The organism is Brenneria sp. L4-2C (assembly GCF_040240335.1).
Taxonomy (GTDB): domain Bacteria; phylum Pseudomonadota; class Gammaproteobacteria; order Enterobacterales; family Enterobacteriaceae; genus Brenneria.
The window spans coordinates 112,133-168,682 of sequence record NZ_JBEIAC010000005.1; the positions used below are offsets into that span (position 1 = coordinate 112,133).

Below are 56,550 nucleotides of genomic sequence, written 5' to 3' on the forward strand. Positions count from 1 at the left end.
TGATAACGCGTATCGTGGTCGGGGCGCGTCATGCCGAACATCAGCGGCTCTTTGGCATCGTAGCCGGTGACGATATTCAGCCCAAAACGGCCCTGAGCGATATGATCGGCCGTCGCCGCGAAACGCGCCAGATACAACGGGTGCAGATTGCCGTACAGCACATTTACCGTTGAAATGGTAATAATTCGTTTGGTCAGCGAGCTTAACGCCACGGTGGTAATAAAGGGATCGAGGAAATTCTCCCGGTAATGCGCTTCGCCGCCGAAACCGCCTTTTTGTACCCACTGTTGCAGGCTGAACACAAAATCAAAACCGTGGCGTTCTGCCGTCAGCGTCAGTTTTGCATTGTAGTCAAATGACCAATCCGTCTCACGAGGGTATGTGGACTGAGAGAAGCCCCCCGTCTGGGTGGGCAGAAAAAGCCCCAGCATCAGAGGCTGACGTATGGCCAGCGACAGAGGGCTGTCCGGGTAATCGAGCGGGGTGAGCTGTTTCGTCATGGTGATTTTCTCCGACAGAGGTTATTGCACGTTCCACAGCGGCGCAAAAGAGGTATCGACCACCTCGCTGAACGCAGGTAACGGCGCCTCAATGGATTTGCTTTCCAGCAACAGGTGGCCGGTTTTCTGCAATGCGCTTTCTGAAAGCTGTGGTGAGAAGGTGTGTAACTGGCGCTGTAGCGAGGTTTTGATCACCTCTACTCCTGGGTTGCCGTACTCTTTATTGGCGATCTCCGCTACCGTATTGATGTTTTCCGGCTGTACGATGTAGTGCAGCGAGGCCACCAGCGCTTTCACTACCTTATCCGCGGTATCACGATGCTCTTTCACATAGTCGCGGGTGGTTTGCAACGTGGTATAACCCAGCCCCTGGAACACATCTGGCCCCTGGCCTTTGGTGAGATCCAGTACATAATCCCATTTTCCGGAGCTTTCCACGGCGATGACATTCCACGGCTCCATGACGAACGCCGCATCGATTTCCCCGGCTTCGCCGGCGGTAAGCTGCCTGTCGGCGCCGCGAATCGGAGTCAGGATCAGATCTTTTTCCGGATCCAGCCCGGCGTCTTTGGCGATATAGCGCATGGAGACATCGGCGAAACCGCCGCGTGCCAGCGTACCGACTCGCAGTCCTTTCAGATCTTTTACCGTGGGAGGGTGATCGAGGCCCTTCAGCGCGTCACGGCGTACCACCAGCGCGCCGGCAAAATCCGTTTGCAGGTTGACGATGCTGATAATCGGCTGGCCTTTTTTCACCGCCTTAATGTTGTTTTCAAAGGCAACGTCAATGAACTGTACCGAACCGCCGATTAACGCTGCGGTGGCAGGTACGCCGCCGGCGAAATAGTCGATGGCGACGTCCAGTCCCTGTTGTTCAAAGAAGCCCTTCTCTTTAGCGATAACGATCGGTAAACCGAGCAGTGAACGATTAGATACGCCGATATGCAGCGATTCAGCCAGCGCCTGGCCCGTCAGTAGCCCAGTGAGAAGTAATGTGGCGAGAGATAATTTTTTCATTGTGGCTCCGGTTTATTAGTCAGTGAGTCAACGGGCGTGGTGACGCCAGTGTAAGAAGCGATGGGAAAGGGCGAGAAGGCCGCGATCCAGAGCGAAAGAAACCAGCATCAGCACCACCAGCGGCATCAACATTCCCGTGGTATCAAACCCGCCGGCGGCTTCGTCCATCATGTAACCGATGCCTGCGCGTGCTGAGATAAACTCGCCGACGATGGCGCCGATAATGGCGAACGAGAGTGAGACCCGCAGGCCGGAAAATAGCCAGGGAATACAGTTAGGCAGCAACACCTTACGAAACAATTGCCAGCGGCTGGCGCGCAGTACCTTCATCAGATTTAACTGGATCTGATCGACGGATTTGATGCCTTCCCAGGTGTTGATCATCATCGGTACCACCACCAGCGAAAACGCCAGCAGGAATTTGGACGCAAAGCCAATGCCGACAAACATCACAATCAGCGGCGCTAGCGCTACCCGCGGCAGACAGTTCAACGCGATGATAAATGGCTCCAGAGCACTACCGATAAAGCGGCTCATGCCGAGCAGCAGCCCTAGCAATATGCCGGCTGCGGCGCCTGCCGCCAGGCCGGTTAATGCCTCCAGCAGCGTGACGCCAAGGTGGAAACTGATTTCGTTTTTCAGCAACGACTGCCAGAATGCGCTTGCCAGTTGCCACGGGCTGCTGACCCAGAAAGGGTTAAACAGTCCGCCACGCACGCCTGCTTCCCACAGAGTCAGGCCGCCGGTCAGCAACATAATCTGAATCAGCCGTATTTTTTGCCGATCATTCATGGCGTTCAGTCCCCATGCGTGCGTGCTTTTTGATGTCCTGCCAGGTGGCGCTCAGCAGTTCGTTGAAGCGGGGGGCGGTCCGCAACTGGTCAAAATTCCGTGGTCGCGGAATATCCACCTTATATTCCGCCACGACCCGACCTGGCCGGGTGCCCATCACCAGAATGCGGTCAGATAAAAAAATCGCCTCCGCCAGATCGTGGGTGACGAACAGCACGGTTTTCTTATGCTTTTCCCAGTACTGGTTGAACATTTCCTGAATAAAAATGCGTGTCTGGGCGTCGAGGGCGCCAAAGGGTTCATCCATCAGGATCAGATCAGGTCTGGTGACCAGGGTTCTCGCCAGCGACACGCGCTGACACATGCCGCCGGAAATTTGCGCCGGATAGTGATCTTCGTAACCGGCAAGCCCCATTTCAGCAATAATCTGCTCACTACGGGCGCGGATATCCGCCTGCTCCGCTCCGATGATTTCCAGCCCCAGCGCCACATTGTCGCGCACGGTACGCCACGGCAGCAGCCCATGCTGTTGGAACATATAACCCAACGTATGAGGCGCCAGCGTGATTTCGCCCGCCTGTAGCGGGGCCAGCCCGGCGATAAAATTTAGCAGCGTGCTTTTGCCGCAACCGCTGGGGCCAACGATGCTGACAAACTCTTCTTGCGCCACATGCAGACTGACGTTTTGCAGGATCTGCTGTCCGCTGGCGGCAAAGTCCAGTGCGTCTATCTTCAGCATCATGGGGTATACCGCAATTGCCGATGGAAATACGCCAGAGCGGCTTCAGCCACCACCCTATCTTCTGCCGCCGTACCGGAGCTGACGCCGATACCGCCGACAATATCGTCCTCGACGGTGACCGGAAATCCGCCGCCAATAATCGAGAAATGTCCGCCGTTGGTAATATGGATTCCGAACGTCGGCTGCCCGGAAACGCACAACTGGTTGTAAATATGGGTAGGTTTACGGGCAGTGGCGGCGGTAAAGGCTTTATCCACCGCAATGGAAATACTGGTGATTTTGCCGCCATCCATACGACGGAAGGCAATCAAGTGGCCGGACTCATCCGTTACCGCAATGCACATCGGAATATCCAGCTCCTGGGATTTCAGCACGGCCCCTTCAATCAACACATCGGCTTCGGTGATGGATAAGCGTTTAATGTTAAGCATGTTATTTCTCCTGGCGCGTTAAATCGGTGGTGTTCAGGTATTGCTCCAGACTTTCCCTATCCTGGCCGCGTAACGGCGCAAAAGGGGGATAGGGGTCACCGATAGATTCGCCCAGCCAGCACAGTGCGGCTTTCATTACCGGTGTCAGACCGTGTTTCATCCACTGGGCGGGAAACACCGAAAACTGGCGCTGTAACGCGCGCGCGCGCGCGTGGTCGCCTGCCTGCCAGGCGTTGATTAATTTACGCCCCAGCACGGCGGCTGGGGGCGGCATGGTGGCGCCGGAACCGCCCAACTCAAGGGTGATAAGCAACATCTGCATTGTGGTGTAATAGCGGGCCAGTCCGGCTTTATCTATTTGCTCAATAAGACGCGACACCCGGGATAAATCTCGTGAACTCTCTTTAATCCAGGCAATGCCCGGCAGGCGAGCCAGTTCGATCGTGGTATCGATGGAGACGTCCGCACCCGGCCCGGCGTTGAGGTAGAGCATGACGGGCAGGTCTGTTTCACGCAGGATATAAGAGAAGTAGTTTATCTGGTCGTCGCCGGACGGAATGCCGCCGGAAGGGCGCTGAGGCGCGAGAAGCTGTACGCCCTGCGCGCCCAGCGCAGCCGCATGGTGGGCCAGTTCCAGCGCGATACGAAATGAAGGATGAGAAATGCCGGCGACAACAGGGCGACGGCCATCGACAAACTCAATGGTTCTGGCAATCAGCCACTTACGCTGTTCCAGCGTCAGGCAGGTATATTCCTGGGCTTCTACGCCCGCGGCGATGACAACGTTGGCATCGCACTCTTCCACTACGTAGTCAATTTGACGGCGTAGCAGGGTTTCGTCGATGCGCAATTGTGCGTCGAACGGCGTCAGGGGCGGCACGATCAGCCCCGGTGTTGTGTTATGCATAGCAGGTGTTCTCAATTAAGTATTTTTATATGTATAAGGCGAAGTAACGCAGCGATGTCGCCTTTTACCTACTATCACTTAGCGATATTGATATGAAAACGACATAAAAAAGCTTTGTTTTGCTGATATATGCATAAAACAATCCCGTGACGGCTGTTTATATATATGAAATATTGAATGTGTTGAATGTATACAGAGAAAATGATTTATGATCCGGACAGAACAAGATACGCCATCGCCTGACTGTAGCATCCCGCCATTTTTGTATGATGAAGCTCCTGATTTTGTCGCCCGATCGACCCATGGCGACATCCGCCTGAGTGATTATCGCGGGCGGTGGGTGCTGTTGTTTTCACACCCTGCGGATTTCACGCCCGTCTGTACCAGTGAGTTGATCGCCTTTGCCCAGAATGTCGCGCGTTTCGAAGCGCTGAACTGCCAGTTGTTGGGATTATCGGTCGACGGGCTTTATTCGCACCTTGCCTGGCTGAATAGCATTAAGGTCAATTTCAATGTCGATATTCCTTTCCCGCTGATCGAAGACCCTTCAATGGCCGTGGCGCGGGCGTTTGGCATGTTGTCGCGTAACTCACATTCATCGGGTACGGTAAGGGGAACATTTCTTATTGATCCCAAAGGGGTTATTCAGTCGATCAACTGGTATCCCATCTCTACGGGCCGTTCAATTCAGGAGTTATTGCGCCAGCTTGAAGCGATAAAGCTCAGTTATGAGCTGCCGTATTATACGCCGGCGGAGTGGCAGCCCGGCGAGGACATTATTGTGCCGCCGCCGCGTACCGTGGAAGGCGCGCTCGCCCGGCTGGGGGATGACAATGCGCCAGACTGGTATTACAAAACCTGTACGAATCCACAATCCGCGGAAAAAGGAAACCCGCGATGATCACGGAAACTCAATGCGAAGAGATGGCGGCATTGCTGCGGCTGCTGGGGCATCCGATCCGACTGCATATTGCATTGTTGCTGCATCAACAGCCGCAAACGGTATCGGCGTTGGAAACTCAGTTGAACATTCGTCAGCCGAACCTTTCCCAACATCTGGCGGTATTGCGTGAGGCGGGGCTGGTGTATGCCACCCGTGAAGCGAAATCGGTGACCTATGCGGTGAGTGATGAGTTGCCCGCGCGCCTGATGGCAAGACTTGCCGCATTACTGGTGGAAACGTCCGTGGGCGACCCGGTAGATCCGCCCCCGCAGGCAGATGAGCCGGTTTACGCGCATCATCAAGGCGATGAACTGGTGTTTGCGACGGTACGGTTTCCGCGGAGTTCGTAACCCGCGACTGTCGTAACCGGATAGGTATCGCTATCTTGCTTGCCCGGACAAAAATCAGGAAAAAAAAGGAGTCAGATGATTTCTCATCTAACTCCTTGAAATTCTGGTGGCCCCTGTTGGGTTTGAACCAACGACCAATCGATTATGAGTCGACTGCTCTAACCACTGAGCTAAGGGGCCGGACGGGCGACGATTATACGGTAATCTGTGGGGGGAGGTCTATAGCTGTTCGGCCGGATGTTTGTTTTCTATGCAGGATAGCTTGTTGTTATTATTGTCAGATTTTGCGATAACAGCGGAAAGTACGCCATAAAGGGGACGTCATGTTCATGGATATTCTGGCAACCAATCTTCAGGTCGTTTTCTGCGGCATCAATCCGGGATTATCGACCGCTCATCATGGTTATCATTTCGCCAATCCGAACAATCGATTCTGGAAAGTGATCCATCAGGCCGGATTCACCGCACGTTTACTCAAGCCTGAAGAGGAGCGGCATCTGTTGGATAGCGGATGCGGCATCACCATGCTGGTGGATCGCCCTACGGTGGAAGCGACTGAATTGAAACGGAGTGAGCTTTCACTGGGCGGTGAAGCCGTTATTGAAAAGATAAAGCGCTATCAGCCCCAGGCGCTTGCGGTATTGGGCAAGCAAGCGTTCAGCCAGGCTTTCGGCATCAGGAAGGTTGAATGGGGGCGTCAGACGTTGACGATCGGCAAAACGCAGGTGTGGGTGCTGCCGAATCCCAGCGGACTGAACCGTGCGACGCTGGCGTCGCTGGTCGAGTCTTATCAGGCGTTGTATCAAGTGCTATATGAAAGCAGATAAAAAACGGGCTGGTTGGTAAGGTCGATAAAAAATAACCCCGGTAATCCGGGGTTATTTCAGAGACATCATACCGCTAACGAATTAGTCGTCCAGGAAGCTGCGCAACACTTCAGAACGGCTTGGGTGACGCAGTTTACGCAACGCTTTCGCTTCGATCTGACGAATACGTTCACGGGTAACGTCAAACTGCTTACCGACTTCCTCCAGCGTATGGTCGGTATTCATATCAATACCGAAGCGCATACGCAGAACTTTCGCTTCACGCGCGGTCAGACCGGCCAACACGTCGTGCGTCGCCGAACGCAGGCTTTCCGATGTGGCGGAATCCAGCGGCAGCTCCAGCGTGGTATCTTCGATAAAGTCGCCCAGATGCGAATCTTCGTCATCGCCAATCGGCGTTTCCATCGAAATCGGCTCTTTGGCGATCTTCAGCACCTTGCGGATTTTATCTTCCGGCATCAGCATGCGTTCAGCCAGTTCTTCCGGCGTTGGCTCACGGCCCATTTCCTGCAACATCTGACGGGAAATACGATTGAGTTTGTTGATGGTCTCAATCATATGCACCGGAATACGGATGGTGCGCGCCTGGTCTGCGATGGAACGGGTAATGGCCTGACGGATCCACCAGGTGGCATAGGTCGAGAACTTATAGCCGCGGCGATATTCAAACTTATCCACCGCTTTCATCAGACCGATGTTCCCTTCCTGAATCAGATCGAGGAACTGCAAGCCGCGGTTGGTGTATTTCTTGGCGATGGAAATAACCAGACGCAAGTTCGCTTCAACCATCTCTTTTTTCGCCCGACGTGCTTTCGCCTCGCCGATCGACATGCGACGGTTGATGTCTTTGACCTGTTCAATGGTTAAACCGGTTTCTTCTTCAATCTGATGCAGTTTTTGCAGGCTGCGCTTCACGTCTTCTTCCACGACGCTCAGCTTTTCAGACCAGGGCTTAGCCATGGCGACGGCGGCAACAAACCAGGAGTCATTGGTTTCATTGCCGGCGAACAGGGTGACGAAGTTTTTCTTCGGCATTTTGCACTGTTCAACGCACAGCTTCATGATCAGGCGTTCCTGGGTACGCACGCGGTCCATCATTGAACGCATGCTGTTAACCAGGAAATCGAACTGTTTCGGCACCAGACGGAACTGTTTGAAGACTTCGGACAGATTCAGAATTTCCTGTGCCGATTTTGCATGACTGCGGCCGTTGGCCTTAATAACCTGGCGCGTCGTTTCATATTGTTCACGCAATTCGGCGAATTTCTGACGAGCCAGTTCAGGATCGATGCTGTTGTCGTCATCGCTATCGTCGTCGTCTTCATCATCGTCGTCGTCATCCAGCTCTTCCGTGGAGAGTTCGGAACCGACGTGAGTGGCCGTTGGCGCGATATCTTCTTCCGCGTTCGGGTCGACGAATCCGGTAATCAGATCGGATAGGCGGCTTTCGCCGGCTTCGACGCGATCGTACTGTTCCAGCAGATAGGTGATCGCTTCCGGATACTCGGCAACAGAGCACTGAACCTGATTGATACCGTCTTCGATACGCTTGGCGATATCGATCTCGCCTTCACGCGTCAGCAATTCAACGGTACCCATTTCACGCATGTACATGCGAACCGGATCGGTGGTGCGGCCGATTTCCGATTCAACGCTGGATAACACCTGAGCAGCAGCCTCTGCCGCGTCTTCATCCGCGTCGTTGGTATTTTCTGCCAGCAACAGATCATCTGCATCAGGTGCTTCTTCCATCACCTGGATGCCCATGTCGTTAATCATCTGGATGATGTCTTCGATCTGCTCGGAGTCGATGATATCTTCCGGCAGATGGTCATTGACCTCAGCATAGGTCAGGTAGCCTTGCTCCTTACCACGGGTGACAAGTAGCTTTAGCTGTGACTGCGGGTTTTGCTCCATAAGACGGTATCCACACTTCAGAGTATTTGGGTTGGTGTTGGTCGGCGTCATTCGCCAACAATAACATTAGGGCTTTTTTTCTAATCGCCGCGGACCCTGTAGCGGCTCTTTGCAAGGTTCTACCCTGCTATTTATCGGCAATTAAGCCTCGGTAATCAGTTTTTTCTGGTTAAAGCCAGTTGCAATGACCAAAGCTCTTTTTTCTCTTTGGCGTTAAGCCCATGCGTTCTTTCGCGGGCGATTAATGTTTCCTGCCTTTGACTCAGCAGTTGATCGTAGAGTTCCGCCAGGCTGATCCTGAATTTGTCGTCCAGTTCATCTTCATCAATCATATGGTTCCAGGAAGCCATGGTTTCAAGCTGCTTCCGGTATTTACTGTCTCGATATTTTTCGAGCAGCAAACCCATATTCATTCCCGGACTGGCATTACAGGTTTTTACCAAATCCTGAAACAGGCTCAGGCCAGCCACTTTGCTCTCTTCTATTCCTTCCAGCGCCAATTCCGGTACTTCCGCTGAAAGCCTCGGGTTCTGAACTAATAGCCCTATAAGTATACGCATAGTTGTGACTTTTAGCTGCGGCGGCTGGTAGGGGAGAGCATGTTCGGCCACTTTCGGCAGCAGCCGGTCTAGCTGGCTGTCGTCCAGAATCCCCAGTTTATTGCCCAACTGCTGACGTAAATATAAGCGTAACGTTTCACCTGGAACCTGACCAATCAAGGGCAGCGCCAGCGTGCTGAGCTTCGTCCGACCATCGGGCGAGCTCATGTCCACCTGTTGTTGCAAGGTTTCAAACAGGAACTGCGACAGGGGTAAAGCCTGTTCCATTCGCTGTTCAAAGCTTTCTTTGCCTATTTTACGAACCAGCGTGTCGGGATCTTCGCCATCCGGCAAAAACATGAAGCGTAGCTGCCGACCATCGTTTAAGTAGGGTAGCGCAGTTTCCAACGCGCGCCATGCCGCCTCTCGTCCGGCGCGGTCGCCGTCATAACAGCAGACGACCTGGTCGGTGGCGCGAAACAGCAACTGAATATGGTCGGCCGTCGTGGAGGTTCCCAGCGACGCAACCGCATAATCAATACCAAACTGCGCCAGGGCAACCACATCCATATACCCTTCAACAACCAGCAACCGCTTCAGTTCAGGATGGTTGCGCTGCGCTTCATACAGGCCATAGAGCTGGCGGCCTTTATGAAAAATTTCCGTTTCCGGCGAGTTCAGATACTTCGGCACGCCGTCGCCTAATACCCGTCCGCCAAAGGCAATCACCCGTCCCCGCTTATCACGGATAGGGAACATGACGCGTTCGCGAAAACGGTCGTATGTACGCCCTTGTTCGTTAGTCACCAGCATGCCCGCATCGTTCAATGTGCTGCGGTCATCATTGTTGCGTCCGAAGCGCTTTAAGGCGTTATCCCAGCCGGCGGGTGCGAAGCCAATGGCAAAATGGCTAATCACTTCGGCGCTCAGCCCGCGCTGTTGCAGGTAATGCAACGCCTGCGAGCCGATAGACTGACTCAGCGCCTGCTGATAGAACTCGCTCAGTTGCCCCATCAACTCATACAAACTTTGTCGTTGATGACGCTCAAGCTGGGTTGGGCCGGTGCCGGTTTCATAGGGTACTTCAAGGCCATATGCGGCGGCTAATTCTTCAATACTTTCAACGAATTCAAGACGATCATAATTCATTAGAAAGTCGATGGCGTTGCCATGAGCGCCACAGCCGAAACAGTGATAGAACTGCTTATCGCCGTTTACGGTAAATGAGGGGGTTTTTTCGTGGTGGAACGGGCAGCACGCGTGATAATTCTTGCCCTGCTTTTTCAGTTTGACACGCGCATCAATGAGATCGACGATGTCGGTGCGAGCCAGCAGATCATTAATAAATACGCGTGGAATTCGTCCAGCCATAAGCCCCTGTTTCTTAACTTATAAACGATAGCTTATAAACGACAGCAAGCCGCGCATTCCTTTCGGAAGCACGGCCTTCGTATGCAACTACTTAAGTCTGCGGATTAATCACGCGGTGGAGGTAAAACCTCCTGAAAATTAATACAGACGAGTGCGGCGTGCGTTTTCTCGAGCCAATTTCTTCGCGTGACGTTTTACCGCAGACGCTTTAGCGCGCTTACGTTCGGTAGTCGGTTTTTCATAAAACTCACGACGACGAACTTCAGCCAGAACACCTGCTTTTTCGCAGGAACGCTTGAAGCGACGCAGAGCTACGTCGAACGGCTCGTTTTCACGTACTTTAATTACCGGCATGTGCCTCTCACCTCAATAAATTCGGTTTGCCGCTGGCCTTGTGCCAGCCTTTTCAAAATGGTGCGGAATTCTACTGCAAACAGGGCGCCCTTGTAAAGGGCCGGGCGATCATAAAACACTCAACCTCCGCCAGCGCAGAAACCGGGATGCTTATGGTAGACTATCCGCCGCATGAAGCAAGCTGCATTCAGCCCGAGCTTGTACCGTAATAAAAGTAGGAACAGCAATGCGCGTATTGGGTATCGAAACATCCTGTGATGAAACCGGAATTGCCATTTATGACACTCAGGCCGGTTTGGTCGCTAATCAGTTATACAGCCAGATAAAACTCCATGCCGATTATGGCGGTGTCGTTCCTGAGCTGGCTTCCCGCGATCACGTGCGTAAAACCGTGCCGTTGATTCAGGCGGCGCTGCGCGAAGCCGATTTAAACGCCGGCGATATTGACGGCGTCGCCTATACCTCCGGTCCCGGTCTGGTGGGGGCGCTATTGGTCGGCGCCACCGTCGGGCGAGCATTGGCGTTTGCCTGGAATGTTCCGGCTGTTGCGGTGCATCACATGGAGGGGCATCTGCTGGCGCCGATGCTGGAAGAGCATCCTCCCGCATTCCCTTTCGTCGCGTTGCTGGTTTCCGGCGGCCATACGCAGTTGATCAGTGTAACCGGTATCGGCGAGTATCGGTTGCTTGGCGAGTCCATTGATGATGCCGCGGGGGAGGCGTTTGATAAAACGGCCAAACTACTGGGGCTGGATTACCCAGGCGGGCCGATGCTGTCGAAAATGGCTCAGGGCGGCGACGCCGCGCGCTTTACCTTTCCGCGTCCTATGACCGATCGCCCGGGACTGGATTTCAGTTTTTCCGGTCTGAAAACGTTCGCCGCCAATACGATCCGCAATAATGGCGATGACGAACAAACCCGGGCGGATATTGCGCGCGCTTTTGAGGATGCCGTCGTGGATACGCTGGCGATTAAATGTCGTCGCGCGCTGGACGAAACCGGTTTTGACAGGCTGGTTATGGCGGGAGGGGTCAGCGCTAATCGTACGTTGCGCCAGCGTCTGGGCGAGATGATGACGAAACGTGGAGGGAGCGTATTCTATGCCCGGCCTGAGTTTTGTACCGACAATGGCGCGATGATTGCCTATGCGGGCGCCATTCGCCTGCAACAAGGGGTGACCGAGGATCTCGGCGTGAGGGTGAGACCGCGTTGGCCACTGGCTGAGTTACCCGCCATCGGAGAGTAATCAGCCGAAATGCGGGGCGACCGCCGAGATGCGACGTCGGAACGGTACTGGCTGGCCGTTGCCGTTAAAGCTCTTGTTCAAACAGCACCAAAATGGCTTCATAGAGCTGTTTGACGCTGAATCCTCTGGCGGGTGTGGTGAAGATGGTGTCGTCGCCGGCGATGGTGCCCAGAATGCCTTCCGACTTGCCCAGAGAGTCAAGCAAGCGGGCGATAAGCTGAGCTGCGCCTGGGCTGGTATGGATAACCACGACGGCGTCATTAAAATCGACGTCCAGCACCAGATTTTTGAGCGGACTGGTGGTGGTGGGGACGCCGAGTTCCGCCGGCAGGCAGTAAACCATTTCCATTTTGGCGTTGCGCGTCCGCACGGCGCCAAATTTGGTCAGCATGCGCGAGACTTTGGACTGATTGATGTTTTCAAATCCATCGTCTTGCAAAGCTTGAACAATTTCGCTTTGAGAGCTGAATTTTTCTTCTTTCAGCAGCGCTTTGAACGCTCTGACCAAATCTTCTTGTTTTGTCGAATTACGCATTCTGCACCGATTTAATGGTTTATTGGCTTTATTATGATTATGCAGATGAGTGAATTTTTATGCAACCAATATGCGTATATCATCGTCGGCTGTGGTTTCCGGCCGGATTCAAAAGCGCTGCTGAAAGTGGTAAGGCAAGCCGCTAAGTCTGAAAAATGCGTTACAAGTCACATAAAGGTGAATTAAATGTTATCAAAATGATGTTGTTCATATAATGATAATGCATACACAGCGGCGCTTTGGTTTACTGTCCATAACCGAGCGTGACGTTATTAACCTGAAGCCTACTAACTTTACTTACCTTTCTAATTAATAGCCGCTTATGGTTTATTATTATAGACATAGGGTATTCCCGGTCTTTAAGTCATATCCACTGGCGGTAAGCGAATACGCTTTATTTTTTTCTCTTGTGTTAATTCTTTGATTAAACGAATTCGCGGCATTCTTGTACTTTACGATAATAAGGAGTTTAGGATGAAAGTAGCAGTTCTTGGAGCAGCCGGCGGTATTGGTCAGGCCCTTGCTCTCCTCCTCAAAACCCAGCTTCCTTCTGGTTCAGAATTATCTCTTTACGATATCGCGCCGGTAACGCCGGGCGTTGCGGTCGATTTGAGCCATATTCCCACCGCAGTAAAAACCAAAGGTTACTGTGGCCCTGATGCAACGCCTGCGCTGGTAGGCGCGGATATCGTGCTGATATCCGCCGGCGTAGCCCGTAAACCGGGTATGGACCGTTCTGATTTGTTTAATGTTAATGCGGGGATCGTCCGTAATTTGGTTGAGCAAATTGCCAGCATCTGTCCAAAGGCTTGTATCGGTATTATCACCAATCCCGTCAATACGACAGTCGCTATTGCGGCCGAAGTGCTTAAGAAAGCCGGCGTTTACGATAAAAACAAACTGTTCGGCGTGACCACGCTGGACATTATCCGCTCCAATACCTTTGTTGCCGAACTTAAAGGCAAGCAGCCGGAAGAGATCAACGTACCGGTTATCGGTGGACACTCCGGCGTGACTATCCTGCCATTGTTGTCACAGGTTCCGGGCGTCAGCTTCAGCGATCGGGAAGTCGCCGATTTGACGAAACGCATCCAGAATGCGGGGACTGAAGTAGTGGAAGCGAAGGCCGGCGGCGGATCGGCAACCTTATCGATGGGCCAGGCGGCCGCGCAGTTCGGCCTGTCATTAACGCGCGCGTTGCAGGGTGACGACGGCGTGGTTGAATGCGCCTATGTCGAGAGTGATGGTCAATACGCCCGATTCTTTGCGCAACCGGTGCTGTTGGGTAAAAATGGCATTGTCGAACGTAAAGACATCGGTAAGTTGAGCGAGTTTGAACAAGAAGCGCTCAAAAATATGTTGGAAACGTTGAATCAGGACATCGAGTTAGGCGAGGCTTTCATTAAAGGCTAATCAACGTCCCTGTTTCCGTTACCACACAGCCGGAGATTGATCTCCGGCTTTTCTTTTTACTGGGGCCGGATCAGCTTTTTTCTATCAATAAGCTGGTTGGTTTCCGGATCATAATACCGGCTAGGCCAGATCTCGGCTGGATGGATATTCAGCGCATCGGCGATCAGCCATTCCCCTTTAGGCCAGGGACGCGAAAGGGCATTCGCCAGGGTTGACGAGCTTAATCCGGCCGCGCGGGATACCGCTGCCAGCGTTGTGCCTTTTTTGCGCAGAGCTGCGATGATATCAGCGGGATGCCAGTCATGTTTCCTTAGAGTCATAATCCTTCCCTTATTGCTATAAGACGACTGTGTATTAGTGGTATAAATAACGTGTGTTAGTTATATGCCAAGCTAATATGATATGAATATTTGGAAATAATATAGCATCAATTTTCTAAAAATTTCTCAATTATTATTCCTAATAAATTCGTTTTTGTTAGGAATGGCACTATCAGGATGAAAGGCTATGAAAAAAGAGTGGTTTGCTACCAATGAACTGGTCGGCGTTGGCGGGCTTCCCAAATCAAGACAGGGATTAAACAAGCGCGCCCGTGAAGATGGATGGGAAAGGCGACGTCGTCGAGGCGTCCAGGGACGAGGCGTGGAATACTCGATTCATAGCCTTCCCGACGTGGTAAAACAATCGTTATCACTGGAAGATGACTCCCCGTCATATGCGGAAATACCGCCCGGCACACTGGCCGTTTGGGTGCGGATATATGAGCAACTATCTGAAATGGAAAGAGATAAACTTATCGCCCATATTCTGCGGGTCGGCGTATCGACTACGCTGAATCAACTGGGTATAACCTCCTCTGGTGAGCAGGTCGATCCGACGGCGATCGCCGAGTAAAACGTATTACGCCATCAGCCCTGTACGGGAAGATGGCTTCAACGCTTGTTTGCCCATTACTGTCCTTTCTTTTCGCGCCGCATCTCGCCCATCTATTTTCTCTTCACTTTGATATCTATAGATATATTTGCGGAATATTGATTTTTTTTCCTATCCTTTAGTGGTATTAATAACGCGTAGATGTTAAATGTTTAGGTAACGGTAGTCCACTATAGGGAAACAGTTTGATGAAAGTCGATGTTGCCCTCTCAGAGTAAGCAAGGGAGTGAAACGTATGAGTAAAGAATGGTTTGCCACCCAGGAATTGATCGGTCTCGACGGGTTGCCTAAATCACCGCAAGGATTAAACAAACGCGCCCGCGATGACGGCTGGGAACGACGCAGACGAAAGGGCGTTCAAGGACGCGGCGTCGAATATTCGATTCACAGCTTACCCGATGAAGCAAGAGAACAGCTCATGATAAGAGAAGGGGTTCCTGAATATCTGGTGAAAAAAGAGCCAGTCTTACTGGCTTCCTGGATACACATTTTCCATCAACTCTCGGAAAACGAACAATCACGGCTGATAAACTTCATCCTGCGCGAAGGCACCGTTGCGATGTTGTCTCGTTTGGATAATCCCGCGGATGACGGACGCCGTAACGGTTCATCGTGAAGCGCGCGTCGCTAGAAATCACGCTGTACCGCAATATGCGCGAGACCTTCAAGCGCTTTGCGGAATGGGGTGTCCTGTAAGGGCTGTAGCGCGGCAATCGCTTTATCCGCCTCTTCTTCCGCGCGTTTACGCGTGTAGTCGAGCGAACCGCATTGCTGCATGGCGACAAGAACGGGGTCAAGCAGGTGACGTCCGTTGCCTTCTTCTATTGCCTGACGAATCATGGCGCTCTGCTTGGCATTACCGTGATGCATCGCGTGTAGCAAAGGCAGCGTGGGTTTGCCTTCATTAAGATCATCGCCGGTATTTTTACCCAGCGTTTTACCGTCCGCGCTGTAATCCAGCAAATCGTCGATAAGCTGAAAAGCCGTTCCCAGATAACGACCGTAGTCCTGCAATGCTTTTTCCTGTTCAGGCGTCGCGCCCGCCAAAATCGCCGATGATTGGGCGGCGGCCTCGAACAGGCGAGCGGTTTTGCTGTAAATCACGCGCATGTAGCTTTCTTCGGTAATGTCGGGATCGTTACAGTTCATCAACTGCAAGACTTCCCCTTCAGCAATCACATTCACGGCTTCGGACATCAGCGCCAGCACGCGCAGCGATTCCAGACTGGTCATCATCTGGAATGCGCGGGTATAGATAAAATCGCCGACCAGTACGCTGGCCGCATTACCGAAAGCGGCATTGGCGGTGGCTTTGCCGCGCCGCATATCCGACTCATCGACGACGTCATCGTGCAACAAGGTGGCGGTATGAATAAATTCAATCAATGCCGCCACGGTGACGTGTTTGTGTCCTTCATAAGCCAGCGCTCGTGCCGCAAGCACCGCGATCATCGGTCTGATGCGCTTGCCGCCGCCGCTGATGATATAATGGCCGAGCTGATTAATGAGAACGACATCAGAGTCCAGTTGTTCAATAATTACCTTATTAACGGCCGTCATATCCCGGGCGGTTAACGATGTGATTTGTTCTAGATTCATGGTTTGTGCCAGCTGATTTCTTCAACATCGCCGTAAGATTGCTGTCTCATATCGGCATATGATGGAATTTGTTGAGTTGATTGTACTGGAAAAATGAGAGAGATAAACGGCAGTTAATACGTTGTATTCTTTTTCTGCACATCCTTCGATTCTGCACTTGTCATCCTCGGGTTTTTTGCGTAGAATTCGCGCCCTATTGTGAATATTTATAGCGCACTCTGGATAATCATACGTTGAGTGCGCGGAAAGCGGAGTTTTATATGTACGCGGTTTTCCAAAGTGGTGGTAAACAACACCGAGTAAGCGAAGGTCAAACCGTTCGCTTGGAAAAGCTGGACATCGCAACTGGTGAAGCTATTGAGTTTGATCAGGTTCTGATGATTGCCAATGGTGAAGAGATCAAAATCGGCGTTCCTTTCGTCGATGGCGGTAAAATTAAAGCTGAAGTTGTTGCTCACGGTCGTGGCGAGAAAGTTAAGATTGTTAAGTTTCGTCGTCGTAAACACTACCGTAAGCAAGCAGGCCACCGTCAGTGGTTCACTGACGTGAAAATCACCGGCATCAGCGCTTAAGATTTAGGAGAGCGGATAAATGGCACACAAGAAAGCTGGCGGTTCGACTCGTAACGGTCGTGACTCAGAAAGCAAACGTCTGGGCGTAAAACGTTTCGGCGGCGAAGCAGTATTGGCGGGCAGCATCATCGTTCGTCAGCGCGGAACCAAATTCCATGCTGGCAGCAACGTAGGTTGCGGGAAAGACCATACTCTGTTCGCTTTGTCTGACGGTAAAGTTCAGTTCGAAGTTAAAGGTCCTAAAAACCGTAAATATATCAGCATCGTTGCTGAATAATTTCTCGCGTTAGGCCTTACAGATTTAAGCCCTGCAATTCGTTGCGGGGCTTTTTATATTCTGAACGCCCGGTAAGCAGATAGCCTGAGCGGAATATGAAAACAAAACGATGGTCGCCCGCAGTGATGATGGGTAGTGCTGTTTTGATATTCCATTTATACTGTTTATTTTTAGTACAGATGAAAATATTGAGGGAAGCGGGTACAATCCGCCCCTTTGCCGGAAATAGGTTCTGGTGCGTCGGTTTTTAATGGTTGATGGCTGTGAGGCTGTATACCTTAAAATCAAAAAGTTACGCCAAAAAGAACCAATAAATAGCCTAAAACAAGTAGATGTTCTCTATTGGTTTTTGCGGAGAGAGTCAATGAAGTTTGTAGATGAAGCCACAATTCTGGTTGTGGCGGGCGATGGCGGTAATGGCTGCGTTAGCTTCCGTCGTGAAAAATATATTCCCAATGGCGGTCCTGACGGCGGCGACGGCGGCGACGGCGGCGACGTTTATTTGCTGGCCGATGAAAACCTGAACACGCTGATTGACTACCGTTTTGAAAAATCCTTCCGGGCTGAACGCGGACAAAATGGTCAGAGCCGCGACTGTACGGGAAAACGGGGTAAAGACATTACGATCAAAGTGCCTGTCGGCACCCGTGTTCTGGATAAAGGAACCGGCGAAGTGCTGGGGGATATGACTCGTCACCAGCAGAAGCTGATGGTCGCCAAAGGCGGCTGGCACGGGCTGGGGAACTCACGGTTCAAGTCTTCAGTCAATCGGGCTCCTCGGCAGAAAACCGACGGTACGCCGGGCGAAGAACGCGAATTGATGCTGGAACTGCTGCTGCTGGCCGATGTCGGTATGCTGGGGCTGCCTAATGCCGGTAAATCTACCTTTATCCGCGCTGTTTCAGCGGCGAAGCCGAAAGTAGCGGACTATCCTTTTACCACGTTGGTGCCAAGCCTCGGGGTTGTCCGCATGGACAGCGAACAAAGCTTTGTCGTCGCCGACATTCCGGGATTGATTGAGGGCGCTTCTGACGGCGCAGGTTTGGGGATTCGTTTCCTTAAACATCTGGAACGTTGCCGGGTATTGCTGCATCTTATTGATTTAGCGCCAATTGACGAGTCCGATCCGATAGAAAACGCCAAAGTGATCGTCAATGAATTACAGCAATACAGTGCGACGTTATCGGAAAAACCGCGCTGGCTGGTATTCAACAAGGTTGATTTGCTCGACAAAGCCGAAGCGGAAAAACGCGCCAAAGACATTGCGGCGGCATTGGGTTGGGAAGAGAAATACTACCTGATTTCAGCGGCGAATCGCGAAGGGGTGAATGCGCTGTGCTGGGATGTGATGAACTTCCTGAAAGTACAACCCAAAGCGATGGCGATCGAAGAAAGCGCGCCGGAGAAAGTCGAGTTCATGTGGGATGACTATCACCGTGAGCAACTGGCGACGGCGGAAAATGAAGCCGAGGAAGAGTGGGATGATGATTGGGACGACGAAGATGAAGAGGGCGTCGAAACCATCTATCAGCATTGATAATGCGCCGTCAGCCGGCTGATGGCGCCATTCATCGCAGATCTTCTTACGTTCAAACCGTCGTCATCGGCCATCCCCGCCGTTGTCGGCGGGAAACAGATGCCAGCATCGATCCGGCGTTGTTCGCCGCCGATAACGGCGATGTATCGCTCATCTTAAAGACAGCGCGGCATCCCGCGCTGTATCAGTTAGTTATTCTGATAGATATCTTTGTATAAACGACTTTCAAACCGCACCAGCGGAATTCGTCGTGCGCGTTGATCTTCCGGCGGCACCGCATAACCGGAAAGGAACTGGACAAAGGCCATCCTCTGGCCGCTGGCCGTAGTGATAAACCCAGCCAGATTGTACACGCCCTGTAAGGCGCCGGTTTTCGCCGAGACCTTGCCGTCTACGCCCGCTTCATGTAATCCGCCGCGATAGCGCAGGGTGCCGTCATAGCCGGCAAGCGGCAGCATTTCAATGTAATTCAATTCATTATCGTGCTGAGCGATATACTGCAACGCCTGCATCATGGTGGCCGGCGATATCAGGTTATGACGCGACAGACCTGAGCCGTCAACCACAATGCTGTTGCCTAAATCGACGCCGGCTTTCTGACGCAGAATTTGACGAACCGCATCGGCGCCCGCGCGCCATGTGCCGGGAACCTTGAATCGTTCGTGACCGATGGTGCGAAAAACGGTGTCGGCAATCATGTTGTCGGACTTTTTCAGCATGATGGTCAGCAGGTCATGTAACGGCGCGGATTGGGTTTGCGCCAGTATGCTGCCCGCCGGACCTGGCTGAGTCTGACGGCGCAAGCTGCCTTTTATTCTGATCTCCGCCTGTAACAGTTCGTCTTTGACGATGGCCCCGGCGTAGCTGGCGCCATCCTGAATGGCGAAAGCCAGCGGAAGCGGGTCTTGTCGCTGCGTCAGACAGCCTGTGAGCGTAAACCGGTTCAGTTCGCCGGGAATCACATCCAATTCACAGTATTGCGCATCAGGGGAGCCCTTAGCCAGCGTACGCACCTCGCTGAACATTTGCACGGGGTAGTAAGACGCCACGCGGATAAATGCGTTGTCGCCGGCCTGAGGCGCGCTGTAGAGCGAAACGGAGAAGCAGTTGCGATCGACGATGGCGGCAGACGGCGGCGCGCTGAAACATTGCGTCATATCGTTCCAGGGCCAACCGGGGGCTTTATCATGGCTGGCGAAGACGGAGGTATCGATCATGACATCCCCCTCGATTTCCCGAATGCCGCGTTTTTTCAATTCCTGCACCATATTGCGTATTTGCTGGCGTTTTAGCGTCGGGTCGCCGCTGAAACGCACGATCAGATTGCCGCGTAATTGACCATTGGCGACCGGGCCATGACTTTCCATCGTGGTGACAAAACGATAATCTGATCCTAACTGTAGCAACGCAGCCAGCGCGGTCAGCACTTTTTGCGTGCTGGCGGGCAGCGCCATCTGCTGGCTGTGAAAGGCTAGCGTAGGGCTGGACGCGCCGATTTTTTGCACAATCAGCGCCAGATTGGCGCCGTCAGGCAAATACTGAATATGATCTTCAACAGGCGCTGCATTCGCATGCAGAACAAAAACGCAGGCAAGTCCGGGAATGATCGATGAAAAACGCATAATCTCAGCTAACAACGGGGTAACATGCGGTCATACTACGGCGCAACAAGGTCTAAAGTAAACGATGATCCCTATGGAACTCTGGGTTAAAATACGTATCAAAATGCAAAACCGCTTCCGGCCTGGAAAATTTGTTCCGGGACTGGTTACTTTTGTTTAATTGCCAGAAAACATTGGCATGTAGCAGATATTCCGTCGTATTTGATTGTTAACGCGTCAGGATGGATGACGATGATTTGAGGCGTACGGATTTTCTAGAGGTATAGACAATTATGAAACAATTTCCGATGACGTTGCGTGGTGCCGAAAAATTGCGCGAAGAGCTGGATTTTTTAAAGAGTGTTCGCCGACCTGAAATTATTGCCGCGATTGCCGAAGCTCGCGAGCATGGCGACCTGAAAGAAAACGCGGAATACCACGCCGCGCGTGAGCAACAGGGCTTTTGTGAAGGGCGTATCCGGGATATCGAAGCCAAACTATCCAATGCGCAGGTTATCGACGTGACGAAAATGACGGCCACAGGGCGCGTCATTTTCGGCGCCACCGTCAAGGTTGTTAATCTGGATACTGAAGAAGAGCAAACGTATCGCATCGTTGGCGATGACGAGGCTGATTTTAAGCAGAATCTGATTTCCGTTAACTCGCCGATCGCTCGCGGGCTTATCGGCAAAGTACAGGATGACATTGTGGTGATTCGGACGCCGGGCGGCGACGTGGAGTACGAAATCGTCAGTGTTGAATACCTGTAATTTCGTTGCCTTGATGATAAAAACGACAAAGTTTGTAAAGAAAAGAAAAAGGCCGCTTGCGGCCTTTTCTCTCACAGAGAGGCATGGCACCTTTCCGTTAAAACAGAGTATCCTGAAATAAAAAATGTTATCGTGGTAACACTATTTTACGTTCTTTCGACGGACGATAGAGTACCAGCGTATGACCGATAACCTGAACGTTGCTGGCCCCGGTTTCGCGAATAATGGCTTCAATAATCAAAGCTTTGGTTTCGCGCTCTTCAGCAGCGACTTTAACTTTGATCAGTTCGTGATGTTCTAATGCTTGTTCGATCTCAGCCAGAACACCTTCGGTGAGGCCGTTATTGCCCAGCATGACAACCGGTTTTAACGGGTGCGCCAGACCTTTCAGGTGTTGTTTTTGTTTATTACTTAGATTCATTGTCTTTTTTGCTTAGGTTGGGATTGAAAACGGCTCATTCTACCGCCATCTCATGATTATAACCAAATTGGTTGTGCAGATCGGGTCCGGGAGACGTTTCTACTTACCAATACGATTAGCGCCTTATTGAGAGTTGGAAAATAGATGGCCACGAAAAAGCGTTCTGCAAGTTCCAGTCGCTGGTTGCAGGAACACTTTAGCGACAAATATGTGCAACAGGCGCAGAAAAAGGGACTCCGTTCCCGAGCTTGGTTTAAACTTGATGAAATACAACAGAGCGACAAGTTGTTTAAACCCGGTATGACTGTTGTTGATTTAGGCGCGGCGCCTGGCGGCTGGTCACAGTATGTGGTGACGCAGATCGGCGGCAAGGGGCGCATCATTGCATGTGATATTCTACCGATGGATCCTATTGTTGGCGTCGATTTCCTACAAGGGGATTTTCGTGATGAATTAGTCCTTAATGCTCTCCTTGAAAGAGTAGGGGACAAAAAAGTTCAGGTGGTGATGTCTGACATGGCCCCGAACATGAGCGGTACTCCAGCAGTTGATATTCCGAAAGCGATGTATCTGGTTGAATTAGCACTTGGTATGTGTCGGGATGTTTTAGCGCCAGGCGGAAGTTTCCTGGTAAAAGTGTTTCAGGGAGAAGGTTTTGATGAATACCTGCGGGAAATTCGCTCCCTGTTTACGAAGGTTAAAATTCGTAAACCAGACGCTTCGCGTGCCAGATCTCGTGAAGTGTATATCGTAGCGACAGGGCGCAAACTGTAGTACCCTAACGCTGTTTTTTAACACAGTTGTAATATGAGGTTAATCCCTTGAGTGACATGGCGAAAAACCTGATTCTCTGGTTAGTCATCGCAGTCGTGCTGATGTCTGTATTCCAGAGCTTTGGGCCCAGCGAGTCGAATGGCCGTAGGGTGGATTATTCAACCTTCTTGACTGAAGTGAATCAGGATCAGGTCCGTGAAGCACGTATTAACGGGCGTGAGATCAGTGTTATCAAAAAAGATAGCAACAGATACACGACTTATATTCCTGTCAACGATCCCAAGCTACTGGATAACCTGCTAACGAAGAATGTGAAAGTCGTTGGTGAGCCGCCGGAAGAGCCGAGTTTGCTGGCTTCAATCTTTATTTCCTGGTTCCCAATGCTGTTGCTGATTGGTGTCTGGATCTTCTTCATGCGTCAAATGCAAGGTGGTGGCGGTAAAGGCGCCATGTCCTTTGGCAAGAGCAAGGCTCGAATGCTGACGGAAGACCAGATCAAAACGACGTTTGCCGATGTCGCAGGTTGCGATGAAGCAAAAGAAGAAGTGAGCGAACTGGTTGAATATCTGCGTGAACCCAGTCGTTTCCAGAAACTGGGCGGTAAGATACCGAAAGGTATTCTGATGGTTGGCCCGCCGGGTACCGGTAAAACCCTGCTGGCAAAAGCCATTGCCGGCGAAGCGAAAGTGCCTTTCTTTACGATTTCCGGTTCGGACTTCGTAGAAATGTTTGTCGGCGTGGGCGCATCCCGCGTACGCGACATGTTCGAGCAGGCAAAGAAAGCCGCGCCTTGTATCATCTTCATTGATGAAATTGATGCGGTAGGTCGCCAGCGCGGCGCCGGTCTGGGCGGCGGTCATGATGAACGTGAACAGACATTGAACCAGATGCTGGTCGAAATGGATGGTTTCGAAGGTAACGAAGGCATCATCGTGATTGCCGCAACCAACCGTCCTGATGTACTTGATCCGGCGTTATTGCGTCCAGGTCGTTTTGACCGTCAGGTGGTGGTCGGCTTGCCGGACGTTCGTGGTCGTGAACAGATTCTGAAAGTGCATATGCGTCGCGTGCCGCTATCTCCGGATATCGATGCGTCGGTGATTGCGCGCGGCACGCCCGGTTTCTCCGGCGCCGATTTGGCTAACCTGGTTAACGAAGCCGCTCTTTTCGCCGCCCGCGGCAACAAGCGTGTTGTGTCGATGGTTGAGTTTGAGAAAGCCAAAGACAAAATCATGATGGGCGCGGAACGTCGCTCCATGGTGATGACGGAACAGCAGAAAGAGTCGACGGCCTACCATGAAGCGGGTCATGCGATTATCGGTCGACTGGTGCCGGAACACGATCCGGTGCATAAAGTGACGATTATCCCGCGTGGTCGCGCGCTGGGCGTGACGTTCTTCCTGCCGGAAGGCGATGCCATCAGCGCCAGTCGTCAGAAATTGGAAAGTCAGATTTCCACGCTGTACGGCGGCCGTTTGGCAGAGGAAATCATCTACGGCGTGGAAAAAGTCTCCACCGGCGCCTCAAACGATATTAAGGTTGCGACTTCCATCGCCCGCAACATGGTCACGCAGTGGGGCTTCTCCGAAAAACTCGGTCCGTTGCTGTACGCAGAGGAAGACGGCGAAGTATTCCTGGGCCGCTCGGTTGCCAAAGCCAAACATATGTCTGACGAAACCGCCAGAATCATCGATCAGGAAGTGAAATCGCTGATTGAACGCAACTACCAGCGTGCGCGCGAATTGTTGATGGCGAATATGGACATCCTGCACTCCATGAAGGATGCGTTGATGAAGTATGAAACCATTGATGCGCCGCAGATTGATGATTTGATGTCACGCAAAGATGTTCGTCCGCCAGCTGGCTGGGAAGAACAAAAGTCAGATAGCAATTCAGGTAATGGCGGTTCGCCTAAGGCGCCGACGCCGGTTGATGAACCCCGTACACCTAATCCGGGTAACACAATATCCGAACAGTTAGGCGAGAAATAATTTAACCAGTGTGCTTATCGTATACACACGGTTGTCACTCCAAACCCCGGACTTGTCCGGGGTTTTTTTACTGACTCGTCTGCTGGGTAAGTTTTAAAATAGTCAACGATTTGAGGGAAAATCATGCAATTGATCGCCAGAGGATCAACCCTGGATCTTTCTCGCCCCAATGTTATGGGCATTCTCAATGTCACCCCCGATTCATTTTCTGATGGCGGCAAGCACAATACGCTGGATGCGGCGCTGTTTCATGCTCAGGATATGATTGCGGCCGGCGCTACGTTGATTGATGTCGGCGGGGAGTCAACCCGCCCCGGGGCCGACGAGGTTAGCACGCAAGAAGAGCTGGAGCGTGTGATCCCCGTCGTTGAGGCCTTGGCTCAGCGTTTCGATAGCTGGATTTCCGTCGATACGTCGAAACCGGAAGTGATTACGGCCGCGGCGCAAGCGGGCGCTCACTTAATTAACGACATTCGTTCACTACAAGAACCCGGAGCTTTAGCTGCCGCGGCGGCAACCGGCTTGCCGGTATGTCTGATGCACATGCAGGGATTACCAAAAACCATGCAGCATAATCCTCACTATGAAGACCTGATGGCCGAGATCGGCGATTTTTTGCAGCAGCAAATCGAACGCTGTGTGAACGGCAATATTCAGAAACGTAATCTGTTACTGGATCCCGGATTCGGATTTGGTAAAAATCTGACTCACAATTATCAGCTTCTGGCTCGCCTGAGCGAATTACACCGTTTCGGATTGCCGCTTCTGGTCGGTATGTCGAGGAAATCCATGATTGGACAGCTACTCAAGGTTCCTCCGATGAAACGGGTGCAGGGCAGCGTGACGTGTGCGGTGATTGCGGCGATGCAGGGTGCGCACATTATTCGTGTTCATGACGTAAAAGAAACGGTAGATGCGATGCGCATTGTTGAAGCGACTCTTTCAGCAAAGGAATAAAAATTATTATGAGTAACCGTAAATATTTTGGGACCGATGGCGTCCGGGGCAAAGTGGGTGATAGTCCGATTACTCCCGACTTTGTGTTGAAGCTGGGCTGGGCGGCGGGAAAGGTGCTGGCGCGACACGGCTCCCGGAAGATTATCATCGGCAAGGACACCCGAATTTCCGGTTATATGTTGGAGTCTGCGTTGGAAGCCGGGCTGGCTGCGGCTGGCTTGTCCGCTTCGTTTACCGGCCCGATGCCGACGCCGGCGGTGGCTTACCTGACCCGGACCTTCAGAGCGGAAGCCGGCATTGTCATTTCGGCCTCCCACAACCCTTATTACGATAACGGCATTAAATTCTTCTCAATTGACGGCACTAAACTGCCTGATGAAGTGGAAGAGGCGATTGAAGCTGAATTAGAGAAACCGTTGACCTGTGTCGAATCGGCGGAGTTGGGGAAAGCCAACCGCATTGTTGATGCCGCCGGGCGTTATATCGAATTCTGCAAGGGGACGTTCCCGAGTGAACTGAATCTGAATGGGCTGAGAATTGTGGTTGATTGTGCGAATGGCGCAACCTATCACATTGCGCCCAGCGTCTTGCGCGAGCTGGGCGCGGACGTCATTTCCATCGGCTGCAAGCCAGACGGCATGAACATCAATGAAGAATGCGGCGCTACGGATGTCAGGCAGCTACAGGCGCGCGTTCTGGCGGAAAAAGCGGATGTGGGATTAGCCTTTGATGGCGATGGCGACCGGCTCATCATGGTCGACCACCAGGGCAATAAAGTCGACGGCGACCAGATCCTGTATATCATCGCGCGAGAAGGTTTACGCCAGGGACAGCTTCGCGGCGGCGCGGTGGGAACCCTGATGAGTAATATGGGTCTGGAGTTGGCGCTAAAGCAGTTGGGCATTCCGTTTGCCCGCGCCAAAGTCGGCGATCGCTATGTATTGGAAATGATGCAGGCCAAAGGTTGGCGCATCGGCGCTGAAAACTCCGGTCATGTCATCCTTCTGGATAAAACGACGACGGGTGACGGCATCATTGCTGGTTTGCAAGTGCTTACTGCGATGGTCAGAAACCACATGAGCCTGCATGATCTGTGCAGCGGTATGAAGCTGTTCCCGCAAATTCTGGTGAATGTTCGTTATTCGGGCGAGAACGATCCGCTTGAGGACGCGTCCGTTCAACAGATAACGCGTGATGTCGAGAAAGCGCTGACGGGACGCGGGCGGGTATTGCTGCGGAAATCAGGAACCGAGCCGCTGATCCGCGTGATGGTCGAAGGTGAAAATGAAGCGATGGTTATCGAGTTAGCCAATCGCATCGCCGATGCGGTAAAAGCGGTGTAAACCAGTTCGGCATTGGCCGGAGAAAGGCTTTCGGCAATGCTGACTTTTTTAATCAGCGCTCTTTATTCCTGATTGGAGTAGTTACCGGCTAACCTTAACAATCAAGCAGATAACCAGCGCTATGAGGGTTTCGTAGCGAAAGCCGCTGTTTTTTTCTTCAATCGGCCAATGGTGGCTAAATTACCCTTGCGTACGCTACAGCCTTTGGTTAGTATTCAGACCCACTTAATCGGGATGACGTTTTCATTCGCTTTAGCGGATTACACGCGATTTTTATCGCAAGAATTCAAAATCTCCATAAATGATGGGGAAAACGGTTACAGGTACAACTATGTACGAAGCTCTTTTGGTGATTTTCCTGTTGGTAGCGATCGGGCTGGTAGCGCTGATCATGCTGCAACAAGGTAAAGGTGCTGATATGGGAGCCTCGTTCGGAGCAGGTGCTTCTGCCACTTTGTTCGGTTCGAGCGGCTCCGGCAATTTCATGACTCGCATGACGGCGGTTTTGGCGACGCTGTTCTTCATTATCAGTCTGGTGCTGGGCAACTTGAGTACCCGGCATGGTAAAGCCGGTGGCGAGTGGGAAAACCTGAGCCAGCCTGAAAAAGCGGAGCAGACCACAACGCCTGCCGCGCCTTCAGCGCCTGCGAGCGATATTCCGCGGTAATCGTTTTAACAGAGCAGTTCAGACAGCGGCGCCTGGCGCGGTTGTTATAAAGCAGTAGTGACACAGCAGTAATTGTGATGCCGAGGTGGTGGAATTGGTAGACACGCTACCTTGAGGTGGTAGTGCCCGATTGGGCTTACGGGTTCAAGTCCCGTCCTCGGTACCAATCCTATAGATAACTTGCTTTTTAGCGGTTGTCAGCGTAGTATTTGCCACGTTTTCGGACGCGGGGTGGAGCAGCATGGTAGCTCGTCGGGCTCATAACCCGAAGGTCGTCGGTTCAAATCCGGCCCCCGCAACCACTTAACTTTCCAGGTAGCGCTTTTTTTCAAATAGGCTGTTCTGTAAGTTTCCATCGCTTTCACAGTCATTTTGAAAAAATCCTTAACCGAAAGTTAGGCCGCGTTGTTTAGCGGTAATAGGGTCCAGTTGCATAAAGCCCCGATATATCGGGGTTTTTTGTTATTTGGTAACAGAATTACTGGGCTATTAAGCCCTTTTTTTATGTCTTGGGGGTGGGCTTGTCCACATTAGAGCAAAAATTAACAGAGATGATTTCAGCACCAGTCGAAGCATTAGGCTACGAATTGGTCGGCATTGAGTTCATCCGGGGTCGCCAATCGACGCTGCGTATCTATATTGATAGTGAAGATGGCATCACTGTTGATGATTGTGCTGATGTCAGCCACCAGGTCAGCGCCGTGTTGGATGTAGAAGATCCCATCACCGTCGCCTACAACCTGGAAGTGTCATCTCCGGGACTTGAACGTCCTTTGTTCACGGCAGAACATTATGTCCGTTTCATCGGTGAAGAGGTGACCGTGGTGCTGCGTATGGCAGTCCAGAATCGCCGTAAATGGTTGGGGGTGATTAAAGCCGTTGATGGCGAGATGATCACCATAACAGTGGAAGGCAAAGACGAAGTGTTCGCGCTGAGCAACATCCAGAAAGCGAACCTGGTACCCCACTTTTAAAGTTTGGATGAGGCAACTAGGATGAATAAAGAGATTCTGGCTGTTGTTGAAGCTGTTTCCAACGAAAAAGCCGTCCCGCGTGAAAAGATTTTTGAGGCATTGGAAACCGCACTGGCGACAGCAACCAAGAAAAAATACGAGCAGGAAATCGATGTCCGCGTCAGTATCGATCGTAAAACCGGTGATTTCGATACCTTCCGTCGCTGGTTAGTGGTCAATGAAGTTACCCAGCCAACGCGTGAAATCACGCTGGATGCGGCGCAGTTTGAAGATCCTGCTCTCGATGTCGGTGATTACGTTGAAGATCAGATTGAGTCAGTGACATTCGACCGTATTACCACACAAACCGCAAAACAGGTTATTGTACAGAAAGTGCGCGAAGCTGAGCGCGCCATGGTCGTTGATCAGTTCCGTGAACAGGAAGGCGAGATCGTCACTGGTGTCGTGAAGAAAGTTAACCGTGATAACATCTCACTGGATTTAGGCAATAATGCTGAAGCGGTTATCGGCCGTGAAGATATGTTGCCGCGCGAAAATTTCCGCCCTGGCGATCGCATTCGCGGCGTGCTGTACGCCGTTCGCCCTGAAGCCCGCGGCGCTCAGCTGTTTGTTAGCCGTTCCCGTCCGGAAATGCTGGTCGAACTGTTCCGCATTGAAGTACCGGAAATTGGTGAAGAAGTCATTGAGATCAAGGCTGCTGCCCGTGACCCAGGCTCCCGTGCGAAAATCGCGGTGAAGACCAATGACAAGCGCATTGATCCGGTCGGCGCCTGCGTAGGCATGCGCGGCGCGCGCGTTCAGGCCGTATCCAGCGAGCTTGGCGGCGAGCGTATTGATATTATTCTGTGGGATGATAATCCCGCGCAGTTTGTTATCAATGCCATGGCCCCGGCCGATGTCGTTTCCATCGTGGTTGATGAAGACACCTGTACGATGGATATCGCCGTGGAGTCCAGCAATCTGGCTCAGGCGATTGGCCGTAACGGCCAGAACGTGCGTCTGGCTTCCCAACTGTTAAAACAGCATCGTTCAGATGACCGTTGGGAACTGAACGTCATGACTGTGGAAGATCTTCAGGCTAAACATCAGGCTGAGGCCCATGCCGCAATTGATGTCTTCACCAAGCATCTGGATATCGACGAAGAGTTCGCTACCGTGCTGGTTGAGGAAGGTTTCTCCTCGCTTGAAGAATTGGCCTATGTGCCGATCAAAGAGCTGTTGGCAATCGAAGGCCTGGATGAAGAAACCGTTGAAGTATTGCGCGAACGAGCTAAAGCCGCGTTAACCACGCTGGCCTTGGCGCACGAGGAAAGTCGCGGTGACGGCCAACCCGCAGACGATTTGCTCAGTTTACCTGGCCTGTCGCGTGAATTGGCATTCAAGCTGGCAGCACGCGGTATTTGCACGCTGGAAGATCTTGCTGAGCAGGGCGTCGACGACCTGACGGATATTGAAGAGCTGAATGATGAAAAAGCCGGTGAGCTGATTATGGCCGCCCGTAATATCTGTTGGTTTGGCGACGAAAACGAATAACGAACTGTAGCAGGAAAGGAACAGCATGACAGATGTAACCGTAAAATCGCTGGCCACAGAGATTCAGACTTCGGTTGACCGCCTGATACAGCAGTTTGCTGATGCGGGCATTACCAAGTCTGCATCGGATTCTGTGACCCAGCATGAAAAAGAAACATTACTGGCGCACTTGAACCGAGATCGTGGAAATGCGCCAGGTAAATTGACGCTACAGCGTAAAACGCGTAGTACGTTAAATATTCCGAGCACTGGCGGCAAGAGTAAGTCAGTGCAGATTGAAGTCCGCAAGAAACGCACTTATGTAAAACGCGATCCTATCGACGCCCAACAGGCTGAAGAGGAAGAGCAGGCACGGCGTGAAGCGGAAGAACAGGCACAACGCATTGCTGAAGAGCAGGCCAAACGCGAGGCGGAAGAAAAAGCCAAACGCGAGGCGGCTGAGACAGCTAAGCGTGCTGCTGAAGAGCAAGCCAAACGTGAGGCCGCTGAAAAAGCTAAGCGTGATGTAGCGGAAAAAGAAAAAGTGATTAATCAACAAAACGATAGTGTAACCAAACCTGCTCAGGCTGAAAAAGCCCGACGTGAAGCTGAAGCCGCGGAACTTAAGCGTAAAGCCGAAGAAACTGCTCGTCTCAAGGTAGAAGAAGAGGCGCGCCGCATTGCTGAAGAAGCCCGTCGCATGGCGGAAGAAAACGCCGGACGTTGGGAAGCGGAAAGCGCTAAGCCTGAAGAAAGCGCTGATTATCATGTCACCACTTCTCATCATGCCCGTGAAGCGGAAGATGAAAGCGATCGTCAGGTTGAAGGCGAACGCCGCAGCCGCGGCGGCCGCAGCAAAGTGACCAAGCAGAAAAAAGGCAACCGCCTGTCTGAGTCCAAAGCCGACCGCGAAGAGGCCCGCGCCGTTACTCGCGGCGGTAAAGGCAAACGCAAACCAAGTTCTTTGCAACAAAGCTTCAATAAGCCTGCTCAGGCCGTTAACCGCGATGTGGTGATTGGCGAGACGGTGACGGTGGCTGAATTGGCCAACAAAATGGCGGTGAAAGGCTCTCAGGTCATCAAAGTCATGATGAAACTGGGCGCGATGGCCACCATCAACCAGGTTATCGACCAGGAAACCGCGCAGCTGGTGGCCGAAGAAATGGGCCATAAAGTGATTCTCCGTCGTGAAAACGAACTGGAAGAAGCGGTAATGAGCGACCGTGATACCGGCGCTGCCGCCGAATCACGCGCGCCGGTCGTTACCATCATGGGTCACGTCGACCATGGTAAAACCTCGTTGCTGGACTATATCCGCTCGACCAAAGTCGCCGCAGGCGAAGCCGGTGGGATTACCCAGCATATCGGCGCCTATCACGTTGAAACCGACAACGGCATGATCACCTTCCTGGATACGCCCGGACACGCCGCGTTTACCGCGATGCGTGCTCGCGGCGCCCAGGCAACGGATATCGTGGTGCTGGTTGTCGCCGCGGATGACGGCGTGATGCCGCAGACCATCGAAGCAATCCAGCACGCTAAAGCGGCTCATGTGCCGGTTGTCGTCGCGGTGAACAAGATTGATAAGCCGGAAGCCGATCCGGATCGTGTTAAAACCGAGCTTTCCCAGTACGGCATCATGCCGGAAGAGTGGGGCGGCGAATCTCAGTTCGTACACGTCTCGGCCAAGGCGGGGACAGGGATTGATGAATTGCTGGATGCCATTCTGTTGCAGGCTGAAGTGCTGGAATTGAAAGCAATCCGTAGCGGTATGGCCAGCGGCGTGGTGATCGAATCCTTCCTGGATAAAGGTCGCGGTCCGGTAGCCACCGTTCTGGTGCGCGAAGGTACGCTGAATAAGGGCGATATCGTTCTTTGTGGTTTTGAATACGGTCGTGTTCGTGCCATGCGTGACGAACTGGGTCGTGAAATTACCACGGCGGGTCCGTCGATCCCGGTGGAAATCCTGGGTCTGTCCGGCGTGCCGGCGGCCGGTGATGAAGCTACCGTGGTCCGTGACGAGAAGAAAGCGCGTGAAGTGGCGCTGTATCGTCAGGGCAAATTCCGTGAAGTTAAGCTGGCTCGTCAGCAGAAATCCAAGCTGGAAAACATGTTCGCCAACATGACCGAAGGCGAGGTTTCCGAACTGAATATCGTGCTTAAGTCTGACGTTCAGGGCTCTTGTGAAGCGATTTCCGATGCGCTGCAAAAACTGTCTACCGACGAAGTGAAAGTGAAAATCGTTGGTTCCGGCGTGGGCGGCATCACCGAAACGGATGCCACGCTGGCAGCCGCGTCGAATGCGATTATCCTTGGTTTCAACGTCCGTGCCGATGCTTCCGCGCGCCGCGTCGTTGAGTCTGAAAGTCTGGATCTGCGCTACTATTCGGTTATCTATGACCTGATTGACGAAGTTAAGCAGGCCATGAGCGGCATGCTGGCGCCGGAATACAAACAGGAAATCATCGGTCTGGCTGAAGTTCGCGATGTCTTCAAATCACCGAAATTCGGCGCAATCGCCGGTTGTATGGTGACGGAAGGCGTCGTTAAGCGTCACAACAAGATTCGCGTACTGCGTGAAAACGTGGTCATCTATGAAGGCGAGCTTGAGTCTCTGCGTCGCTTTAAAGATGACGTCAACGAAGTCCGCAGCGGTATGGAATGTGGTATCGGCGTGAAGAACTACAACGATGTCCGTGCCGGCGACGTGATCGAAGTATTTGAAACGATTGAGATCAAACGTACGATTGACTAAATCGGCGTCAGACGATGCGATAAGTTATTCATGGGGGGCCTTGCGCCCCCCGATTTTTACTTGAGGATTCAACATGGCAAAAGAATTCAGCCGCACCCAGCGCGTTGCGCAGGAAATGCAAAAAGAAATCGCCATTATTATTCAACGAGAAGTGAAAGATCCGCGTATCGGCATGGCTACCGTATCCGGCGTCGAGGTTTCACGCGATCTGGCTTACGCCAAAGTGTTTGTGACGTTTCTGAATGACAACGAACCGGATCAGGTAAAAACGGCGGTCAAAGCGCTGCAAGACGCTTCGGGTTTTATCCGCATGTTGCTGGGTAAAGCGATGCGCCTGCGCGTTGTGCCGGAACTGACGTTTTCCTACGACAATTCATTGGTCGAAGGGATGAGAATGTCCAATCTGGTCACCAACGTTGTCAGACACGATGCCGAGCGTCGTTCGGCGACGGGCGAAGATCAGGAGGATTAATGAGCCGTCCTCGCCGCCGCGGCCGTGATGTACACGGCGTATTGCTATTAGATAAACCGCAGGGCATGTCGTCTAATGATGTTTTGCAGAAAGTAAAACGGATCTTCAACGCCAATAAAGCCGGTCATACGGGAGCATTGGATCCGTTGGCGACGGGCATGTTGCCGATTTGCCTGGGCGAGGCGACCAAGTTTTCCCGTTATCTATTGGATTCTGATAAGCGGTATCGCGTTATTGCCCGTCTTGGGCAGCGGACGGATACCTCTGACGCCGACGGCAACATCATTGAAACACGCCCGGTCACTTTTTCGCCAAAAGATCTGGATGCGGCGCTGGACGGTTTTCGTGGCGCGACGAAACAGGTTCCCTCAATGTATTCGGCGCTGAAGTATCAGGGGCGTCCGCTCTATGAATATGCGCGTCAGGGGCAGGTCGTTCCGCGTGAAGCGCGAGATATTACCGTTTATGAGCTGCTGTTTATCCGCTATGAGGGGGATGAGCTTGAGCTGGAAATTCATTGCTCGAAGGGCACCTATATTCGCACCATCATTGATGATTTGGGCGAAAGGCTTGGTTGCGGCGCGCATGTGATTTATCTGCGCCGTTTGCAGGTAGCTACCTATCCCGCGGAAAGGATGGTGACGCTGGATAAGTTGAACGCGTTGCTGGAACAGGCGCAGGTTGAGGGGAGTTCGCCCGCATTGAGCCTAGACCCGTTGTTAATGCCGATGGAGAGTCCGGCGATGGGCTTTCCCGAAGTGAATTTACCGTCGGTTACCGCCGGCTACCTGAAACTGGGGCAAGCGGTTCAGGCCGCCGGCGCGCCTCTGGACGGAATGGTCCGAATTACCGAAGGCGATGAACATAAGTTCATCGGCATGGGCGAGATCGACGACGAAGGGCGCGTGGCTCCCCGCCGTTTGGTGGTCGAGTTTCAGGAGTAAGCACGTTTGTTGCTACCTTGCTATCGGATGAGGCTAAGAGTAGAATAGCGCGGCTTAACTATTGGGTGGCTGAATTAGAGATCGGCGCCTGTTTTTTTTTATCTATAATGTTTGGAGTATTACTATGTCTCTAAGTGTTGAAGCGAAAGCTAAAATCGTTGCGGAATTCGGTCGCGGCGCTAACGACAGCGGTTCCACCGAAGTTCAGGTTGCTTTGCTGACTGCGCAGATCAACCATCTGCAAGGTCACTTTGCCGAGCACAAAAAAGATCACCATAGCCGTCGTGGTCTGCTGCGTATGGTTTCTCAGCGTCGTAAGCTGCTGGACTACCTGAAGCGTAAAGATGTAGCACGTTACACCAGTCTGATCGAACGTCTGGGTCTGCGTCGCTAAGTCTTCCGGGTTTCGGTAGGAAGGGGCCTTTTCGGGCCCCTTTCTTCTAGGAAGCGCTCGTAAAACAGAGTAATGTAGTTGTTGTTTTCATTATGATCTTTCATTGCAGAGATTCGCGCGGCTAATGAGAGGCTTTATCCGCATGAGCAGGGTAAGGGTTGTCATTAGTCGTGAGGATGTAATGCAAAGATCAGGCGTTCACCGGCGTGTTTATCTTGAACAGGTATGATGCGCCCAAGCTAAGGATATTATTTTGCTGAATCCGATCGTTCGTAAATTTCAATACGGTCAACATACTGTTACGTTAGAAACCGGTATGATGGCTCGCCAGGCTACCGCCGCTGTTATGGTAAGCATGGATGACACTGCGGTGTTTGTTACCGTTGTTGGCGCGAAACAAGCCAAACCCGGTCAGAGTTTTTTCCCGCTGACCGTTAACTATCAGGAGCGTACCTACGCGGCCGGTCGTATCCCTGGCGGTTTCTTCCGCCGTGAAGGCCGTCCAAGCGAAGGCGAAACGCTGATTTCCCGCTTGATTGACCGTCCTATCCGTCCGCTGTTCCCTGATGGTTTCCTGAATGAAGTTCAGGTCATTGCCACCGTAGTGTCCGTGAACCCGCAGGTTAGCCCCGATATCGTGGCGATGATCGGCGCTTCCGCCGCGCTGAGCCTGTCCGGCATCCCGTTCGGCGGCCCGATCGGCGCGGCGCGCGTCGGTTACCTGAACGATCAGTACGTGCTGAACCCGACTACCGACGAACTGAAAGAGAGTCGTCTGGATCTGGTAGTCGCCGGTACCGAAGGCGCGGTACTGATGGTGGAATCCGAAGCGGATCTGTTAAGTGAAGAGCAAATGCTGGGCGCCGTGGTGTTCGGCCATGAGCAACAGCAGGTTGTTATCGAAAACATCAATGCGCTGGTCGCCGAAGCCGGTAAACCGAAGTGGGACTGGCAGGCGCCGGAAATCAACCAGTCTTTGCAGCAGCGTGTCGCCGCGTTGTCGGAAGCGCGCCTGGGCGATGCTTACCGCATCACGGAAAAACAGGAACGCTACGCGCAGGTTGATGCTATCAAATCCGATGTAGAAGCCGCTCTGTTAGCTGAAGATGAAACGTTGGACGCCGGCGAAATCCAGGACATCCTGGGCAGCGTAGAGAAAAACGTGGTTCGTAGCCGCGTGCTGCGCGGCGAGCCGCGTATCGACGGTCGCGAAAAAGACATGATCCGCGGTCTGGATGTGCGCACCGGCGTATTGCCGCGTACACATGGTTCCGCGCTGTTCACCCGTGGCGAAACGCAGGCGCTGGTTACCGCTACGCTGGGTACCGAGCGTGATGCGCAGAACATCGACGAACTGACCGGCGAACGCACCGATCGCTTCCTGCTGCACTATAACTTCCCTCCGTACTCCGTTGGGGAAACCGGTATGGTCGGCTCGCCGAAGCGCCGTGAAATCGGTCATGGGCGTCTGGCGAAACGCGGCGTTCTGGCGGTTATGCCGAAAGCCAATGAGTTCCCGTACACCGTGCGTGTGGTTTCCGAGATTACGGAATCCAACGGTTCTTCTTCCATGGCGTCCGTTTGCGGCGCGTCTCTGGCATTGATGGATGCCGGCGTGCCGATTAAAGCCGCTGTCGCGGGTATCGCGATGGGCCTGGTTAAAGAAGGCGAGAACTTTGTCGTACTGTCCGATATTCTGGGCGATGAAGATCATCTGGGCGATATGGACTTTAAAGTAGCCGGTAGCCGCGAAGGCATCACCGCGTTGCAGATGGATATTAAAATCGAAGGTATCACCCGCGAAATCATGCAGGTTGCCTTGAATCAGGCCAAGGGCGCCCGTCTGCACATTCTGGGCGTGATGGAACAGGCTATCAGCACGCCGCGCGGCGATATTTCCGAATTTGCCCCGCGTATCCACACCATCAAGATCAGTACTGATAAGATTAAAGACGTTATCGGTAAAGGCGGTTCGGTTATCCGTGCGTTGACGGAAGAAACCGGCACCACCATCGAGATCGAAGATGACGGTACGGTGAAGATTGCTTCTACCGACGGCGAGAAAGCCAAACACGCGATTCGCCGTATCGAAGAGATTACGGCTGAAATCGAAGTGGGCCGTATCTATCAAGGTAAAGTCACGCGTATCGTTGACTTTGGCGCTTTCGTCGCCATCGGCGGCGGTAAAGAAGGTCTGGTGCATATTTCTCAAATCGCCGACAAGCGCGTTGAAAAAGTGACCGACTACCTGCAAATGGGTCAGGAAGTACCGGTCAAGGTACTGGAAGTCGACCGCCAGGGCCGCGTACGTTTAAGCATTAAAGAAGCAAATGCTCAACCTCAGGAAGCGGCAGTCGCGCCTTCTGAGGGAGAATAACTGTTAAAAACAGTAGTACGGCTCCTTTAAGGAGCCGTGATCGTAAGGAGCGGACGTCCTTACATTGAGCAAACCGGGACAGGATGTTCATCCAATGTTTGTCTTCGGGAGTGGGAAATGAAGCCTTTCTTGCGCTGGTGTTATGTTGCGACAGCTCTTATGCTGGCAGGATGCAGCAACACGGATTGGCGTAAAGACGCAGTGTTGGCAATTCCATTACAGCCTACTTTACAGCAGGAAGTGATTCTGGCGCGCATGGAACAAATTCTTGCCAGCCGGGCACTCACCGATGATGAGCGAGCACAGCTATTATATGAGCGTGGAGTGCTGTATGATAGTTTAGGGTTGCGAGCATTAGCGCGAAATGATTTTTCACAAGCGTTATCGATCCGCCCTGATATGCCGGAAGTTTTTAACTATCTGGGTATTTACTTAACGCAGGCAGGCAATTTTGATGCTGCCTATGAAGCGTTTGATTCTGTACTAGAGCTTGATCCAACTTACAATTACGCGCGTTTAAACCGGGGCATCGCTTTGTACTATGGCGGTCGTTACCTGTTAGCGCAGGATGATCTGCTGGCGTTTTATCGAGACGATCCAAATGATCCTTTCCGTTCGTTGTGGCTGTACCTTGCGGAGCGAGAAATCAATCCGGAGACGGCCAAAGTAGCGTTGCAGAAACGCTATGACGGGGCGCAGAAAGGGCCGTGGGGATGGAATATTGTCGAATTCTACCTGGACGGTATCAGCGAAAAAGTGCTGATGAGCCGTTTGCAGGAAGAGGCTACGGATAACACTTCGCTCGCTGAGCATCTCAGTGAAACTGACTTCTATTTAGGTAAGCACTACCTAAGTCTGGGGGACAAGAACACCGCTTTGGCGCTGTTCAAGCTGACGGTTGCCAACAACGTTCACAATTTTGTTGAGCACCGCTATGCATTGTTGGAATTGGCGCTATTGGGCCAAGAGCAAGACGACCTATCAGAATCGGACCAGCAATAGCTGACGAACAATACTATCGCCTTAAAACTACGGTTGTCACCTTAGCGGGTGAGGGCTTTTTTGTTCGCTTTTTAATCCAATTTGAGCCGGTTCACACTTTTCAATGAAAATGACTGAAAATTTTCTCGACGAGTTATGTAGACTGGCCGCCATTTATGAGGCACGTGTACATGACTACTGAGCTTGAAACCTCTTTTGCTGATCTGGGGCTGTCCGCCCCCATTATTAATGCCCTTACCGATTTGGGCTACGAAAAACCATCGCCGATTCAGGCGGAGTGTATTCCTCATTTATTGAGTGGTCGCGATGTGCTGGGGATGGCGCAGACCGGTAGTGGTAAAACAGCGGCATTTGCGCTGCCATTACTGAACAATCTCAAACCCGAATTAAAAGCGCCGCAGATGCTGGTGCTGGCGCCAACGCGCGAATTGGCTGTACAGGTTGCCGAAGCCTGTAATGATTTTGCTAAACATTTGCACGGCGTGAACGTGGTTGCTCTGTACGGCGGCCAGCGTTACGACGTCCAGCTGCGCGCTTTGCGCGGCGGCGCGCAGATCGTGGTCGGTACGCCGGGACGTTTGCTGGACCACCTGAAGCGCGGCACGTTGGACTTGTCCAACCTGAGCGGACTGGTGCTGGATGAAGCCGATGAAATGTTGCGTATGGGCTTTATTGAAGATGTGGAAAACATCATGGCGCAGATCCCGGCGGAACATCAGACCGCGCTGTTTTCCGCGACGATGCCGGAAGCCATTCGTCGCATTACGCGTCGCTTCATGAAAGATCCGCAGGAAGTGCGCATTCAGTCCAGCATCACCACTCGCCCGGATATCAGTCAGAGCTACTGGACTGTCCACGGCCTGCGTAAAAATGAAGCGCTGGTGCGTTTCCTGGAAGCGGAAGATTTTGATGCGGCGATTATTTTCGTCCGTACTAAAAATGCCACGCTGGAAGTGGCCGAAGCGCTGGAACGCAGCGGTTACAACAGCGCGGCATTAAACGGCGACATGAACCAGGCTTTGCGCGAACAAACGCTGGAGCGTCTGAAAGATGGCCGTCTGGATATTCTGATCGCCACCGATGTGGCTGCCCGTGGTCTGGACGTTGATCGTATCAGCCTGGTGGTTAACTACGATATTCCGATGGATGCCGAGTCTTACGTCCACCGCATCGGTCGTACTGGTCGCGCCGGTCGCGCCGGTCGCGCATTACTGTTTGTTGAAAACCGTGAGCGTCGTCTGCTGCGTAACGTCGAACGCACCATGAAGCTGACCATTCCTGAAGTCGAACTGCCGAATGCTGAACTGCTGGGACAACGCCGTCTGGCGAAGTTTGCCGCCAAAGTTCAACAGCAGCTGGAAAGCAGCGATCTGGATATGTACCGTGCGCTGTTGTCCAAATTGCAGCCTGAAGAAGAGCTGGATATCGAAACTCTGGCTGCGGCGTTGCTGAAAATGGCGCAGGGCGAACGTCCGCTGATTCTGCCGCCGGATCCGGTCTTCGATCGTCGTCCGCGTCGTGAATTCCGCGATCGTGACGATGCGCGCGGCGATCGTCGTCGTGATGGCGAGCGTCCGCAGCGTCGCGAGCGCCGGGATGTGGGTGATATGGAACTGTATCGTATTGAAGTCGGACGCGACGACGGCGTGGAAGTTCGCCATATCGTTGGCGCTATTGCCAACGAAGGCGATATCAGCAGCCGCTATATCGGCAATATCAAGCTGTTTGCTTCCCACTCAACGATCGAGTTGCCGAAAGGCATGCCGGGTGATTTGCTCTCTCACTTTACCCGCACCCGTATCCTGAACAAACCGATGAACATGCAGTTGCTGGGCGATGCCAAACCGCATGACCGCGGGAATGGCGAACGCCGTGGCGGTCGCCCTGCCGGCGATCGTCCCGCCAGCGCGCCGCGTCGTTCCTATAGTAACGGCGAACGCCGTGACGGGAATGCTGCCGGCGAGCGTCGCGGAGGACGTAGCTTCAACCGTGATGCGGCGCCGCGTCGTCGTCCTGCGGATGCCTAAGCGTATTACATCGAAAAAGACATTATTTGACTGTTAACAGTTAACAGCATAAGATTTTTCGACATAAGACGGCCCTTTCGAGGGCCGTTTTTTTTGTCGAGAGCACGGATAAAACGCTTATTTTTTCAAGTCGAGGTTTGCTTAACGATATTACGTCGTATTGATTATCAGGCAGCCTAATGATAACGCGCGGTTACTCTCTAATAAAAAATCGATGATCAAAAAACAGATGTTTTCTGAAAGGCTCATATGGCGAGGCTTGTGGGAATTTTAATTAATTTAAGTGTTTGGAATAAAATAAATGTCTGATTTTTTAATGAAAAAGCGCTTCAGTTGGGGCGCGTTGGGATGGCTTTTACTGTTTTTCTGGTATTTTTCCGCGGTATTGCAACTATCAATTTTATTGAGCGGCCACAGCGGGTTTAATGGATTAAGAGACGCGCTGATTTACAGTTTATTTTGGCTTGTCCCGGTATTTATTTTCCCGCGTCAAACCCGAATCATTACGGCAGTCCTGGGCATTGTACTTTGGGCCTCTTCCGTGGTGGCTCTCGGGTATTATTCGATTTATAAACAGGAATTCTCGCAAAGTATACTGTTCGTGATGTTCGAATCGAATACGACGGAAGCCGGCGAGTATATGAGCCAGTACTTTAGCCTGAAAGTGGTTGGCGTATTGCTGGTTTATACCGTAGCGGCATTTTTCTTATGGACAAAGGTGCGGCCGGTTTATTTGCCCATCGGGCGTCGCGCTGTCGCCATCCTGGTGATTATTACCGCGCTTTTTGGCATTCCCGCCTATAAAAATATCATTGTTGAGAAAGGGTCTTTGCAAGATACCGTCAGCTATCTGGCCGATAGAATGGCGACCACGGCGCCCTGGCAATTTATGAGCAGCTATATGGAATACCGCCAGCAATTAAACAGCATGGAAGCGATGTTGCAGCAAAACGCGGCGCTGCCGCCGCTGGCCAATCTCAAAGACGCCAATGGCGATACGCCGCGCACGCTGGTGCTGGTGATCGGTGAGTCAACCACCAGCAGCCGCATGAGCCTGTATGGTTATCCGCGTCCGACGACGCCTCGTCTGGATGCGTTAAGCCAGTCCGATCCGAATCTGGTGGTATTTAAAGATGTGGTGACCTCTCGGCCTTACACCATTGAAATTCTGCAACAGGCGCTCACTTTTGCCGACGAGCAGAACCCGGAGGTGTATCTGACCAAACCCTCGCTGATGAATTTGATGAAGCAGGCGGGCTATAAAACATTCTGGATCACCAATCAGCAAACGATGACCAAACGGAATACCATGCTAACGGTATTTTCCCAGCAAACGGATAAGCAATTTTATCTGAACAACCAGCGGACGCAGAGCGCCCGGCAGTACGATGATGTGGTGTTGCCGCCGTTTGAGGAAGTGATGGCCGATCCGGCGCAGAAGAAATTCATTGTCGTTCATTTATTGGGAACGCATATGAACTACAAATACCGCTATCCGGAAGATTTTGACCGGTTCAACGACCGTACCGGCGTGCCTTCCGGGGTTAGTGATAAAGACGTGGATGTCTACAATCACTATGACAATGCGCAATTGTACAATGATTACATCGTCAGCAGCCTGATTAACACTTTCGCGCAACATAAACCCAATGGCTTTTTGCTGTACTTCTCCGACCATGGCGAAGATGTTTATGAAACGCCGCCGCATAATATCCTGGGACGTAATGAGGCCGCCCCGACCCGAGCGATGTATACCATTCCCTTTATGGTGTGGATGTCGCCGGAATGGCGGGCAAGCCATAGCCTCGACTATACGCCCTATATCGCACGCAAATACAGCAACGCCCATTTGATTCATACCTGGTCTGATCTGGCGGGGTTAAGCTATAACTTTTATGAACCCTCCAAGAGTCTGGTAAACCCGGCGTTCAAACAAACCGAACGTTGGATCGGCAATCCTTATGATAAAAAGGCACTGCGTCCGTTCGATGATTTGCCGACGACGGTGAAATAACATCGATAGCGGGGATGCTTTCCAGCATCCCCGCCTGTTTATGCTTCCTGCAACGATTGCCGCAGGCTTATCGCGATCTCAAAGGATCGCAGTCGGGCCTGATGATCAAAAATCTGTCCGTTAATCATCACTTCATTCACCTGCGTTTCGCGTAACAAACTCTGTAAGCCATGCCTGACTTTCGTGCGGTCGCCGACGATGGATAAGCGTAATGTTTGCTCTACGCCAAACTGCTCCGCCGGCGACCAGACGGCATCCATATCCTCTACCGGCGCGGGCAGCGGGCCGGGAACGCCGCGGCGCAGATTGATAAATTGTTGCTGCATTGAGGTAAAGAGGAAGCGGGCATCGCGATCGCTGTCTGCGGCAACCACATTGACGCAGACCATTGAGTAAGGCTCGGGATAGGCGGCCGAGGGTTTAAATGTTTCGCGATAAATCTTCAACGCTTGCAGCAGCATATCGGGCGCGAAATGGGCGGCGAAGGCAAAGGGCAATCCTAACGAAGCGGCTAATTGCGCGCTGTACAAACTGGAGCCCAGCAGCCAGATGGGAACCTGTAAACCCTGACCGGGTACGGCCTGCACCGCCTGACCGGGTTGCACATCGGCAAAATAGCGCTGTAGTTCCCGCACGTCGCGGGGGAAATCATCAATATCGGCATCAAGATGGCGCCGCAGGGCAATCATGGTCTGCCGATCGGTGCCGGGCGCGCGGCCCAGCCCGAGGTCGATACGGCCCGGATAGAGAGACTCCAGCGTGCCGAACTGTTCGGCGATCACCAGCGGGGCATGATTGGGCAGCATCACGCCGCCGGAGCCAATGCGGATATGCTGGGTGCCGGCGGCGAGATAGCCTATCAGCACCGAGGTGGCGGCGCTGGCGATGCCGGTCATATTGTGGTGCTCGGCCAGCCAGTAACGATGGTAGCCCCATTTTTCCGCCTGTCGCGCCAGATCCAGCGAGTGGCGGAAGGCCGTTTGCGCGTTAGATCCGGCCGGTATCGGCGCCAGATCCAGAAGAGAGAATGGGACGGACTGAGAATTTGCAGACATAGAGGGTATGCACCTTATCGGTTTCGGATACGTTGAGTATTGCGCTATTTAGCGAAACTTCCTATGCCGGTCATCTCTGACGTTGCCGACGGACCCCCGGCGCCGCGCCCGGACGGGATGTCGACATAGGTTGTTTTCTTTATGTTTAAACAAGATGACGCTATCGCGCTACAATGTAGCGGGTTTGTTTTTAATGTTGGTTAATTGTTTTGTACAGGTGGCAAGGCGCGGCGCGCGGCGTAAAATGGCGTCTGCGCAGTTCACGTTCGGAGCATGGTAAATGAATAAAAAGACGCGGTTGACGTTATTGCTGGTCGTCGTGGTGATTGCGCTTGCGGTGCTGTTTCGAGCGAATAATAAGGATGTGTTGCTACAGGGTGAAGTCGATGCCCAAGAGGTCATCGTCTCCTCCAAAGCATCGGGGCGGGTAACGGAACGTCATGTGCAACGCGGGGATGACGTCAAAGCAGGCCAACTGCTGATTACGCTGGAAAATGCTGAACTGGTTGCGCAGCTGCATGCGGCGGAAGCCGCACGGGATCAGGCGAAAACGCAGTCGGAGCAGTCCGAACACGGTACGCGGGAAGAGAGTATCCGTAATCTGCGGGCGTCGCTGGCCCAGGCGCAGGCCGAATATCAGAACGCCCGGCATGAATACGATCGTCTGGCCGGCATGGCGGGGAAGGGGTATGTCTCGGACTCGTCGCTGGACAGCGCGCGTAAGACCCGCGACAGCGCCTTGCAGCAGGTTAAGGCGGCGCAGGCCAGTCTGGATGAGGGACTGCACGGCGATCGGCCGGAGCAACGGGAAAACTATGCCGCCGCGCTGCGTCAGGCCGAACAGCAACTGCTGGAAATTAAAGCCCAGTCGGACGAATTGCAGGTCAGGGCGCCGGTGGACGGCGAAGTCGGGCCTATTCCGGCCGAGGTGGGCGTGCTGTTCAACGCCGCCAGTCCGCTCATCACGCTGGTGCGCGTTCCACAAGCCTGGTTCGTCTTCAATCTGCGGGAGGATATTCTGGCCGGGGTGCGCAAAGGCGATCGGATCACGCTGCGCGTACCGGCGCTGGATAACCGAATGATTGACGCCGAGGTGCGCTATATCGCGCCGCTGGGCGATTACGCCACCAAACGCGCCACGCGGGCGACCGGCGACTTCGATTTGAAGACCTTTGAAGTCCGGCTGTATCCGACGCAGCCGCAGGAAGGACTGAGACCGGGAATGAGCGCGCTATGGCAGTGGAAAGAGTAAACGCCGTCTGGCGTAGTTTCAGCGCGTCATTCCGCCAGGAAGTGAAAACGGCGTTGCGCAGCCCGGTGGTGCATTGGCTTGGCTGGGGATTTCCTCTGCTGTTGTTCATTCTGCTGGGCAGTATTTTTTCCGTCGGAACGATGCAGGATCTGCCGGTGTCGGCGATCGATAACGATCACAGCACGCTGTCGCGCGATCTGATCCGTAAGCTGGACGCCGGATCCCACGCCCGCATTGAGCCGCGGCCCGGCGGTCTGGCAGAGGGCTTGCAGCGCTTACGCAGCGCTCAGGACTATGGCCTGCTCTATATCCCGCTAAATTTTGAAGCCGATGCGCTGGCCGGACGTCAGCCCAGCGTCTTGTTTTACTACAACGCCCTGTTTTATGGCGCAGGTTTTTATTCCACGCAGGATTTCAGCGCGCTGATGACGGAAATCAACAGCCGGTATCGCAGCGTGATCGCCGCAGACTCCGGTCATACGCTGCCGGCATTGGCCGATGTCAGCCTGGCGTACGGCAGTCTGTTCAACGCCAGCGGCAGTTATGTCTATTATCAGCAGTTTGCCGCCACCATTCACTTGCTACAGCTTTTCGCCGTCACCTGTATGATCTATGTGCTGGAACGCAGTAGGGATGTGGTTAACCGCCGGCCTTTCGTACTGGCGATGCTCGGCAAGCTGGCGCCTTACACGCTGTGCTACACCGTGCTGCTGATTGTTGAAATGGCTATCCTGGTATGGGTGTCCGACGCTCACGTGAGCGGCAATCCGCTGTATATGCTGATGGTGGGGTTCTTTTATGTCATGGCGGCGCAGAGCATCGGCGTGTTGCTGTTTTCTTTTACCCGCACGGCGCTGACGGCCTATACCATGATGGGCATCATCGTCAGTATTGCGCTGACCTTTTCCGGTCTGGCGGTGCCGGAGCTTTCCATGCCGCTGCCGGCGCAGATTATCGCGCAAATCGAGCCGTTAACCCATGCGCTGTATGCGATGTTCGATATCTTCCTGCGCCAGGTTTCGCTCGCTTCGGTTCTCAGCGTCTGCGCGCTGTTGCTGGCTTATCCGCTGGCGACCGGCCTGCTGGTGCGTAACCGGCTGTATCAGCGTTTAAGCCAGCCGGAGAATAAATCGTGAAAAGTTACTGGCAGACATTCAGCCGGGTGCTGATCGGCATGCTGGAACGCCCGATGTGGCTGATGTTGCTGGCGTCGCTTTGCGTGATGAGCCTGGTTTACGCCAATCACACGGTGTGGGATTTGCCGGTGGCGGTGATCGACCAGGATCACAGCAACGCCAGTCGGCAGTTAATGCGCGAGCTGGACGCCGCGCCGAAAATTGCGGTTAAAACTTACGACAATCTGCCGGAGGCGCAGCGCGATCTGGTGCTGCGCAAGCTGTTTGCCGTGATCATTCTGCCGCCGGATCTGGAGAAAAAGATCCTCTCCGGCGGGACGATTACCATCCCCGCCTATGGCGATGCGACCAACCGTCTGGCCAACGGTCAGATTCAGCAGGATGTGATGGCGGCCTGGCGGCAGTTGCTGAGCGGCTATAATCGCGATCTGCTGCTGCGCAGCGGTTTTAGCGACCGGCAAGCGCAGGTTATTCTGACGCCGGTGGTCGGTCAGACGCTGGGATTGTTTAATCCCGGCGTCAGTTTCGCGGCGATCATCTTCCCCGGTCTGCTGGTGATGCTATTGCAGCACTCCCTGCTGATTGCCTGCGTGCGGGTCAGTATCGCGCTGAAAAGTTCTCCGCAGGGCAAGCCGACCATCCCTGTCTATCTGGGCGGCCTGTCGGCGCTGTTGCCGATCTGGCTTTTCCTGTCGATCGTGCTGTTTGTACTGTGGCCCTGGCTGCTGGGTTACCGACAGACGGCGAATATCGCGGAAATTCTGCTGTTGACGTTTCCATTCTTGCTGGCGGTGTTGGGGCTGGGCAAATTGCTGACGGAATGTTTGCGCCGCGTGGAAATGATTTATCTGACGCTATCGTTTATCACCATGCCGGTTTTTTACCTTTCCGGCACCATCTGGCCGGTACAGTCGATGCCGGGCTGGGTGCGGGCGATTTCATCGATGCTGCCTTCGACCTGGGCGACCAAGGCCATCGCCGGCGTTAATCAGATGAATCTGCCGCTGAGCGAGGTGGGACGAGATGTGACGATGTTGCTGTTGTTGGGCGCCGTTTATACCCTGCTCGGCATCGGCGTGGGGTTGTTGCATAACACCGGGCAACTGCGTCGCTTGCTGCGGCGCCGTTCCAGACGCCTCAGCTAGCGTATGCCGGTAACGCCGGCCTCGTCGCGTTATTGCACCAGTTCCAGACCCGGCACGCGTCGCCAGTAACCGTTGCAGTCGGCGTTTTTCTCCAGCGTCAGCGGCGCTTCGCCGTGTTCGTTGGCCCGGAAGGCATCAACCATCGCCAGCGTTTCCATCCCCAACGGCGACAGACGGACGATATCCACCAGACCGGCCATATTGGCAAGTTCGTTACCCAGGTTATAACAGTAGCCGCTCTGGGTCTGGATGCCGTTGAGAACAAAAACCTGCTGATTTTCCTGGGATAGCACTTTACGTCCCCGCGGATAGCGGATGCAGCAGGTTTCGCACTCATCCTTGGCGCGGTTTTCCGAACGCGCGGTAAAACAACGCGCCGAATAGGCCAGCGGCAAGTGGCCGTAGCTCAGCACTTCCACTTCAAACTGGTTGCGAAAGCCAAGCTCTTCACATTGGTTCAGCAGGTTCTGCAACCAGTCGCGGGAGAGTTCCACCGGCATACACCAACGCGCCATGCCCTGCTTATGCAGTAAGCGCAGCGTATAGGCGTTATAGCAATTGAGGGCATGTCCGGCGACGAACGGCAAGCGGCGTTCGGCGGCCATGTTGACGGCGCCGAGATCGTTGGCTTCCAGCAGGAAGTCGCCGTTTTCGACGTAACGCTTCAGCTCATTCAATTCCGATGGCGCCTGAAGCAGCGCCAGCGTGGAGATAACCACCTGTTTGCCATGGTCGGCGACCTGTCGGGCGACGGCCAACCAGTCGCTTACTTTCATTGAACGGCGCTTGCTGCATACCGTTTCGCCAAGATACACAATATCCGCGCTGCTGTTCATGGCCGCCTGGTAGAACGTTTCAATCTCGTCTTTGGGCCAATAGTAGAGGATGGCGCCCAATGCGTATTTCATATTGTCTCCTGCTATTGCCATTTACGGTGATAGGCGCCCAGCGTGGTTTGCGTACCTTCCGCCACCGCGCCGAGGGTATCCATCCATTCCCGGGTGGGCGAGAAGGCGGCGGGATCGGACATGCATTTGTCAATCGCCTGCCGCCAGACGCGGGTGATCTGGCTGACATAGGCGGGGCTGCGCTGGCGTCCCTCGATTTTTACCGAGGCGATATTCGCCGCCAGCAGTTCGGGCAGCAGTTCCAGGGTGTTGAGGCTGGTGGGTTCCTCAAGCGCGTGGTAGCGCTGGCCGTCGACCAGATAGCGGCCTTTGCACAGCGTCGGATAGCCGGCATTTTCATTATCCTGATAGCGGTCGATCAACACATTATTCAGGCGGGACTCCATGCCCTGCGCCGTTTGCTGCCAGCGCACAAAACGCGCGGGCGAACAGGCGCCCACGGTATTCGGCGATTCGCCGGTCAGGTAAGAGGAGAGGTAGCAGCGGCCTTCCGCCATGATGCACAGGCTGCCGAAAGCGAAGACTTCCAGCGGAACCGGGGTGGTGCGGGCCAGTTGCTTTACCTGATGAATGGAGAGCACTCGCGGCAGCACGACTCGAGATACGTCGAAATTACGCTGATAAAAATGAATCGCTTCGGTATTGGTGGCCGACGCCTGTACCGAGACGTGTCGTTCAATCTGGGGATAGCGCTCCGCGGCATATTCCAGCATCGCCAGATCGGCCAGAATCAGGACGTCCGCGCCGATTTGCGCCGCCATATCCACGGCGCGCTCCCAGCGTTGGTAACCATCGGGATGCGCAAAAGTATTGATGGCGATATGCAGTTTGCGGCGGTGGCGGTGAACATAATCGCGCGCTTCCTGAAGTTTTTTGTCGGTAAAGTTAAGTCCGGCGAAATGGCGTGCGTTAGTGTCGTCTTTCAGGCCGATGTAGACCGCGTCCGCGCCATTATCGATAGCAGCTTTCAATGCCGGAAGGTTTCCGGCGGGGCAAAGCAGTTCCATACAATTTCCTTCATTAATCAAAGCCATCGGACGAGTAACGGCGCCGATATGATCAATGATGTCGGTGGACCAATAAGATTTTTTACTCGTCTCATCCATGAGACTCGCCCTGAGGGCCATCGCTGCGCGATGTTGAAAATCGCTCCGGCGATTTTTTATCAGTCAATGAATGTTGTTAACGATAGAGGATCTTAATTAACCTGATAAGGCTGGACTTTGATTTAAACCAGCTAATCGTGTAATGAAGAGGTTGGTTTTGCATCCACGCTGGCGATAAAGCGGGAGAACAGGCTAAATTATTGACATAGACCGCAGCCGCTTGCCTGTGATGTGGCAAAATAGTTGTGGATCGTCTGAACCATCAGACTGTTTTAAGAGGAGTACGCCAGTGTTGGAAAGACTACGGGCGCAGATTGTGCGCCAAGGGCCGGGCTTATTGGGCAAGCCATTAAAGTTCACTCCTTTTGCTTTACAGCGTCAGGTTCTGGAACAAATGCTGAGGTGGCAGTTTCGTCAGGCACTGGAAGAGGGTGAGCTGGAGTTTCTGCAAGACCGTTGGTTAAAAATTGAAGTACGGGATGTCGGCTTGCAGTGGTTTATGACATTGCGTGATAACCGGCTGGCGGTGAGCGATCGCGAGAATGCGGACGTCAGCTTCAGCGCCGACGCCAACGATCTTATTCTGATCGCCGCGCGTAAAGAAGATCCCGATACGCTGTTTTTCCAGCGTCGTTTGCGCATCGAAGGCGATACCGAACTTGGGCTGTACGTCAAAAACCTGATGGATGCCATTGAACTGGAATCCATGCCGGCGCCGCTGCGTATCGGATTGCTGCAACTGGCTGATTTTGTCGAAGCCGGGCTACAAGAGGGCGTGGAGCAATCTACCGATCACGCGCCCGTTTCATGCTAGTGCGTGTGGAAATACCTGTCGATGCCGCGGGTATCGACAGCCTGTTGCGGCGGGCGTTTTCGACGGGGGCCGAAGCTGATCTGGTTCATCAACTGCGTGAAGATGGGCAATTGACGCTAGGGATCGTCGCCACGGATGATGAAGGCGGCGTGATCGGTTACGCCGCGTTCAGTCCGGTGCTGATTGAAGGGGAAGATCGCCAGTGGGTCGGACTCGCGCCGTTAGCCGTGGAGGAAAGTCTGCGTCGACAGGGAATTGGTCAGCAACTGGTGTATGAAGGATTGGACGCGCTGAATGAGTTCGGTTACACCGCTGTCGTGGTATTGGGCGATCCCGCCTATTATTCCCGCTTTGGTTTTGTGCCCGCGTCTGAATATCAGTTGCATTGCCGTTGGCCGCAAGGCGCCGCCGCTTTCCAGGTTTACCCGCTGGCGGACAATCATTTCGAGGGCGCGAGCGGGCGGGTCGAATATGCCGATCCTTTTAATCGCCTCTGAAGATCGTATCCAATAACGACGTGGGCTGGTCTTGTACCAGCCTTTCTTTTTGGCGCTTGCTCAACTGCTTAATGCGATACTCCAGCCTTAGCGCGCTTGAACGATCGCCTGCCTGATACTGAAACACCAGCGCCAGTTCTCCCTTTCCCCGCAGCGCTTTCGCCCCTTTTCCCGATTGATGCTGAAGTAGGCGCCGAGCCACATCGGTGGTAATTCCCGTATAGAGCATGCCGGTTGTGGTGCGCAACATATACAGATACCAGCAAGGCACGGGGAGGGAGTCATTCATCGGCATCGGCGCACTCGTTACAGGTTAAGGTCGGCTCATTTTACGGCGCATGGCGCTTCAGTTGAAGCAGATTTCCCGCGCGCCTGCTTCCCGGCGGTGGACTGCGCGCGGCGATTCGCGCCTTTTGAAATCCATTGGGTCTATGATTAACGCATGGAATAAACCGAGAATAGTTAATTAACGTGACGAAAATCACATATAATGCCGCGTGGTTACATTGCTTTTACATTAAGTGTGAATAATGACGCAAAATGAGTCGATATGGCGTGTTCAAATACCCGGTAGGGTTATCCCGAACCGAGAGAGATAACGGCTTAAGACATGACCCGCTCTTATTCACTCGACAGGAGAGCATGCTTTGTTTCTGATTCAGGAAATCATTCGTAAGAAGCGTGACGGCATGCCGTTGAGCGATGAGGAAATACGCTTTTTCGTTAACGGCGTCCGCGATAATTCGGTATCTGAAGGGCAAATCGCCGCGCTGGCGATGACCATCTACTTTCATGATATGTCGATGGCGGAGCGCGTTTCCCTGACGCTGGCGATGCGTGATTCCGGCACGGTGCTGAACTGGAAGAGCCTTAACCTGAACGGCCCGCTGGTGGATAAACACTCGACCGGCGGCGTAGGCGATGTGACCTCGCTGATGCTGGGGCCGATGGTCGCCGCCTGCGGCGGATATGTGCCGATGATTTCCGGTCGGGGATTGGGCCACACCGGCGGTACGCTGGATAAGCTGGAGTCGATACCCGGACTGGATATCTTCCCGGACGACGAGACGTTCCGGCAGATTATTCAACGCGTCGGCGTAGCGATTATCGGCCAGACCAACTCGCTGGCGCCGGCGGATAAGCGGATTTACGCCACGCGGGACATTACCGCCACCGTGGATTCGATACCGCTGATCACCGCCTCGATTCTGGCGAAAAAACTGGCTGAAGGGCTTGATGCGCTGGTGATGGACGTTAAGGTGGGCTCCGGCGCCTTTATGCCGACCTATGCGCTTTCGGAGCAATTGGCGCAGGCGATCGTCGGGGTCGCCAATCATGCGGGTTGCCGCACCAGCGCGCTGCTGACCGATATGAATCAGGTGCTGGCTTCCAGCGCCGGCAATGCGCTGGAAGTGCGCGAGGCCGTGCGTTTCCTTACCGGGGAGCGGCGTAACCCGCGGCTGTATGAAGTGACGATGGCGCTGTGCGAAGAAATGCTGTTGTCGGGCGGTCTGGCGGACTCCGCCGCCGATGCGTGCAACCGACTGCAAGCGGTGCTGGATAACGGCAAGGCGGCGGAGCTGTTTGGCCGGATGGTGGCGGCGCAGCGTGGCCCGGCCGATTTTGTCGAGCATCATGCGCGTTATTTACCGGCCGCCATGTTAAGCAAGCCGGTTTTTGCCGAATATGACGGCATCGTCGCCGCGATGGACACCCGCGCCTTGGGCATGGCGGTGGTAGCGTTGGGCGGCGGCCGCCGTCAGGCCGGCGACAACATTGATCACAGCGTGGGCATCGACGAGATGGTCAGTCTGGGGGAGCGCGTCGACGGCCAGCGGCCGCTGGCGGTGATCCACGCCAATACCGAAGCCCAATGGCAACGGGCGGCGAACGAGGTGCGGGCCGCGATTGCGCTGGGCGAGACGCCGGCGCAAAAAACACCGATTATTTATCGTCGCATGAGCGCTGACGATTCTACTATTTCAACGCCGGCGGGCTGAGCCTGCCGTGAGTAATAATGCAGGAGATGAACGATGAAACGTGCCTATATTATGGTACTTGACTCCTTCGGTATCGGCAGCAGCGCCGATGCGGAACGCTTTGGCGATGTCGGCTCAGATACGTTAGGCCATATTGCGCAGGCTTGTGCGGCGGGAAAAGCCGATCAAGGTCGTAAGGGCGCGCTGCATTTGCCGAACCTGAGCCGTTTGGGGCTGGGAAAAGCGGCTGAGGAATCAACCGGGACTTTTCCTGCGGGGCTGGATCCGCAGGCTGATATTATCGGCGCCTACGCGTACGCCAGCGAAATTTCCTCAGGCAAGGATACCCCGTCCGGTCACTGGGAAATCGCCGGCGTGCCGGTGCTGTTCGACTGGGGCTATTTCAAGGATGAAGAAAACAGCTTTCCACAGGAATTGCTGGATAAGCTGGTGAAACGCGCCAATCTGCCGGGCTATCTGGGCAACTGCCACTCTTCCGGCACGGTGATTCTGGACAAGCTGGGTGAAGAGCACATGAAAACCGGCAAGCCGATTTTCTACACCTCCGCCGATTCCGTGTTCCAGATCGCCTGTCACGAAGAAACGTTCGGTCTGGAGAAGCTCTACGAACTGTGTGAGATTGCGCGCGAAGAGCTGACTGAGGGCGGTTACAATATCGGCCGGGTGATCGCCCGTCCGTTTGTCGGCGATAAACCGGGCGACTTTCAGCGTACCGGCAACCGGCACGATCTGGCCGTTGAGCCGCCTGCGCCGACCATCCTGAAAAAGCTGGTGGAAGAACAGGGCGGCGACGTGGTATCGGTCGGCAAGATTGCCGATATTTACGCGCAGGTCGGCATTACCCGGAAAGTGAAAGCCACCGGTATTGACGCGCTGTTCGACGCTACGCTGCAAGAAATGGATAACGCGGGGGATAACACCATCGTGTTTACCAATTTCGTCGATTTTGACTCATCCTACGGCCATCGTCGCGATGTGGCGGGATATGCCGCCGCGCTGGAATTGTTCGATCGCCGCCTGCCGGAGATGCTTTCGCGCGTGACGGGGGATGATATCCTGATCCTGACCGCCGACCACGGCTGCGATCCGACCTGGCACGGCACCGACCATACCCGTGAGAACGTCCCGGTATTGATCTATGGGCCGAAAGTGAAGCCCGGCTCCTATGGACACCGCGATACGTTCGCGGATATCGGTCAGACGGTGGCGAAGTATTTTGACTTGTCGGCGATGGATTACGGCAAGCCGATATTGTAATACGTTTACTGCGAACCCCCGCCCGGCCTCCCCTGCTAAGGGGAGGGCCGGGGTTGAGTAGGGTCAAACGATCGCTGATTTACGTCGCGCCGGACGCGACCTGTTTTTAACTTTGCGTTTATCTGAACGCGATTTGTATTAGGCTGATTGATAAGGAACACAAGCATGGCTACGCCACATATTAATGCGGAACTGGGTGATTTTGCGGATGTCGTACTGATGCCGGGCGATCCGCTGCGGGCAAAATATATTGCCGAAACCTTTCTGGAAAATGCGCGTGAAGTGAACAATGTGCGCGGCATGCTGGGATTTACCGGCACTTATAAAGGCCGCAAGATTTCGGTGATGGGCCACGGCATGGGGATCCCTTCCTGCTCCATCTATGCGAAAGAGCTGATCACCGAGTTCGGCGTGAAAAAGATCATTCGCGTGGGGTCATGCGGCGCCGTGCGTACCGATGTAAAACTGCGTGACGTCGTGATAGGCATGGGCGCCAGCACGGATTCCAAAGTGAACCGCCTGCGTTTCAAAGACCACGATTATGCCGCCATCGCGGATTTCGACATGGTGCGCAACGCCGTTGATGCGGCGAAATCTCACGGCGTAAACGTGCGCGTCGGTAACCTTTTCTCGGCCGATCTGTTCTATACGCCGGACCCGCAAATGTTCGACGTGATGGAAAAGTACGGCATTCTGGGCGTGGAGATGGAAGCCGCCGGCATCTATGGCGTGGCGGCCGAGTTCGGCGCCAAAGCGCTGGCGATTTGCACCGTCTCCGACCATATCCGCACCGGCGAACAAACCACCGCCGAAGAACGCCAGACCACGTTTAACGAGATGATCGAAATAGCGCTGGAGTCCGTTCTGCTGGGCGATAGCGAGTAAGATTTCTCTCTCCTGATGGGGGTGCCGGCCTGCGCCGGCATCCCCGCGGCCCCCACCTCCGTCATCCCCGCGGCCCCATCTCCGTCATCCCCGCGGTCCCCACCTTCGTCATCCCCGCGGCAGTAGGCGGGGATCAGTTACTGAAACCGTGAATAGCCTTTGACTGATGCCCGCCTTCGCGGGCATGACGGAGGGGAAAGGCATGGTGAATAAAAGAGCCTTGACCGCTGATGCCTGACGCCGCATTTGCGGCCGCTTACAGCGTATCCGCGCCGACGGCGGTTGGCGTCTGCGGCGCACTCTCCGCTATAGTGGCGTGCTTTGCCCGTTCGTCATGGGCAGCGAATGCTCGAACAGGGCGCTGACCGCCGGCTGGTGGCTCACCGCCAGGACAATGGCCTGCGGCAGCGTTTCTCTTAGTCGGGTCAGCAGTTGAATGGCGGCGTCGTCGTCCAACTGACTGGTGGCTTCGTCCATACATAACAGCGCGGGGCGCAGCAGTAATGCGCGCGCCAGCGATAAACGCTGCTGTTCGCCGCCGGATAGCTCCCGACCCCAATGGGTGGTTTCATCCAGCCTGTCGATCAGCGACGTCAGCCCCACCTGTTGCAACGCCAGACGTAATGATTCCGTCTCCGGCGCGTCCGACTGCGGATAACACAGCGCCCGACGCAGCGTATCTTCCGGCAGATAAGGCTTCTGCGGCAGAAACAGCGTCTTGCCCGCCGGTAGCCGGTATTCTCCCTGCATGTCGGGCCGAAATCCCGCCAGCGCGCGCAGCAAGGTAGTTTTCCCGCTGCCGCTGGCTGCCGTCAGTACGCCCCATTCTCCCTTTTTCAGGTGAGCGCTTAGCGGGGCGAACAGCGGCGTTCCGTCTGGATGGCGTACGCTGAGCGCGGAAATACGCAAGTCATCGCCCTGTCGGGATGGTCTGTGTAACGCCGGCAACTGAGACAGGCTGTGCTGAAAGGTCCACAGGCGCTCAACGGTGGCGGACCAGGCCACCAACTGGCGGTAGGAGTCGACAAACCAGCCGAAGGCGTCCAGCACATAGCCAAATGCGGTTCTGGCCTGCATGATCGCGCCCAGCGTGATCTGGTGCGTCAGGTAGACCGGCAACACGGCGAATACCGGGATCATCAGGCCGATACGAAAATAGCTGGTGATAAAGGATTCCAGGCGGAACTCCTGGCTCATCAGACTGCGCCAGTTGGCCACTATCGATTGAAAGCGTTGCTGCATGCGCGTTCGCTCGGCGGCTTCCCCCTGATAGAGGGCGATTTGCTCGCTATTCTCGCGCACCCGCAGCAGCGTGGCGCGGTAATCGGCCTCGGCGCGCTGTTTTTCCATGTTCAGCCCGTGCAGACGGTGTCCGAGAACATGAGCGATAATGCTGCTGACGATCGCATAACCCAGCGCGATCCACACCAGATAACCATAAATGGTCACGCTGTGGCCGCCGATATTGAAGGTCTGTACGCCGGACAGTCGCCACAGGATAACGATAAAGGAAAAAAAGTAGGCGATGTTTTGCAGCAGAGAAAGCAGCAGTTCCAGGCTCTGTTCAATCAGCAGTCGGATATCTTCGGCGATACGCTGATCGGGGTTATCCGGTTCGCCGCGCAGGCTGAGCCGGTAGTGGCCGCTGTGATTCAGCCAGGCCCGTTCGAATTTTTGCGTCATTTCAATGCGGCAATGAATGATCAGCTTTTTTTTCAGCCAGTTATTGCAGACGATGACCAGCACAAACAGGGCGGTATAGCTGCCGTAGCGCACGGCGAGCGACAGGATGGAGGCGTTTTGAAAATAGTCCGCCAGCGCATCGAAAAAGTCTTTGCTCCAGTTGTTATACAGCACGCTGACCCACACGACCGACAGCTTCAGCGTGATAATGATCAGCAGCAGCAGCCAGCTAAAAGCGGCGCGGCGGGTAAACCAGAATGGGGCGATTAACTGATAAAAGCGTTTTAGTGTTTGCATCTGAATCAAACCCGCGGCCCGCTTTCACGGGCCGCGTTCTGTCGGTGAATAAGCATCGGCAATCAGAAGGTGTATTTCGCCGTCAGCATAAAGTTGCGGGGATCGCCATAGTAGTTGTAAGCCCCGCGGTGGCGGTTGTTCAGGGTTTTGTAATAGACCTTGTCGGTCAGGTTATTGCCCACCAGATTAAAGCTGAGGTTTTTACTGTACTGATAGGTGATATTGGCGTTAACCAGCGTGTAGCCGCCCTGATAGACATTGTAGGTGGTATTGGTATCGGTTTGCGCGGTCAGACCTGCGCCGACGGTCCACTGATTCAGTGTCCCAGGCAGGTTATAGCTGCTATAGAGTTTAAACATATGCTGCGGGGTATACGGGCTATAGGTTTGCCCGCGATCGCTCTCTTTCCCTTCCAGATACTTGGTATTGGTGAGCGTATAGCCGGTAAATAACTGCCAGCCTTCAGCCAGTTTGCCCGAAACTTCCAGTTCGACCCCCTGACTGCGTACTTTCCCTTCGGGACGATAGCAAGCATCACCGTCAGGGCAATTGGTGTCCGCCACGGCGCGGTTGGCTTGAATAATACGGTACAGCGCGATAGACGCGTTCAGGTCGCCATCAAAAAATTCACCTTTAATCCCGGTTTCGTAGTTTTTACCCGATACGGCCGGTAGCAGCGCCTTGTTGCGGTCGGTGTATTCCTGCGGCTTGTAGATAT

55 protein-coding genes and 3 tRNA genes (2 of these 58 only partly in view) are annotated in these 56,550 nt (G+C 53.7%); 37 read left to right on the plus strand and 21 right to left on the minus strand.

Annotated features, from left to right (window positions below; all coding sequences use genetic code 11):
* The 6 genes in view from ABRZ26_RS10005 to ABRZ26_RS10030 are tightly spaced (at most 27 nt apart) and all read right to left on the minus strand, a layout consistent with a single transcriptional unit that may run on beyond the window.
* On the minus strand, positions 1-500 hold the 5' end (the start) of the coding sequence (locus ABRZ26_RS10005; protein ID WP_319604118.1) for an LLM class flavin-dependent oxidoreductase. It extends 655 nt beyond the left edge of the window; only the first 500 of its 1,155 coding nucleotides appear in the window; it begins with the start codon at positions 498-500; its stop codon lies beyond the left edge, outside the window.
* A gap of 21 nt (positions 501-521) precedes the next feature.
* The gene (locus ABRZ26_RS10010) at positions 522-1,517 is read right to left on the minus strand and encodes an ABC transporter substrate-binding protein (protein ID WP_319604119.1); all 996 of its coding nucleotides are present in this window, start codon (positions 1,515-1,517) and stop codon (positions 522-524) included.
* 27 nt (positions 1,518-1,544) lie between these two features.
* Positions 1,545-2,309: an ABC transporter permease gene (locus ABRZ26_RS10015; protein ID WP_319604120.1), complete on the minus strand. Its 765-nt coding sequence runs from the start codon at positions 2,307-2,309 to the stop codon at positions 1,545-1,547.
* Positions 2,302-3,051, minus strand: coding sequence for an ABC transporter ATP-binding protein (locus ABRZ26_RS10020; protein ID WP_319604121.1), 750 nt, complete (start codon positions 3,049-3,051; stop codon positions 2,302-2,304). Before ABRZ26_RS10020 ends, ABRZ26_RS10015 begins: the two co-directional genes overlap by 8 nt.
* Positions 3,048-3,482, minus strand: a complete 435-nt coding sequence (locus tag ABRZ26_RS10025; protein WP_319604122.1) for a GlcG/HbpS family heme-binding protein — start codon at positions 3,480-3,482, stop codon at positions 3,048-3,050. The genes ABRZ26_RS10020 and ABRZ26_RS10025 overlap by 4 nt, the downstream gene beginning before the upstream one ends.
* A 1-nt stretch (position 3,483) precedes the next feature.
* Positions 3,484-4,389, minus strand: a complete 906-nt coding sequence (locus tag ABRZ26_RS10030) for a dihydrodipicolinate synthase family protein (RefSeq protein ID WP_319604123.1) — start codon at positions 4,387-4,389, stop codon at positions 3,484-3,486.
* 208 nt (positions 4,390-4,597) lie between these two features.
* On the opposite strand from ABRZ26_RS10030, the gene ABRZ26_RS10035 reads away from it, so the two are divergent.
* Both ABRZ26_RS10035 and ABRZ26_RS10040 read left to right on the plus strand, forming a co-directional pair.
* The gene (locus ABRZ26_RS10035) at positions 4,598-5,290 is read left to right on the plus strand and encodes a peroxiredoxin (RefSeq protein ID WP_319604124.1); all 693 of its coding nucleotides are present in this window, start codon (positions 4,598-4,600) and stop codon (positions 5,288-5,290) included.
* Complete coding sequence (locus ABRZ26_RS10040) at positions 5,287-5,682, plus strand: ArsR/SmtB family transcription factor (RefSeq protein ID WP_319604125.1); 396 nt, start codon at positions 5,287-5,289, stop codon at positions 5,680-5,682. The genes ABRZ26_RS10035 and ABRZ26_RS10040 overlap by 4 nt, the downstream gene beginning before the upstream one ends.
* A 104-nt stretch (positions 5,683-5,786) precedes the next feature.
* Here the strand turns inward: ABRZ26_RS10040 and ABRZ26_RS10045 are convergent.
* Positions 5,787-5,862: transfer RNA gene (locus tag ABRZ26_RS10045), tRNA-Ile, on the minus strand.
* 143 nt (positions 5,863-6,005) lie between these two features.
* Between ABRZ26_RS10045 and mug the strand changes: the two genes are divergently transcribed.
* Positions 6,006-6,509, plus strand: coding sequence for a G/U mismatch-specific DNA glycosylase (mug, locus tag ABRZ26_RS10050; RefSeq protein WP_319604126.1), 504 nt, complete (start codon positions 6,006-6,008; stop codon positions 6,507-6,509).
* Between the two features lie 81 nt (positions 6,510-6,590).
* Here mug and rpoD read toward each other — a convergent pair whose 3' ends face one another.
* From rpoD to rpsU, 3 genes are all read right to left on the minus strand, one after another.
* Positions 6,591-8,426, minus strand: coding sequence for an RNA polymerase sigma factor RpoD (gene rpoD, locus ABRZ26_RS10055; RefSeq protein ID WP_319604127.1), 1,836 nt, complete (start codon positions 8,424-8,426; stop codon positions 6,591-6,593).
* Positions 8,427-8,581: 155 nt separating this feature from the next.
* Positions 8,582-10,336 (minus strand): DNA primase, encoded by a 1,755-nt coding sequence (gene dnaG / locus ABRZ26_RS10060; protein ID WP_319604128.1) that lies wholly within the window; start codon positions 10,334-10,336, stop codon positions 8,582-8,584.
* Between the two features lie 138 nt (positions 10,337-10,474).
* The gene (rpsU, locus tag ABRZ26_RS10065; protein ID WP_001144069.1) at positions 10,475-10,690 is read right to left on the minus strand and encodes a 30S ribosomal protein S21; all 216 of its coding nucleotides are present in this window, start codon (positions 10,688-10,690) and stop codon (positions 10,475-10,477) included.
* 226 nt (positions 10,691-10,916) lie between these two features.
* Between rpsU and tsaD the strand changes: the two genes are divergently transcribed.
* Positions 10,917-11,936: a tRNA (adenosine(37)-N6)-threonylcarbamoyltransferase complex transferase subunit TsaD gene (gene tsaD / locus ABRZ26_RS10070; RefSeq protein WP_319604129.1), complete on the plus strand. Its 1,020-nt coding sequence runs from the start codon at positions 10,917-10,919 to the stop codon at positions 11,934-11,936.
* A 64-nt stretch (positions 11,937-12,000) separates the two neighbouring features.
* On the opposite strand, the gene argR is transcribed toward tsaD, so the two are convergent.
* A complete protein-coding gene (gene argR / locus ABRZ26_RS10075; protein ID WP_319604130.1) occupies positions 12,001-12,471 on the minus strand; it encodes a transcriptional regulator ArgR in 471 nt (156 codons plus the stop codon).
* Positions 12,472-12,945: 474 nt separating this feature from the next.
* Between argR and mdh the strand changes: the two genes are divergently transcribed.
* Positions 12,946-13,884: a malate dehydrogenase gene (mdh, locus tag ABRZ26_RS10080; protein WP_319604131.1), complete on the plus strand. Its 939-nt coding sequence runs from the start codon at positions 12,946-12,948 to the stop codon at positions 13,882-13,884.
* 56 nt (positions 13,885-13,940) lie between these two features.
* On the opposite strand, the gene ABRZ26_RS10085 is transcribed toward mdh, so the two are convergent.
* Entirely contained in the window at positions 13,941-14,204 is a 264-nt protein-coding gene (locus ABRZ26_RS10085; RefSeq protein ID WP_319604132.1) for a helix-turn-helix domain-containing protein, read from the minus strand.
* 187 nt (positions 14,205-14,391) lie between these two features.
* Between ABRZ26_RS10085 and ABRZ26_RS10090 the strand changes: the two genes are divergently transcribed.
* Both ABRZ26_RS10090 and ABRZ26_RS10095 read left to right on the plus strand, forming a co-directional pair.
* A complete protein-coding gene (locus ABRZ26_RS10090) occupies positions 14,392-14,778 on the plus strand; it encodes a DNA-binding protein (protein ID WP_319604133.1) in 387 nt (128 codons plus the stop codon).
* A gap of 274 nt (positions 14,779-15,052) precedes the next feature.
* The gene (locus tag ABRZ26_RS10095; RefSeq protein ID WP_319604134.1) at positions 15,053-15,433 is read left to right on the plus strand and encodes a DNA-binding protein; all 381 of its coding nucleotides are present in this window, start codon (positions 15,053-15,055) and stop codon (positions 15,431-15,433) included.
* An 11-nt stretch (positions 15,434-15,444) separates the two neighbouring features.
* On the opposite strand, the gene ispB is transcribed toward ABRZ26_RS10095, so the two are convergent.
* Entirely contained in the window at positions 15,445-16,416 is a 972-nt protein-coding gene (gene ispB / locus ABRZ26_RS10100; RefSeq protein ID WP_319604135.1) for an octaprenyl diphosphate synthase, read from the minus strand.
* Between the two features lie 260 nt (positions 16,417-16,676).
* Between ispB and rplU the strand changes: the two genes are divergently transcribed.
* The 3 genes from rplU to cgtA all read left to right on the plus strand — a co-directional run bounded on the left by rplU (position 16,677) and on the right by cgtA (position 18,802).
* On the plus strand, positions 16,677-16,988 hold the full coding sequence (gene rplU, locus ABRZ26_RS10105) for a 50S ribosomal protein L21 (RefSeq protein ID WP_048636291.1): 312 nt from the start codon (positions 16,677-16,679) through the stop codon (positions 16,986-16,988).
* Between the two features lie 19 nt (positions 16,989-17,007).
* Positions 17,008-17,265: a 50S ribosomal protein L27 gene (rpmA, locus tag ABRZ26_RS10110; RefSeq protein WP_009114475.1), complete on the plus strand. Its 258-nt coding sequence runs from the start codon at positions 17,008-17,010 to the stop codon at positions 17,263-17,265.
* 364 nt (positions 17,266-17,629) lie between these two features.
* On the plus strand, positions 17,630-18,802 hold the full coding sequence (gene cgtA, locus ABRZ26_RS10115) for an Obg family GTPase CgtA (protein WP_319604136.1): 1,173 nt from the start codon (positions 17,630-17,632) through the stop codon (positions 18,800-18,802).
* Positions 18,803-18,990: 188 nt separating this feature from the next.
* Here cgtA and dacB read toward each other — a convergent pair whose 3' ends face one another.
* Positions 18,991-20,424 (minus strand): serine-type D-Ala-D-Ala carboxypeptidase, encoded by a 1,434-nt coding sequence (gene dacB / locus ABRZ26_RS10120; protein ID WP_319604137.1) that lies wholly within the window; start codon positions 20,422-20,424, stop codon positions 18,991-18,993.
* Positions 20,425-20,696: 272 nt separating this feature from the next.
* Between dacB and greA the strand changes: the two genes are divergently transcribed.
* Complete coding sequence (greA, locus tag ABRZ26_RS10125) at positions 20,697-21,173, plus strand: transcription elongation factor GreA (protein WP_319604138.1); 477 nt, start codon at positions 20,697-20,699, stop codon at positions 21,171-21,173.
* A 127-nt stretch (positions 21,174-21,300) separates the two neighbouring features.
* Here greA and yhbY read toward each other — a convergent pair whose 3' ends face one another.
* A complete protein-coding gene (gene yhbY / locus ABRZ26_RS10130; RefSeq protein WP_319604139.1) occupies positions 21,301-21,594 on the minus strand; it encodes a ribosome assembly RNA-binding protein YhbY in 294 nt (97 codons plus the stop codon).
* A gap of 144 nt (positions 21,595-21,738) precedes the next feature.
* On the opposite strand from yhbY, the gene rlmE reads away from it, so the two are divergent.
* From rlmE to ABRZ26_RS10220, 18 genes are all read left to right on the plus strand, one after another.
* Positions 21,739-22,368, plus strand: a complete 630-nt coding sequence (gene rlmE, locus ABRZ26_RS10135) for a 23S rRNA (uridine(2552)-2'-O)-methyltransferase RlmE (RefSeq protein WP_319604140.1) — start codon at positions 21,739-21,741, stop codon at positions 22,366-22,368.
* Positions 22,369-22,415: 47 nt separating this feature from the next.
* Positions 22,416-24,359: an ATP-dependent zinc metalloprotease FtsH gene (gene ftsH / locus ABRZ26_RS10140; RefSeq protein ID WP_319604141.1), complete on the plus strand. Its 1,944-nt coding sequence runs from the start codon at positions 22,416-22,418 to the stop codon at positions 24,357-24,359.
* Positions 24,360-24,482: 123 nt separating this feature from the next.
* On the plus strand, positions 24,483-25,316 hold the full coding sequence (folP, locus tag ABRZ26_RS10145; RefSeq protein ID WP_319604142.1) for a dihydropteroate synthase: 834 nt from the start codon (positions 24,483-24,485) through the stop codon (positions 25,314-25,316).
* Between the two features lie 8 nt (positions 25,317-25,324).
* Positions 25,325-26,659 (plus strand): phosphoglucosamine mutase, encoded by a 1,335-nt coding sequence (glmM, locus tag ABRZ26_RS10150; protein WP_319604143.1) that lies wholly within the window; start codon positions 25,325-25,327, stop codon positions 26,657-26,659.
* A gap of 331 nt (positions 26,660-26,990) precedes the next feature.
* Positions 26,991-27,326, plus strand: coding sequence for a preprotein translocase subunit SecG (gene secG / locus ABRZ26_RS10155; protein WP_319604144.1), 336 nt, complete (start codon positions 26,991-26,993; stop codon positions 27,324-27,326).
* Between the two features lie 79 nt (positions 27,327-27,405).
* Positions 27,406-27,492 (plus strand) — tRNA-Leu (locus tag ABRZ26_RS10160).
* A 59-nt stretch (positions 27,493-27,551) separates the two neighbouring features.
* Positions 27,552-27,628: transfer RNA gene (locus ABRZ26_RS10165), tRNA-Met, on the plus strand.
* A 219-nt stretch (positions 27,629-27,847) separates the two neighbouring features.
* Entirely contained in the window at positions 27,848-28,300 is a 453-nt protein-coding gene (rimP, locus tag ABRZ26_RS10170) for a ribosome maturation factor RimP (RefSeq protein WP_319604145.1), read from the plus strand.
* Positions 28,301-28,321: 21 nt separating this feature from the next.
* Positions 28,322-29,833 (plus strand): transcription termination factor NusA, encoded by a 1,512-nt coding sequence (gene nusA, locus ABRZ26_RS10175; RefSeq protein WP_319604146.1) that lies wholly within the window; start codon positions 28,322-28,324, stop codon positions 29,831-29,833.
* Positions 29,834-29,858: 25 nt separating this feature from the next.
* Complete coding sequence (gene infB, locus ABRZ26_RS10180) at positions 29,859-32,567, plus strand: translation initiation factor IF-2 (protein WP_319604147.1); 2,709 nt, start codon at positions 29,859-29,861, stop codon at positions 32,565-32,567.
* A 73-nt stretch (positions 32,568-32,640) separates the two neighbouring features.
* Positions 32,641-33,039 (plus strand): 30S ribosome-binding factor RbfA, encoded by a 399-nt coding sequence (gene rbfA, locus ABRZ26_RS10185; protein ID WP_319604148.1) that lies wholly within the window; start codon positions 32,641-32,643, stop codon positions 33,037-33,039.
* Positions 33,039-33,983 carry a tRNA pseudouridine(55) synthase TruB gene (gene truB / locus ABRZ26_RS10190; protein ID WP_319604149.1) on the plus strand — a complete coding sequence of 315 codons (945 nt, stop codon included), beginning with the start codon at positions 33,039-33,041 and terminating at the stop codon, positions 33,981-33,983. Before rbfA ends, truB begins: the two co-directional genes overlap by 1 nt.
* Positions 33,984-34,107: 124 nt before the next feature.
* Positions 34,108-34,377 carry a 30S ribosomal protein S15 gene (gene rpsO, locus ABRZ26_RS10195; RefSeq protein ID WP_048636268.1) on the plus strand — a complete coding sequence of 90 codons (270 nt, stop codon included), beginning with the start codon at positions 34,108-34,110 and terminating at the stop codon, positions 34,375-34,377.
* A gap of 253 nt (positions 34,378-34,630) precedes the next feature.
* Complete coding sequence (pnp, locus tag ABRZ26_RS10200; RefSeq protein WP_319604150.1) at positions 34,631-36,754, plus strand: polyribonucleotide nucleotidyltransferase; 2,124 nt, start codon at positions 34,631-34,633, stop codon at positions 36,752-36,754.
* Between the two features lie 117 nt (positions 36,755-36,871).
* Positions 36,872-37,756, plus strand: a complete 885-nt coding sequence (nlpI, locus tag ABRZ26_RS10205) for a lipoprotein NlpI (RefSeq protein WP_319604151.1) — start codon at positions 36,872-36,874, stop codon at positions 37,754-37,756.
* 109 nt (positions 37,757-37,865) lie between these two features.
* Positions 37,866-37,937 carry a protein YrbN gene (gene yrbN, locus ABRZ26_RS10210; protein ID WP_349824363.1) on the plus strand — a complete coding sequence of 24 codons (72 nt, stop codon included), beginning with the start codon at positions 37,866-37,868 and terminating at the stop codon, positions 37,935-37,937.
* The gene (locus tag ABRZ26_RS10215) at positions 37,927-39,783 is read left to right on the plus strand and encodes a DEAD/DEAH family ATP-dependent RNA helicase (RefSeq protein ID WP_319604152.1); all 1,857 of its coding nucleotides are present in this window, start codon (positions 37,927-37,929) and stop codon (positions 39,781-39,783) included. The genes yrbN and ABRZ26_RS10215 overlap by 11 nt, the downstream gene beginning before the upstream one ends.
* Before the next feature lie 301 nt (positions 39,784-40,084).
* Positions 40,085-41,797, plus strand: coding sequence for a phosphoethanolamine transferase CptA (locus ABRZ26_RS10220; RefSeq protein WP_319604153.1), 1,713 nt, complete (start codon positions 40,085-40,087; stop codon positions 41,795-41,797).
* Positions 41,798-41,835: 38 nt separating this feature from the next.
* Here ABRZ26_RS10220 and ABRZ26_RS10225 read toward each other — a convergent pair whose 3' ends face one another.
* Positions 41,836-42,852 (minus strand): luciferase-like monooxygenase, encoded by a 1,017-nt coding sequence (locus ABRZ26_RS10225; protein ID WP_319604154.1) that lies wholly within the window; start codon positions 42,850-42,852, stop codon positions 41,836-41,838.
* A gap of 280 nt (positions 42,853-43,132) precedes the next feature.
* Here ABRZ26_RS10225 and ABRZ26_RS10230 point away from each other — a divergent pair, with 280 nt between their 5' ends.
* Genes ABRZ26_RS10230 through ABRZ26_RS10240 form a run of 3 tightly spaced genes read left to right on the plus strand, consistent with a single transcriptional unit; the run spans position 43,133 to position 46,385 of the window.
* Positions 43,133-44,104, plus strand: a complete 972-nt coding sequence (locus ABRZ26_RS10230; protein WP_319604155.1) for an HlyD family secretion protein — start codon at positions 43,133-43,135, stop codon at positions 44,102-44,104.
* On the plus strand, positions 44,086-45,240 hold the full coding sequence (locus ABRZ26_RS10235) for an ABC transporter permease (RefSeq protein ID WP_319604156.1): 1,155 nt from the start codon (positions 44,086-44,088) through the stop codon (positions 45,238-45,240). The genes ABRZ26_RS10230 and ABRZ26_RS10235 overlap by 19 nt, the downstream gene beginning before the upstream one ends.
* The gene (locus ABRZ26_RS10240; RefSeq protein WP_319604157.1) at positions 45,237-46,385 is read left to right on the plus strand and encodes an ABC transporter permease; all 1,149 of its coding nucleotides are present in this window, start codon (positions 45,237-45,239) and stop codon (positions 46,383-46,385) included. Before ABRZ26_RS10235 ends, ABRZ26_RS10240 begins: the two co-directional genes overlap by 4 nt.
* Positions 46,386-46,414: 29 nt before the next feature.
* Here the strand turns inward: ABRZ26_RS10240 and ABRZ26_RS10245 are convergent, their stop codons facing one another.
* On the minus strand, positions 46,415-47,293 hold the full coding sequence (locus tag ABRZ26_RS10245) for a U32 family peptidase (protein WP_319604158.1): 879 nt from the start codon (positions 47,291-47,293) through the stop codon (positions 46,415-46,417).
* 11 nt (positions 47,294-47,304) lie between these two features.
* Positions 47,305-48,300: a ubiquinone anaerobic biosynthesis protein UbiU gene (gene ubiU / locus ABRZ26_RS10250; protein ID WP_319604276.1), complete on the minus strand. Its 996-nt coding sequence runs from the start codon at positions 48,298-48,300 to the stop codon at positions 47,305-47,307.
* Positions 48,301-48,688: 388 nt separating this feature from the next.
* Between ubiU and ubiT the strand changes: the two genes are divergently transcribed.
* Complete coding sequence (ubiT, locus tag ABRZ26_RS10255; protein ID WP_319604159.1) at positions 48,689-49,213, plus strand: ubiquinone anaerobic biosynthesis accessory factor UbiT; 525 nt, start codon at positions 48,689-48,691, stop codon at positions 49,211-49,213.
* Entirely contained in the window at positions 49,207-49,710 is a 504-nt protein-coding gene (locus ABRZ26_RS10260) for a GNAT family N-acetyltransferase (RefSeq protein ID WP_319604160.1), read from the plus strand. The genes ubiT and ABRZ26_RS10260 overlap by 7 nt, the downstream gene beginning before the upstream one ends.
* Here ABRZ26_RS10260 and ABRZ26_RS10265 read toward each other — a convergent pair.
* Positions 49,697-49,999, minus strand: coding sequence for a GIY-YIG nuclease family protein (locus tag ABRZ26_RS10265; RefSeq protein WP_319604277.1), 303 nt, complete (start codon positions 49,997-49,999; stop codon positions 49,697-49,699). The genes ABRZ26_RS10260 and ABRZ26_RS10265 overlap by 14 nt on opposite strands.
* 358 nt (positions 50,000-50,357) lie before the next feature.
* On the opposite strand from ABRZ26_RS10265, the gene deoA reads away from it, so the two are divergent.
* The 3 genes from deoA to deoD all read left to right on the plus strand — a co-directional run bounded on the left by deoA (position 50,358) and on the right by deoD (position 53,852).
* A complete protein-coding gene (gene deoA, locus ABRZ26_RS10270; protein ID WP_319604161.1) occupies positions 50,358-51,710 on the plus strand; it encodes a thymidine phosphorylase in 1,353 nt (450 codons plus the stop codon).
* A 33-nt stretch (positions 51,711-51,743) separates the two neighbouring features.
* Positions 51,744-52,967 (plus strand): phosphopentomutase, encoded by a 1,224-nt coding sequence (gene deoB / locus ABRZ26_RS10275; RefSeq protein ID WP_319604162.1) that lies wholly within the window; start codon positions 51,744-51,746, stop codon positions 52,965-52,967.
* Positions 52,968-53,132: 165 nt separating this feature from the next.
* Entirely contained in the window at positions 53,133-53,852 is a 720-nt protein-coding gene (gene deoD, locus ABRZ26_RS10280; protein ID WP_319604163.1) for a purine-nucleoside phosphorylase, read from the plus strand.
* A 306-nt stretch (positions 53,853-54,158) separates the two neighbouring features.
* On the opposite strand, the gene ABRZ26_RS10285 is transcribed toward deoD, so the two are convergent.
* Both ABRZ26_RS10285 and ABRZ26_RS10290 read right to left on the minus strand, forming a co-directional pair.
* Positions 54,159-55,832, minus strand: coding sequence for an ABC transporter ATP-binding protein/permease (locus ABRZ26_RS10285; RefSeq protein WP_319604164.1), 1,674 nt, complete (start codon positions 55,830-55,832; stop codon positions 54,159-54,161).
* A 62-nt stretch (positions 55,833-55,894) separates the two neighbouring features.
* Positions 55,895-56,550 carry the 3' portion of a TonB-dependent siderophore receptor gene (locus ABRZ26_RS10290; protein ID WP_319604165.1) on the minus strand. It continues 1,816 nt past the right edge of the window, so only the last 656 of its 2,472 coding nucleotides appear in the window; the start codon falls outside the window, past its right edge; the stop codon is at positions 55,895-55,897.

Coding starts and splice junctions, on each gene's coding strand:
- tsaD (WP_319604129.1), top strand. CDS start 10,917: ATGCGCGTATTGGGTATCGAAACATCCTGTGATGAAACCGGAATTGCC.
- infB (WP_319604147.1), top strand. CDS start 29,859: ATGACAGATGTAACCGTAAAATCGCTGGCCACAGAGATTCAGACTTCG.
- ABRZ26_RS10035 (WP_319604124.1), top strand. CDS start 4,598: ATGATCCGGACAGAACAAGATACGCCATCGCCTGACTGTAGCATCCCG.
- ABRZ26_RS10090 (WP_319604133.1), top strand. CDS start 14,392: ATGAAAAAAGAGTGGTTTGCTACCAATGAACTGGTCGGCGTTGGCGGG.
- rpmA (WP_009114475.1), top strand. CDS start 17,008: ATGGCACACAAGAAAGCTGGCGGTTCGACTCGTAACGGTCGTGACTCA.
- nlpI (WP_319604151.1), top strand. CDS start 36,872: ATGAAGCCTTTCTTGCGCTGGTGTTATGTTGCGACAGCTCTTATGCTG.
- ABRZ26_RS10215 (WP_319604152.1), top strand. CDS start 37,927: ATGACTACTGAGCTTGAAACCTCTTTTGCTGATCTGGGGCTGTCCGCC.
- ABRZ26_RS10095 (WP_319604134.1), top strand. CDS start 15,053: ATGAGTAAAGAATGGTTTGCCACCCAGGAATTGATCGGTCTCGACGGG.
- greA (WP_319604138.1), top strand. CDS start 20,697: ATGAAACAATTTCCGATGACGTTGCGTGGTGCCGAAAAATTGCGCGAA.
- ABRZ26_RS10225 (WP_319604154.1), bottom strand. CDS start 42,852: ATGTCTGCAAATTCTCAGTCCGTCCCATTCTCTCTTCTGGATCTGGCG.
- rpsU (WP_001144069.1), bottom strand. CDS start 10,690: ATGCCGGTAATTAAAGTACGTGAAAACGAGCCGTTCGACGTAGCTCTG.
- ABRZ26_RS10230 (WP_319604155.1), top strand. CDS start 43,133: ATGAATAAAAAGACGCGGTTGACGTTATTGCTGGTCGTCGTGGTGATT.
- ABRZ26_RS10265 (WP_319604277.1), bottom strand. CDS start 49,999: ATGAATGACTCCCTCCCCGTGCCTTGCTGGTATCTGTATATGTTGCGC.
- glmM (WP_319604143.1), top strand. CDS start 25,325: ATGAGTAACCGTAAATATTTTGGGACCGATGGCGTCCGGGGCAAAGTG.
- rlmE (WP_319604140.1), top strand. CDS start 21,739: ATGGCCACGAAAAAGCGTTCTGCAAGTTCCAGTCGCTGGTTGCAGGAA.
- rplU (WP_048636291.1), top strand. CDS start 16,677: ATGTACGCGGTTTTCCAAAGTGGTGGTAAACAACACCGAGTAAGCGAA.
- cgtA (WP_319604136.1), top strand. CDS start 17,630: ATGAAGTTTGTAGATGAAGCCACAATTCTGGTTGTGGCGGGCGATGGC.
- ABRZ26_RS10285 (WP_319604164.1), bottom strand. CDS start 55,832: ATGCAAACACTAAAACGCTTTTATCAGTTAATCGCCCCATTCTGGTTT.
- ABRZ26_RS10260 (WP_319604160.1), top strand. CDS start 49,207: ATGCTAGTGCGTGTGGAAATACCTGTCGATGCCGCGGGTATCGACAGC.
- ABRZ26_RS10015 (WP_319604120.1), bottom strand. CDS start 2,309: ATGAATGATCGGCAAAAAATACGGCTGATTCAGATTATGTTGCTGACC.
- mdh (WP_319604131.1), top strand. CDS start 12,946: ATGAAAGTAGCAGTTCTTGGAGCAGCCGGCGGTATTGGTCAGGCCCTT.
- ABRZ26_RS10025 (WP_319604122.1), bottom strand. CDS start 3,482: ATGCTTAACATTAAACGCTTATCCATCACCGAAGCCGATGTGTTGATT.
- nusA (WP_319604146.1), top strand. CDS start 28,322: ATGAATAAAGAGATTCTGGCTGTTGTTGAAGCTGTTTCCAACGAAAAA.
- ispB (WP_319604135.1), bottom strand. CDS start 16,416: ATGAATCTAGAACAAATCACATCGTTAACCGCCCGGGATATGACGGCC.
- deoB (WP_319604162.1), top strand. CDS start 51,744: ATGAAACGTGCCTATATTATGGTACTTGACTCCTTCGGTATCGGCAGC.
- yhbY (WP_319604139.1), bottom strand. CDS start 21,594: ATGAATCTAAGTAATAAACAAAAACAACACCTGAAAGGTCTGGCGCAC.
- ABRZ26_RS10235 (WP_319604156.1), top strand. CDS start 44,086: ATGGCAGTGGAAAGAGTAAACGCCGTCTGGCGTAGTTTCAGCGCGTCA.
- rpsO (WP_048636268.1), top strand. CDS start 34,108: ATGTCTCTAAGTGTTGAAGCGAAAGCTAAAATCGTTGCGGAATTCGGT.
- deoD (WP_319604163.1), top strand. CDS start 53,133: ATGGCTACGCCACATATTAATGCGGAACTGGGTGATTTTGCGGATGTC.
- ubiU (WP_319604276.1), bottom strand. CDS start 48,300: ATGGAACTGCTTTGCCCCGCCGGAAACCTTCCGGCATTGAAAGCTGCT.
- ABRZ26_RS10030 (WP_319604123.1), bottom strand. CDS start 4,389: ATGCATAACACAACACCGGGGCTGATCGTGCCGCCCCTGACGCCGTTC.
- ABRZ26_RS10020 (WP_319604121.1), bottom strand. CDS start 3,051: ATGATGCTGAAGATAGACGCACTGGACTTTGCCGCCAGCGGACAGCAG.
- truB (WP_319604149.1), top strand. CDS start 33,039: ATGAGCCGTCCTCGCCGCCGCGGCCGTGATGTACACGGCGTATTGCTA.
- argR (WP_319604130.1), bottom strand. CDS start 12,471: ATGCGTAATTCGACAAAACAAGAAGATTTGGTCAGAGCGTTCAAAGCG.
- ABRZ26_RS10245 (WP_319604158.1), bottom strand. CDS start 47,293: ATGAAATACGCATTGGGCGCCATCCTCTACTATTGGCCCAAAGACGAG.
- ABRZ26_RS10085 (WP_319604132.1), bottom strand. CDS start 14,204: ATGACTCTAAGGAAACATGACTGGCATCCCGCTGATATCATCGCAGCT.
- rpoD (WP_319604127.1), bottom strand. CDS start 8,426: ATGGAGCAAAACCCGCAGTCACAGCTAAAGCTACTTGTCACCCGTGGT.
- ABRZ26_RS10010 (WP_319604119.1), bottom strand. CDS start 1,517: ATGAAAAAATTATCTCTCGCCACATTACTTCTCACTGGGCTACTGACG.
- mug (WP_319604126.1), top strand. CDS start 6,006: ATGTTCATGGATATTCTGGCAACCAATCTTCAGGTCGTTTTCTGCGGC.
- dnaG (WP_319604128.1), bottom strand. CDS start 10,336: ATGGCTGGACGAATTCCACGCGTATTTATTAATGATCTGCTGGCTCGC.
- ABRZ26_RS10040 (WP_319604125.1), top strand. CDS start 5,287: ATGATCACGGAAACTCAATGCGAAGAGATGGCGGCATTGCTGCGGCTG.
- secG (WP_319604144.1), top strand. CDS start 26,991: ATGTACGAAGCTCTTTTGGTGATTTTCCTGTTGGTAGCGATCGGGCTG.
- dacB (WP_319604137.1), bottom strand. CDS start 20,424: ATGCGTTTTTCATCGATCATTCCCGGACTTGCCTGCGTTTTTGTTCTG.
- rbfA (WP_319604148.1), top strand. CDS start 32,641: ATGGCAAAAGAATTCAGCCGCACCCAGCGCGTTGCGCAGGAAATGCAA.
- ABRZ26_RS10220 (WP_319604153.1), top strand. CDS start 40,085: ATGTCTGATTTTTTAATGAAAAAGCGCTTCAGTTGGGGCGCGTTGGGA.
- folP (WP_319604142.1), top strand. CDS start 24,483: ATGCAATTGATCGCCAGAGGATCAACCCTGGATCTTTCTCGCCCCAAT.